Origin of the sequence: Streptomyces sp. ERV7, assembly GCF_001653515.1 — a bacterium.
Lineage (GTDB): Bacteria > Actinomycetota > Actinomycetes > Streptomycetales > Streptomycetaceae > Streptomyces.
The window spans coordinates 283,763-341,433 of sequence record NZ_LYOY01000040.1 but is presented as its reverse complement, the minus strand read 5'-3'; the positions used below and the strand labels follow the sequence as shown (position 1 = coordinate 341,433).

Annotated in this window: 45 protein-coding genes and 4 pseudogenes (1 of these 49 cut by a window edge); 24 read left to right on the top strand and 25 right to left on the bottom strand. The window is 70.2% G+C overall.

What is annotated here, in order from left to right; all coding sequences use genetic code 11:
* Both A8W25_RS16025 and A8W25_RS32435 read left to right on the top strand, forming a co-directional pair.
* Positions 1-364, top strand: partial view of a dihydrolipoamide acetyltransferase family protein gene (locus A8W25_RS16025; RefSeq protein ID WP_067164117.1) — the 3' end only. The gene continues 989 nt to the left of window position 1, outside the view; 364 of the gene's 1,353 nt are visible here — the last part of the coding sequence; its start codon lies beyond the left edge, outside the window; it ends in the stop codon at positions 362-364.
* Positions 365-544: 180 nt separating this feature from the next.
* A pseudogene (locus A8W25_RS32435) lies at positions 545-1,039 on the top strand (NTP transferase domain-containing protein); the annotation flags it as partial.
* 54 nt (positions 1,040-1,093) lie between these two features.
* On the opposite strand, the gene A8W25_RS16020 reads toward A8W25_RS32435, so the two are convergent.
* On the bottom strand, positions 1,094-1,621 hold the full coding sequence (locus A8W25_RS16020) for a bacterial proteasome activator family protein (protein ID WP_067164116.1): 528 nt from the start codon (positions 1,619-1,621) through the stop codon (positions 1,094-1,096).
* 607 nt (positions 1,622-2,228) lie between these two features.
* On the bottom strand, positions 2,229-3,836 hold the full coding sequence (locus A8W25_RS16010; protein WP_067162078.1) for a protein kinase domain-containing protein: 1,608 nt from the start codon (positions 3,834-3,836) through the stop codon (positions 2,229-2,231).
* A 298-nt stretch (positions 3,837-4,134) separates the two neighbouring features.
* On the opposite strand from A8W25_RS16010, the gene A8W25_RS16005 reads away from it, so the two are divergent.
* Positions 4,135-5,883, top strand: a complete 1,749-nt coding sequence (locus A8W25_RS16005; RefSeq protein ID WP_067162077.1) for a protein kinase domain-containing protein — start codon at positions 4,135-4,137, stop codon at positions 5,881-5,883.
* Positions 5,884-5,902: 19 nt separating this feature from the next.
* Here the strand turns inward: A8W25_RS16005 and A8W25_RS16000 are convergent.
* Together A8W25_RS16000 and A8W25_RS15995 are read right to left on the bottom strand one after the other, a co-directional pair.
* Positions 5,903-6,328, bottom strand: a pseudogene (locus A8W25_RS16000) (phosphotransferase); the annotation flags it as partial.
* Between the two features lie 54 nt (positions 6,329-6,382).
* Positions 6,383-7,042 (bottom strand): response regulator, encoded by a 660-nt coding sequence (locus A8W25_RS15995; RefSeq protein WP_067162075.1) that lies wholly within the window; start codon positions 7,040-7,042, stop codon positions 6,383-6,385.
* A gap of 344 nt (positions 7,043-7,386) precedes the next feature.
* Here A8W25_RS15995 and pdhA point away from each other — a divergent pair, with 344 nt between their 5' ends.
* The 5 genes from pdhA to A8W25_RS15970 all read left to right on the top strand — a co-directional run bounded on the left by pdhA (position 7,387) and on the right by A8W25_RS15970 (position 13,065).
* Entirely contained in the window at positions 7,387-8,562 is a 1,176-nt protein-coding gene (gene pdhA, locus A8W25_RS15990; RefSeq protein WP_067162073.1) for a pyruvate dehydrogenase (acetyl-transferring) E1 component subunit alpha, read from the top strand.
* A 2-nt stretch (positions 8,563-8,564) separates the two neighbouring features.
* Positions 8,565-9,545, top strand: coding sequence for an alpha-ketoacid dehydrogenase subunit beta (locus A8W25_RS15985; protein ID WP_067162071.1), 981 nt, complete (start codon positions 8,565-8,567; stop codon positions 9,543-9,545).
* 14 nt (positions 9,546-9,559) lie between these two features.
* A complete protein-coding gene (locus tag A8W25_RS15980) occupies positions 9,560-10,954 on the top strand; it encodes a dihydrolipoamide acetyltransferase family protein (protein WP_067162070.1) in 1,395 nt (464 codons plus the stop codon).
* A 126-nt stretch (positions 10,955-11,080) separates the two neighbouring features.
* On the top strand, positions 11,081-11,764 hold the full coding sequence (locus A8W25_RS15975) for a GntR family transcriptional regulator (protein ID WP_067162068.1): 684 nt from the start codon (positions 11,081-11,083) through the stop codon (positions 11,762-11,764).
* Positions 11,761-13,065, top strand: a complete 1,305-nt coding sequence (locus A8W25_RS15970) for an MFS transporter (RefSeq protein ID WP_067162066.1) — start codon at positions 11,761-11,763, stop codon at positions 13,063-13,065. Before A8W25_RS15975 ends, A8W25_RS15970 begins: the two co-directional genes overlap by 4 nt.
* Before the next feature lie 16 nt (positions 13,066-13,081).
* On the opposite strand, the gene A8W25_RS15965 is transcribed toward A8W25_RS15970, so the two are convergent.
* Positions 13,082-13,906: a maleylpyruvate isomerase family mycothiol-dependent enzyme gene (locus A8W25_RS15965; protein ID WP_067162064.1), complete on the bottom strand. Its 825-nt coding sequence runs from the start codon at positions 13,904-13,906 to the stop codon at positions 13,082-13,084.
* A 140-nt stretch (positions 13,907-14,046) separates the two neighbouring features.
* Here A8W25_RS15965 and A8W25_RS15960 point away from each other — a divergent pair, with 140 nt between their 5' ends.
* Complete coding sequence (locus tag A8W25_RS15960) at positions 14,047-14,844, top strand: carbon-nitrogen family hydrolase (protein WP_067162062.1); 798 nt, start codon at positions 14,047-14,049, stop codon at positions 14,842-14,844.
* A gap of 28 nt (positions 14,845-14,872) precedes the next feature.
* On the opposite strand, the gene A8W25_RS15955 is transcribed toward A8W25_RS15960, so the two are convergent.
* The gene (locus tag A8W25_RS15955; RefSeq protein ID WP_067162060.1) at positions 14,873-15,379 is read right to left on the bottom strand and encodes an LURP-one-related/scramblase family protein; all 507 of its coding nucleotides are present in this window, start codon (positions 15,377-15,379) and stop codon (positions 14,873-14,875) included.
* A 40-nt stretch (positions 15,380-15,419) separates the two neighbouring features.
* On the opposite strand from A8W25_RS15955, the gene A8W25_RS15950 reads away from it, so the two are divergent.
* On the top strand, positions 15,420-17,201 hold the full coding sequence (locus A8W25_RS15950) for an NHL domain-containing thioredoxin family protein (RefSeq protein WP_067162059.1): 1,782 nt from the start codon (positions 15,420-15,422) through the stop codon (positions 17,199-17,201).
* A gap of 189 nt (positions 17,202-17,390) precedes the next feature.
* Here A8W25_RS15950 and A8W25_RS15945 read toward each other — a convergent pair whose 3' ends face one another.
* Together A8W25_RS15945 and A8W25_RS15940 are read right to left on the bottom strand one after the other, a co-directional pair.
* Positions 17,391-18,680 carry a M18 family aminopeptidase gene (locus tag A8W25_RS15945; RefSeq protein ID WP_067162057.1) on the bottom strand — a complete coding sequence of 430 codons (1,290 nt, stop codon included), beginning with the start codon at positions 18,678-18,680 and terminating at the stop codon, positions 17,391-17,393.
* Positions 18,681-18,803: 123 nt separating this feature from the next.
* Entirely contained in the window at positions 18,804-20,633 is a 1,830-nt protein-coding gene (locus tag A8W25_RS15940) for an acyl-CoA dehydrogenase (RefSeq protein ID WP_067162055.1), read from the bottom strand.
* Positions 20,634-20,755: 122 nt separating this feature from the next.
* On the opposite strand from A8W25_RS15940, the gene A8W25_RS15935 reads away from it, so the two are divergent.
* The 5 genes from A8W25_RS15935 to A8W25_RS15915 all read left to right on the top strand — a co-directional run bounded on the left by A8W25_RS15935 (position 20,756) and on the right by A8W25_RS15915 (position 25,665).
* Positions 20,756-21,208: an SseB family protein gene (locus A8W25_RS15935; protein WP_067162054.1), complete on the top strand. Its 453-nt coding sequence runs from the start codon at positions 20,756-20,758 to the stop codon at positions 21,206-21,208.
* A 146-nt stretch (positions 21,209-21,354) separates the two neighbouring features.
* Positions 21,355-22,311 (top strand): pirin family protein, encoded by a 957-nt coding sequence (locus tag A8W25_RS15930; protein WP_067162052.1) that lies wholly within the window; start codon positions 21,355-21,357, stop codon positions 22,309-22,311.
* 410 nt (positions 22,312-22,721) lie between these two features.
* Positions 22,722-23,939, top strand: a complete 1,218-nt coding sequence (locus A8W25_RS15925; RefSeq protein ID WP_067162050.1) for an NAD(P)/FAD-dependent oxidoreductase — start codon at positions 22,722-22,724, stop codon at positions 23,937-23,939.
* Positions 23,940-23,968: 29 nt separating this feature from the next.
* Entirely contained in the window at positions 23,969-24,922 is a 954-nt protein-coding gene (locus tag A8W25_RS15920; protein WP_067162048.1) for a sigma-70 family RNA polymerase sigma factor, read from the top strand.
* Between the two features lie 281 nt (positions 24,923-25,203).
* Positions 25,204-25,665 carry a pyridoxamine 5'-phosphate oxidase family protein gene (locus A8W25_RS15915; protein WP_067162046.1) on the top strand — a complete coding sequence of 154 codons (462 nt, stop codon included), beginning with the start codon at positions 25,204-25,206 and terminating at the stop codon, positions 25,663-25,665.
* Between the two features lie 397 nt (positions 25,666-26,062).
* Here A8W25_RS15915 and A8W25_RS15910 read toward each other — a convergent pair whose 3' ends face one another.
* Together A8W25_RS15910 and A8W25_RS15905 are read right to left on the bottom strand one after the other, a co-directional pair.
* Positions 26,063-27,868, bottom strand: a complete 1,806-nt coding sequence (locus A8W25_RS15910) for a S8 family serine peptidase (RefSeq protein WP_079126120.1) — start codon at positions 27,866-27,868, stop codon at positions 26,063-26,065.
* A gap of 235 nt (positions 27,869-28,103) precedes the next feature.
* A complete protein-coding gene (locus tag A8W25_RS15905; protein ID WP_158942574.1) occupies positions 28,104-30,923 on the bottom strand; it encodes a helix-turn-helix transcriptional regulator in 2,820 nt (939 codons plus the stop codon).
* Between the two features lie 267 nt (positions 30,924-31,190).
* On the opposite strand from A8W25_RS15905, the gene A8W25_RS34920 reads away from it, so the two are divergent.
* Entirely contained in the window at positions 31,191-31,385 is a 195-nt protein-coding gene (locus tag A8W25_RS34920) for a hypothetical protein (protein WP_067162042.1), read from the top strand.
* Entirely contained in the window at positions 31,382-32,839 is a 1,458-nt protein-coding gene (locus A8W25_RS15895; RefSeq protein WP_067162040.1) for an RNB domain-containing ribonuclease, read from the top strand. The genes A8W25_RS34920 and A8W25_RS15895 overlap by 4 nt, the downstream gene beginning before the upstream one ends.
* A gap of 78 nt (positions 32,840-32,917) precedes the next feature.
* On the opposite strand, the gene A8W25_RS15890 is transcribed toward A8W25_RS15895, so the two are convergent.
* A complete protein-coding gene (locus A8W25_RS15890; protein WP_067162038.1) occupies positions 32,918-33,775 on the bottom strand; it encodes an NAD(P)H-binding protein in 858 nt (285 codons plus the stop codon).
* 204 nt (positions 33,776-33,979) lie between these two features.
* Here A8W25_RS15890 and A8W25_RS15885 point away from each other — a divergent pair, with 204 nt between their 5' ends.
* Entirely contained in the window at positions 33,980-34,666 is a 687-nt protein-coding gene (locus tag A8W25_RS15885; protein ID WP_067164113.1) for a TetR/AcrR family transcriptional regulator, read from the top strand.
* A 442-nt stretch (positions 34,667-35,108) separates the two neighbouring features.
* Positions 35,109-35,783, top strand: a complete 675-nt coding sequence (locus A8W25_RS15880) for a Pr6Pr family membrane protein (RefSeq protein WP_067162035.1) — start codon at positions 35,109-35,111, stop codon at positions 35,781-35,783.
* A gap of 228 nt (positions 35,784-36,011) precedes the next feature.
* Here the strand turns inward: A8W25_RS15880 and A8W25_RS15875 are convergent, their stop codons facing one another.
* From A8W25_RS15875 to A8W25_RS15830, 11 genes and pseudogenes are all read right to left on the bottom strand, one after another.
* Entirely contained in the window at positions 36,012-37,067 is a 1,056-nt protein-coding gene (locus A8W25_RS15875) for a hypothetical protein (protein ID WP_067162033.1), read from the bottom strand.
* A 219-nt stretch (positions 37,068-37,286) separates the two neighbouring features.
* Positions 37,287-37,697, bottom strand: coding sequence for a RidA family protein (locus tag A8W25_RS15870; RefSeq protein WP_067162030.1), 411 nt, complete (start codon positions 37,695-37,697; stop codon positions 37,287-37,289).
* Positions 37,698-38,061: 364 nt separating this feature from the next.
* A complete protein-coding gene (abc-f, locus tag A8W25_RS15865; RefSeq protein WP_420708472.1) occupies positions 38,062-39,690 on the bottom strand; it encodes a ribosomal protection-like ABC-F family protein in 1,629 nt (542 codons plus the stop codon).
* 476 nt (positions 39,691-40,166) lie between these two features.
* Complete coding sequence (locus A8W25_RS15860; protein ID WP_067162024.1) at positions 40,167-40,832, bottom strand: MSMEG_1061 family FMN-dependent PPOX-type flavoprotein; 666 nt, start codon at positions 40,830-40,832, stop codon at positions 40,167-40,169.
* Positions 40,833-41,227: 395 nt separating this feature from the next.
* Complete coding sequence (locus A8W25_RS15855) at positions 41,228-42,214, bottom strand: MsnO8 family LLM class oxidoreductase (RefSeq protein WP_067162022.1); 987 nt, start codon at positions 42,212-42,214, stop codon at positions 41,228-41,230.
* A gap of 60 nt (positions 42,215-42,274) precedes the next feature.
* A pseudogene (locus A8W25_RS33465) lies at positions 42,275-42,424 on the bottom strand (IS110 family transposase); the annotation flags it as partial.
* Positions 42,425-42,623: 199 nt separating this feature from the next.
* On the bottom strand, positions 42,624-42,977 hold the full coding sequence (locus A8W25_RS15850) for a VOC family protein (protein ID WP_199831762.1): 354 nt from the start codon (positions 42,975-42,977) through the stop codon (positions 42,624-42,626).
* 141 nt (positions 42,978-43,118) lie between these two features.
* The gene (locus tag A8W25_RS15845) at positions 43,119-43,925 is read right to left on the bottom strand and encodes a phosphotransferase (protein ID WP_067162016.1); all 807 of its coding nucleotides are present in this window, start codon (positions 43,923-43,925) and stop codon (positions 43,119-43,121) included.
* 221 nt (positions 43,926-44,146) lie between these two features.
* Positions 44,147-44,749 carry a gamma carbonic anhydrase family protein gene (locus A8W25_RS15840; RefSeq protein ID WP_067162013.1) on the bottom strand — a complete coding sequence of 201 codons (603 nt, stop codon included), beginning with the start codon at positions 44,747-44,749 and terminating at the stop codon, positions 44,147-44,149.
* Positions 44,750-44,843: 94 nt separating this feature from the next.
* Positions 44,844-45,326 (bottom strand): annotated as a pseudogene (locus A8W25_RS15835) (helix-turn-helix domain-containing protein); the annotation flags it as partial.
* 24 nt (positions 45,327-45,350) lie between these two features.
* A complete protein-coding gene (locus A8W25_RS15830) occupies positions 45,351-47,621 on the bottom strand; it encodes an MMPL family transporter (protein ID WP_067162007.1) in 2,271 nt (756 codons plus the stop codon).
* Positions 47,622-47,797: 176 nt separating this feature from the next.
* On the opposite strand from A8W25_RS15830, the gene A8W25_RS15825 reads away from it, so the two are divergent.
* Together A8W25_RS15825 and A8W25_RS15820 are read left to right on the top strand one after the other, a co-directional pair.
* The gene (locus tag A8W25_RS15825) at positions 47,798-48,970 is read left to right on the top strand and encodes a sensor histidine kinase (protein ID WP_067162004.1); all 1,173 of its coding nucleotides are present in this window, start codon (positions 47,798-47,800) and stop codon (positions 48,968-48,970) included.
* The gene (locus tag A8W25_RS15820; RefSeq protein WP_067162001.1) at positions 48,945-49,607 is read left to right on the top strand and encodes a response regulator; all 663 of its coding nucleotides are present in this window, start codon (positions 48,945-48,947) and stop codon (positions 49,605-49,607) included. Before A8W25_RS15825 ends, A8W25_RS15820 begins: the two co-directional genes overlap by 26 nt.
* Positions 49,608-49,966: 359 nt before the next feature.
* Here A8W25_RS15820 and A8W25_RS34005 read toward each other — a convergent pair whose 3' ends face one another.
* Both A8W25_RS34005 and A8W25_RS15810 read right to left on the bottom strand, forming a co-directional pair.
* Positions 49,967-50,449 carry a hypothetical protein gene (locus A8W25_RS34005; RefSeq protein ID WP_158942572.1) on the bottom strand — a complete coding sequence of 161 codons (483 nt, stop codon included), beginning with the start codon at positions 50,447-50,449 and terminating at the stop codon, positions 49,967-49,969.
* Between the two features lie 288 nt (positions 50,450-50,737).
* Positions 50,738-51,340 (bottom strand): NucA/NucB deoxyribonuclease domain-containing protein, encoded by a 603-nt coding sequence (locus A8W25_RS15810; RefSeq protein WP_067161995.1) that lies wholly within the window; start codon positions 51,338-51,340, stop codon positions 50,738-50,740.
* 424 nt (positions 51,341-51,764) lie between these two features.
* Between A8W25_RS15810 and A8W25_RS15805 the strand changes: the two genes are divergently transcribed.
* From A8W25_RS15805 to A8W25_RS15800, 3 genes are all read left to right on the top strand, one after another.
* Positions 51,765-54,701: an AfsR/SARP family transcriptional regulator gene (locus A8W25_RS15805; RefSeq protein ID WP_067161992.1), complete on the top strand. Its 2,937-nt coding sequence runs from the start codon at positions 51,765-51,767 to the stop codon at positions 54,699-54,701.
* Positions 54,702-54,812: 111 nt separating this feature from the next.
* A complete protein-coding gene (locus A8W25_RS35720; protein WP_420708471.1) occupies positions 54,813-55,256 on the top strand; it encodes a DUF6420 family protein in 444 nt (147 codons plus the stop codon).
* A gap of 351 nt (positions 55,257-55,607) precedes the next feature.
* On the top strand, positions 55,608-56,102 hold the full coding sequence (locus A8W25_RS15800) for a hypothetical protein (RefSeq protein ID WP_067161988.1): 495 nt from the start codon (positions 55,608-55,610) through the stop codon (positions 56,100-56,102).
* 123 nt (positions 56,103-56,225) lie between these two features.
* Here the strand turns inward: A8W25_RS15800 and A8W25_RS34400 are convergent, their stop codons facing one another.
* Entirely contained in the window at positions 56,226-57,305 is a 1,080-nt protein-coding gene (locus A8W25_RS34400) for a hypothetical protein (protein ID WP_199831761.1), read from the bottom strand.
* Positions 57,306-57,671: the final 366 nt, after the last annotated feature.

The window sequence follows — 57,671 nt, the reverse complement described above, 5'->3', positions numbered from 1 at the left end:
GGACGCGCAGGCGCGCGGCGCGGCGTCGCTGAGCGAGGAGTTCGCGCGGCTGACCGAGGCGGCCCGGGCGGGCACCCTGACGCCCGGCGACCTGACCGGCGGCACCTTCACCCTGAACAACTACGGGGTGTTCGGGGTGGACGGCTCCACGCCGATCATCAACCACCCCGAGGCCGCCATGCTGGGAGTCGGCCGGATCATGGCCAAGCCGTGGGTGCACCAGGGCGAGCTGGCGGTACGTCAGGTCGTCCAGCTGTCGCTGACGTTCGACCACCGGGTGTGCGACGGCGGCACGGCGGGCGGCTTCCTGCGGTACGTGGCGGACTGTGTGGAGCAGCCGGCGGTGCTGCTGCGCTCGCTCTAGCCGGGCAGGGACAGCCGGGCAGGAACGTCGGGCAGGGAGTGTCGGGAGGGTGGCGGCGGGCGCCGCCACCCTCGCGCCCCGTCGCTGCCCGCGCCCGGGGGCGCGCTGCCTCTCGCGCCCCGGGCAATACCCCTCGTACCCCTCGTACCCCTCATGTCGTGCGCGCCGCATACTGCTGGGATGACGACGCCCTATGACGCCATCGTGCTCGCCGGAGGGGCCGCGCGGCGGCTCGGCGGGGCCGACAAGCCCGGGGTGCGGGTGGGAGGCAGGGCGCTGCTCGACCGGGTGCTGGCCGCCTGTACCGGGGCCGGGGTCACCGTGGTCGTCGGGGGGCGCCGCACCACGGCGCGGCCCGTGCGGTGGACGCGGGAGGAGCCGGCCGGGGGCGGGCCCCTCGCCGCCCTGGACGCGGGACTGCGGCTGACCACCGCCCCCTCGGTGCTCGCGCTCTCCGCCGACCTTCCCTTCCTGGGGGAACCCACCGTCGAGGGCCTCCTCGACGCGCTCGGCAGCGGCGGGCGCGAAGGCGTCCTGTGCGTCGATGAGAGCGGGCGGGCGCAGCCGCTCGTCGCCGTCTACCGGGCCGAGCCGCTCCGCCGCGAGCTCGCCCTCCTCGCGGCCGAACACGGGGGCCTCGGGGGCCTCCCCCTGCGGCTGCTGACCCGGGAACTCCCGGGGACTCCGTCCCCGGGCCCTGGGCGGGGCCTTCGCCCCTCTCCCCAACTCCTACAAGTACGGCCCCGACCGCACCCCCGGCCCGTCCTCGTCGTCGTGTGGAGCGCCCGGCGGGAGGGCGCGGCGCATTTGTTCCAGTTGGGCTCGGGCTGCCATTTGCTGCGCGAACAGGGCCGTCTGGATGCCGTGGAAGAGGCCTTCCAGCCAGCCCACCAACTGGGCCTGGGCGATGCGCAGTTCCGCCTCGGAGGGGATCGCCTCGTCCGTGAAGGGGAGCGAGAGGCGTTCCAGCTCCTCGACCAGTTCGGGGGCCAGGCCGTCCTCCAGCTCCTTGACCGAGGAGGCGTGGATGTCCTTCAGGCGTACGCGGCTCGCCTCGTCCAGAGGAGCCGCGCGTACTTCTTCCAGAAGTTGCTTGATCATGCTGCCGATGCGCATGACCTTGGCAGGCTGTTCGACCATCTCCGTCACCGGGACCTCGCGCGACTCGTCGTCACCGCCGCCGATGGCCATGCCGTCCTGTCCGACGACCAGGATGTGGGGGCTGTCCGGCGACTGTTCGTTCCTCGGCATCTCCATGCCGTCCATTCTCTCGCACACGTGCCTCACATCACGTTGTGCCCCCGGGGAGCTGTGATCCACCCCTTGGGAGGGGAAGGGAATGCGTCAGGTGCGGCGCAGGCGCAGCGCGAGGAACGCCAGGCCCAGGCCCGTCAGGCTCAGGCCCGCACCCATCGACAGGACGTGGACGCGGAGCTCCGATGTCGTGGACATACGGGACGGCGGGCTCCTGCGCGCCACCGCCGGTTGCGCGCTCGGCGCCGGCGGCGGGGTCGGCGACTGGAACGCGTCGGCCATCGGCTGCGCCGACTCGTCCGGTACGTAGGGGAGGGTGCCGGGAGGGCGTCCGGGCCGGGCCCGGCCCTCTCCGGCCCGGTTGCCGGCGAACCGCTGGTCGAGAGGGGAGGCGGCGGGCGCCGCCGGGTCCTCGGCGTACGCGGGTCCTCGGCGTACGCGGGCGGGGTCACGAGCAGCAGGCCCGACGCCAGCGCGGCACCCGCGCCGAGCGTCCCGAGCCGTGCCCGGAGCCGTCCCCGGAGCCCTGAAGCCATACGGCCAGCGTCACATGGGCCGACCGGGCGGGCATCCCGGGTGCGTCACTCGGGTGCACCCGGGACGGGATCTCCTACTGCTGAGGCGGGTTGCCCGACGACACCGTCAGTGTGAACTGCGCCGACTTGGGGTCGACGTCGGTGCCCGACGCCGGGAACTGCGTCACCACCGTGTCCTGGCCCCACTGGCCGTTGTCCACGGTGTTGGTCTCGATCTTCCAGCCCGCCGCCTGGAGGCACGACTTCACCGAGAGGATGTCCTTGTAGGTGAAGTCCGGCGCCTGGACCTTCGACGGGTCGAGCGGCGACTTCGAGGGGCTGGTGCACTTGGTGGTCTCCAGCGTGCGGCTGCGCTCGGGACCCTTGTGGCCGGCGACGGCCTCGCCGGACGGCTTGTCGCTGCCGCCCTCCGAGCCGTCGTCCTTGTTCAGCGTCAGCGCCGTGATCAGGCCGCCGACCGCCAGGAGCGCCACCGCGATCGCGCCGATGATCACCGGGGTGTTCTTCTTCGAGGAGCCGCCGCCGCTCGCCGCGGGCGCCGGGGAGATCGTGTACGGCGGCGGGGTGTGCTGCGCGGGCATCGGGGCCTGCGGCTGCATCTGCTGCTGCGGGTAGCCGTACGACGGCTGCGGCGTGGGGGCCGGCGTCGGCGGGCCGTACGGGCTCGCCTGGTACGGCGTCTGGACGCTGCCCTGGTAGCCCTGCTGGGCCGAGGAGTCCAGCGGAGGGAAGACCGTCGAGCCGACGCCCTGGCCGCTGGAGACCGGGCCGCCGCCGGTGATCACCGGGGCCGCGCCGGTCTGGCCGCTGGCGGAGATACGGGCGATCTCGTCGCGCATCGCGGCCGCGCTGGGGAAGCGCTCGTTCGGGTTCTTCTTCAGCGCGCGGGCCACCAGCGCGTCCACGGCCGGCGGGATGGACCGGTTGACCGAGGAGGGCGCGACCGGCTCCTCCTGGACGTGTGCGTACGCGATCGCCAGCGGCGAGTCGGCGTCGAACGGGATCCGGCCGGTGATCAGCTGGAAGAGCATGATGCCGACCGAGTACAGGTCGGAGCGGGCGTCGACGCCCCGGCCCAGCGCCTGCTCGGGCGAGAGGTACTGCGGGGTGCCGACGACCATGCCGGTCTGGGTCATCGAGGTGACGCCGGACTGCATGGCGCGCGCGATGCCGAAGTCCATGACCTTGACCACGCCGCGCTTGGTCACCATCACGTTGCCGGGCTTGATGTCGCGGTGGACCAGGCCCATCTCATGGCTGACCTCAAGGGCCGCCAGTACGTCGGCGGTCATCTTCAGGGCCTTGTCGGCGGGCATCGCGCCGTACTGCTGGATGTCGGTGTGCAGCACCGAGCCGAGCGGCTGGCCCTCCACGTACTCCATGACGATGTACGGCATCGTCGTGCCGCCCAGCTCGTCCTCACCGGTGTCGAAGACCGACACGATGTTGGTGTGCTGGAGCTTGGCGACGGCCTGCGCCTCACGGCGGAAGCGCTCGCGGAACGACGCTTCCCGGCCGAGTTCGGTGTGCAGCGTCTTGATCGCCACCTGGCGGTCAAGGGCGGCGTCGTACGCCAGGTAGACCGAGGCCATACCGCCTTCGCCGAGGAGGTCGCGCAGCTGGTAGCGCCCGCCCGCGATGGAGCCGCCCGCATAGCGGCCCTGTGCGCCGTCCTGGCTCATGACTGTGCATCCCCCTTGGCGCGAAGGCCAGTGATGATCCTCGAAATTTTCAGGCCAAGTCTGCCCGAGGGGTACGACACGTCAAGCCGGGTGCCCGTTCCGTGACCGTACGCGCAAGAAGCGTCTCGTAAGCGTTACAGGAATCGCATGGAATTTGCATGGGTACACGCGGAACCGATTGGATGGCCGGTCCATCCCGAACCGGCGGCCTGTACGAACGCTGTAGCGTGCACTACTGCACAACCGTAAGACCGCAAGGAACCACCGCTGACGCGGCCAGACACGACGGCGAGGACTGATGGCACCCGAACCCGAGGGAAACGGCGCCGGGATGCCCGATGCGCAGGACCATGAGTCGTGGGTCGGCGGACTCGTCGGTGACGGCCGCTACCGGCTGACGCACCGGCTCGGCCGGGGCGGCATGGCGGAGGTCTTCGCGGCGGAGGACGTACGTCTGGGCCGTACGGTCGCGGTGAAGCTGCTCCGCGCCGACCTCGCCGAGGACCCGGTCTCCAAGGCCCGCTTCACGCGCGAGGCGCAGTCGGTGGCCGGTCTCAACCACCACGCGGTGGTGGCGGTGTACGACTCGGGCGAGGACGTGGTGGGCGGCCAGACCGTCCCCTACATCGTGATGGAGCTGGTCGAGGGCCGCACCATCCGCGACCTTCTGGTCCAGGCGGACGCGCCGCCGCCGGAGCAGGCGCTGATCATCGTCTCCGGTGTCCTGGAGGCGCTGGCGTACTCGCACCAGCACGGCATCGTGCACCGCGACATCAAGCCCGCCAACGTGATCATCACGCACACCGGCGCCGTGAAGGTGATGGACTTCGGCATCGCGCGCGCCCTGCACGGCGCGCAGTCGACGATGACGCAGACCGGCATGGTCATGGGCACGCCGCAGTACCTCTCGCCGGAGCAGGCGCTCGGCAAGGCCGTCGACCATCGCTCCGACCTGTACGCGACGGGCTGCCTGCTGTACGAACTGCTCGCGCTGCGCCCGCCCTTCACCGGCGAGACACCGTTGTCAGTGGTGTACCAGCACGTCCAGGACATCCCGGTTCCGCCGTCGCAGGTCGCCACTGTGGCGCCGCCGGAACTCGACGGCCTCGTCATGCGTTCTCTCGCCAAGGACCCGGACGACCGTTTCCAGTCCGCCGAGGAGATGCGCGGCCTGGTCCAGTACGGACTGCAGATGCTCCAGGCGCAGGGCGGCCACACCGGCACCTGGAACACCGGTCCGGTCGAGGTCATGCACGAGGGCGCCCACACCGCCGCCATGGGCATGACCACGCCGACCACCGCCATGGGCCACCCCGGGCACGGGGAGACCTCGCAGTTCCGCGGTCCGATCCTGCCGCCGATGAACCCGGACGACGGCGGGTACGACGGGGGTTACGGCTCGGGCGGCTACAACAACGGCGGCTACAACGGCAACGGCCGCCGCTCGGGCGGCGGCCGGGGCAAGGTCGTCCTGTTCGTGGTGCTCGCGATCATCGCGATCGCGGCGGGCGTGGCGTTCGCGATGAAGGCGGCGGAGAACAAGGACGGCGGTCAGACGCCGAAGAAGCCGGCGGTCTCCAACTCTCCGTCGCCGTCGGACGAGTCGAAGACCTCGCCGAGCCCCGACGACCAGGCCAGCCGCAGCCAGGACCAGACCTCGACGACGGGCGGCGGCTACCCGGATCCGTACACGCCGTCGCCCAAGCGCAGCAAGAAGCACTCGCCCTCGCCCGGCACCAACCAGGGCACCACGTCCGGGACGAGCCAGGGCACGACCTCGGGCACCGACCAGGGCAGCACGTCCGGTACGGACCAGGGGACGACGGCCGGCACGGACGAGGGCACCACCACGGGCACCACGTCCGGTACGGACCAGGGGACGACGGCCGGTACCGACCAGGGCACGACCACGGGCACCAGCACGGGGACGAGCCAGGGAACCAGCACCGGGACGACCACCGGCACCACCGCGGGGACGAACCAGGGCACGACCACCGGTACGACCGCGGGTCAGAGCGCCGGGGGCAGCACGCCCAAGACGCCCTGAGGCACCGGGTGTTCGCGTCTCACCCCGCGAACGCCTCGCACACCGCCTCGTATTCACGGGTCCACCAGACCGCAAGGGCCGACGCCGCAGGGAACTGCGGGTCGGCCCTTCGGTCGTGGAGCTGGTAGCGCCAGCGCAGGATCCAGAAGTCGTTGAGCCGCTCCCACCACACGCGGTGGACGGCGGCGGCGAGCTCCGCCGGGTCCGCGCCGGTGGCTCCCCGGTAGGCGCGCGAGTACGCGCGCACCTTGTCCAGCTCCAGCTCCCCGGCCGGGCGTACGAAGAAGATCACGGCGGCCCGTACCGCCTCCTCGGCGCGGGGCTGGACGCCGAGGCGGTCCCAGTCGACGATCGCGGCGGGCTCCTTGCCGCGGTAGAGCAGGTTCAGCGGGTGGAAGTCGCCGTGCACCCAGCCGCCGGCGTCCTGCGGGGGCGGGCGGCGGTGGGGGCCCCCGCCCACCCCCGGAACCGGAAGGTCGAGGGAACGGGCGGGGAGGGGCTAATGGCGTTCTGCCTGGATTCTTGCTACGTATGCCGCCGCCTGTGAGCGGCGTTCCATGCCCAGTTTCGACAGCAGGGACGAGACGTAGTTCTTGATCGTTTTTTCCGCGAGGTGAAGGCGCTCGCCGATCACGCGGTTGGTGAGGCCCTCGCCGATCAGGTCGAGGATCTTGCGTTCCTGGTCCGTGAGGTTCGCGAGGCGGTCGTCGCCCTTGGCGGTGCCGCCGTCGCGCAGTCGCTCCAGGACGCGGGCGGTCGCGACCGGGTCGAGGAGGGACTTGCCCGCCGCCACGTCCCGTACCGCCGACAGCAGCTCGCTGCCCCGGATCGCCTTCAGGACATATCCGGACGCACCCGCCATGATCGCATCGAAAAGTGCCTCGTCATCGGCGAACGAGGTCAACATCAGACATTTGATGTCCTCGTTCTGGGAGCGGATCTCGCGGCAGACCTCCACACCGCTGCCATCCGGCAGCCGGACGTCGAGCACCGCCACGTCCGGACGCGTCGCAGGGATCCTGACCAGGGCATCCGCCGCGGTGCCGGCCTCGCCGACCACCTCGATGTCCTCCTCGACGGAGAGCATTTCGTGGACGCCACGGCGGACCACTTCGTGGTCGTCGAGCAGGAATACGGTGATTTTGCCTGGTTCGCGCACGGAATCAGTCTCACACATTCGCTCTTCCCGTGCCGCAGGTGACCGGGATAACGTGCCGTTGTTCCGGCGGCCTGCAAGGCTGTCATCAGTGCTGTGACCAGTGGTTGTTCCCCGCTTTCTCGATTTACTTGGAAATCCAAGCAAAATCGCAGGTCAAATGGGGTTTCGCAGTAATGCGCAGCACTGGGTAACGTGCCTATGACAGGGCGCTCGCCGGGGCACCTGTCACGCCTGATTCCCGGTGAGGCGCACCCACCCCCGTGCACCGCGACCGGAAGCAGGCGAGGAGCCGCAACTGGCCACACCGGCGAACCCGGGGGCCGGACAGACGGAGGAGCACGCACGTGACCGTGGAGAGCACTGCCGCGCGCAAACCGCGACGCAGCAGCAAGCGCACCGGTAGCAGCGCCGGGAAGGCTGTCGCCGACCCCCAGCTCGTACAGCTGCTGACGCCCGAGGGCCAGCGGGTCGAGCACCCTGACTACGACGTTGACCTGACCCCCGAAGAGCTGCGCGGGCTCTACCGCGACATGGTGCTGACCCGGCGCTTCGACGCCGAGGCCACCGCACTGCAGCGCCAGGGCGAGCTGGGCCTGTGGGCCTCGCTGCTCGGCCAGGAGGCCGCCCAGATCGGCTCCGGCCGCGCCCTGCGCGACGACGACTATGTGTTCCCCACCTACCGTGAGCACGGTGTCGCCTGGTGCCGCGGGGTCGACCCCACGAACCTGCTGGGCATGTTCCGTGGCGTCAACCACGGCGGCTGGGATCCCAACAGCAACAATTTCCATCTGTACACGATCGTCATCGGCTCGCAGACGCTGCACGCCACCGGTTACGCCATGGGCGTGGCCAAGGACGGCGCGGACTCGGCCGTGATCGCGTACTTCGGAGACGGCGCGTCCAGCCAGGGCGACGTCGCGGAGTCGTTCACCTTCTCCGCCGTCTACAACGCCCCGGTCGTGTTCTTCTGCCAGAACAACCAGTGGGCGATCTCCGAGCCGACCGAGAAGCAGACCCGGGTGCCGCTCTACCAGCGCGCCCAGGGCTACGGCTTCCCCGGCGTCCGGGTCGACGGCAACGACGTGCTCGCCTGTCTGGCGGTGACCCGGTCCGCCCTGGAGCGGGCCCGGCGCGGCGAGGGCCCGACCCTGGTCGAGGCGTTCACGTACCGGATGGGCGCGCACACCACCTCCGACGACCCGACGAAGTACCGGGCCGACGAGGAGCGCGAGGCCTGGGAGGCCAAGGACCCGATCCTGCGTCTGAAGACGTACCTGGAGAACGAGGGTCACGCCGACGAGGCCTTCTTCACCTCCCTGGAGGAGGAGTCGGAGACGCTCGGCAAGCGGGTGCGCGAGGCGGTGCGGGCGATGCCCGACCCCGACCGGATGGCCATCTTCGAGAACATCTACGCCGACGGGCACGCGCTCGTCGACGAGGAGCGGGCCCAGTTCGCGGCCTACCAGGCGTCGTTCGCGACTGAGTCCGATGGCGGCTTCGCCGCGGGGGAGGGCAAGTAGCCATGACCGTACAGAAGCTTCCCATCGCCAAGGCGATCAACGAGTCGCTGCGCAAGGCGATGGAGACCGACCCCAAGGTCCTGATCATGGGTGAGGACGTCGGCAAGCTCGGCGGCGTCTTCCGGGTCACCGACGGGCTCCAGAAGGACTTCGGCGAGGGACGGGTCATCGACACCCCGCTCGCCGAGTCCGGCATCGTGGGCACCGCGATCGGTCTGGCCCTGCGCGGCTACCGCCCGGTCGTGGAGATCCAGTTCGACGGCTTCGTCTTCCCGGCGTACGACCAGATCGTCACCCAGCTCGCGAAGATGCACGCCCGCGCGCTCGGCAAGATCAAGCTGCCGGTCGTCGTCCGTATCCCCTACGGCGGCGGCATCGGCGCGGTCGAGCACCACAGCGAGTCCCCGGAGGCGCTCTTCGCGCACGTTCCGGGCCTCAAGGTGGTCTCGCCCTCGAACGCCTCCGACGCGTACTGGATGATGCAGCAGGCCATCCAGAGCGACGACCCGATCATCTACTTCGAGCCCAAGCGGCGCTACTGGGACAAGGGCGAGGTCGACCCCGAGGCCATTCCCGGCCCGCTGCACAAGGCCCGTACGGTCGTGACCGGTTCGGATCTGACGCTGGTGGCGTACGGTCCGATGGTGAAGGTCTGTGTGGAGGCCGCCGCGGCCGCCGCCGAGGAGGGCAAGTCGGTCGAGGTCCTGGACCTGCGCTCGATGTCCCCGATCGACTTCGACGCGGTCCAGGCGTCGGTGGAGAAGACCGGCCGTCTGGTCGTGGTCCACGAGGCGCCGGTGTTCTACGGCGCGGGCGCGGAGATCGCCGCGCGGATCACCGAGCGCAGCTTCTACCACCTGGAGGCACCGGTGCTCAGGGTCGGCGGCTACCACGCCCCGTACCCGCCGGCGCGCCTGGAGGAGGAGTACCTGCCGGGTCTGGACCGGGTGCTCGACGCCGTCGACCGCTCGCTGGCGTACTGAGGAGTCCCGTGACCATGACTGATACTTCTGTTCGCTTCCGCGAGTTCAAGATGCCGGACGTCGGCGAGGGACTCACCGAGGCGGAGATCCTCAAGTGGTACGTCCAGCCCGGTGACACGGTCACCGACGGCCAGGTCGTGTGCGAGGTGGAGACGGCGAAGGCGGCCGTCGAGCTGCCGATCCCGTTCGACGGTGTGGTGCACGAGCTGCGCTTCCCCGAGGGCACCACGGTGGACGTCGGCGAGGTGATCATCTCGGTGGACGTGGCCCCGGGCTCCGGTGAGCCGGCCGCCGAGGCCGCCGCCCCCGTCCAGGCCCCGGTCGCCGAGACGCCCGCCGAGGAGCCGGAGGCGCCCAAGGGCCGCCAGCCGGTCCTCGTCGGCTACGGCGTCGCCGAGTCCTCCACCAAGCGCCGCCCGCGCAAGGGGGCCCCGGTTCCCGTGCAGGCCGCGGCAGCCGCCGTGCAGGCCGAGCTGAACGGCCACGGCGCCGCCCCGGCCGCCCGGCCGCTGGCCAAGCCCCCGGTCCGCAAGCTGGCCAAGGACCTGGGCATCGACCTGGCGAGTGTGGTCCCGACCGGCCCGGACGGCGTCATCACCCGCGAGGACGTCCGCGCGGCGGCGGCCCCGGTCGCCGAGCCGGCCGCGCCGAGCGGTGTTTCACGTGAAACAACTCCCGCGCCCGTCGCGGCCGTTGTCTCCTCGGAGGCGCGCGAGACCCGTATCCCCATCAAGGGCGTACGCAAGGCGACCGCGCAGGCCATGATCGGCTCGGCGTTCACCGCGCCGCACGTCACCGAGTTCGTGACGGTGGACGTCACGCGCACGATGAAGCTGGTCGAGGAGCTGAAGGGCGACAAGGAGATGGCGGGCCTGCGGGTCAACCCGCTGCTGCTCATCGCCAAGGCGCTGCTCGTCGCCATCAAGCGCAACCCCGACGTCAACGCGGCGTGGGACGAGGCGGCGCAGGAGATCGTCCTCAAGCACTATGTGAACCTGGGCATCGCGGCGGCCACCCCGCGCGGTCTGATCGTCCCGAACATCAAGGACGCCCACGACAAGACGCTGCCGCAACTGGCGGCGGCCCTGGGTGACTTGGTGGCGACGGCCCGCGAGGGCAAGACGTCCCCGGCGGCGATGCAGAGCGGCACGGTCACCATCACCAATGTGGGGGTGTTCGGTGTCGACACGGGCACCCCGATCCTGAACCCGGGCGAGTCCGCGATCCTCGCGGTCGGTGCGATCAAGCTCCAGCCCTGGGTCCACAAGGGCAAGGTGAAACCCCGTCAGGTCACCACGCTGGCGCTGTCGTTCGACCACCGGCTGGTCGACGGCGAGCTCGGCTCCAAGGTGCTGGCCGATGTGGCGGCGATCCTGGAGCAGCCCAAGCGGCTGATCACCTGGGCGTAGTCAGGTACAGGTGCCCCCGGACGCACGCGCGTCCGGGGGCACGGCCATGCGGTCGTACGGACAAGGGGCGTTCCGGCATCCGGACGCCCCTTTCTGATGGACACCTGTTGTATCTATCCTGTGCGCATGCCGTCCGCTCCTGCCTCCGCCGTCACGCCCGCCCCACTCCCCGTCAAGCAGCCGCCCGCCGCCGACCGCGTCTATATGCACGTCAAGCAGGCCGTACTCGACCGGCGCTACGAGGGCGGGACGCTCCTCACCGAGGGCGAGCTGGCCGAGGCCGTGGGGGTGTCGCGCACACCGGTGCGCGAGGCGCTGCTCAAGCTCGAAGTGGAAGGGCTCATCCGGCTCTACCCCAAGAAGGGCGCCCTCGTCCTCGCCGTCTCCGCGCAGGAGACCGCCGACGTGGTCGAGACCCGGCTGCTCGTCGAGGAGTTCGCCGTACGCAGGGCCGTGCCCGCGCCCGAGCGGCTGATCGCCCGGCTCGAAGAGCTCCTGGAGGAGCAGAAGGCCAACGCGGCGGCCGGTGACCTCGCCGCCGTCGCCGTCACCGACCGCTGCTTCCACGCCGAGATCGTCCGCAACGCCGGGAACGAGATCCTCTCCCGGCTCTACGACCAGATGCGCGACCGGCAGCTGCGGATGGGCGTCGCCGTGATGCACGCCCAGCCCGACCGGATCGCCAAGAACATCGCGGAGCACGAGGAGATGCTGGAGGCCATCAGGGCCGGGGACGCCGAGCGTGCCGCGCACTGCGTGCGCCAGCACCTGAGCTGGGTCAAGATCCTGGTCCGGGGTGAGGAACGATGAGCTCCGCCGCGTCCGGCGGCCCCGTGGCCGAGCCCCTCGGCGGGCGCCGCGCCGCCCTGGTCTGGGGCATCGGCGTCAGCGTCTACTTCGTCGCCGTCATCTTCCGCACCAGCCTCGGCGTCGCCGGGCTCGACGCCGCCGACCGCTTCGGCGTCAACGCCTCCGCGCTCTCCACCTTCTCCATACTCCAGCTCCTCGTGTACGCGGGGATGCAGATACCCGTCGGCCTCATGGTCGACCGGCTCGGCACCAAGAAGGTGCTCACCCTGGGCGTCGTGCTCTTCACGGCCGGGCAGCTCGGCTTCGCCTTCTCGCCCTCGTACGGCACCGCCCTCGCCTCCCGCGCCCTGCTCGGCTGCGGTGACGCGATGACGTTCATCAGCGTCCTGCGGCTCGGCTCGCGCTGGTTCCCCGTCCGGCGCGGCCCGCTGATAGCCCAGGTCGCGGCGCTCTTCGGGATGGCGGGCAACCTCGTCTCCACCATCGTCATCTCCCGGGCGCTGCACGGGATCGGCTGGACCGCCACCTTCGCGGGCAGCGCGCTCGCGGGCGCGGTCGTGCTGGTCCTGCTGCTGCTCTTCCTGCGCGACCACCCCGAGGGCCACGAGCCCGCGCCCGCCACCCACGCCGGGGCCGCCTACGTACGCCGCCAGATCGCCGAGTCCTGGCGCGAGCCGGGTACGCGGCTCGGGATGTGGGTGCACTTCACCACGCAGTTCCCGGCGATGGTGTTCCTGCTGCTGTGGGGCATGCCGTATCTGGTCGAGGCGCAGGGGCACTCCCGGGGCACGGCCGGTGAGCTGCTGACCCTGGTCGTCCTGTCCAACATGGTGGTGGGCCTGGTGTTCGGGCAGCTCATCGCCCGCCACCACGCGGCCCGCGCGCCGCTCGCCCTGGGCACCGTCGGGGCGACCGCCGTGCTGTGGGCCGCCGCCGTCGCCTACCCCGCGCCGCACACGCCGATGTGGCTGCTCGTCGTGCTCTGCGTGGTGCTCGGCGCCTGCGGCCCCGCCTCGATGATCGGGTTCGACTTCGCCCGCCCGGCCAACCCGCCGGAGCGCCAGGGCACGGCCTCGGGGATCGTCAACATGGGCGGCTTCACCGCCTCGATGACGACGCTGCTGGCGATCGGCGTGCTGCTCGACGCGACCGGCGACAACTACCGGATCGCGTTCGCCTCGGTGTTCGTCCTCCAGGCGCTGGGCGTCACCCAGATCCTGCGGCTGCGCGGCCGGGCGGCCCACCGCGAGCGGGAGCACCTGGTGGCGAGCAGGGTGGAGGCGGTGCACGTACCGGCGTGAGAGCCGCCCCCAGGGGCTACGGCGTGACCGCGAAGTCCCGCAGGATCGCCGCCGCGAGCTCCTGGTCGCCCTCGGTCTTCACCCGGTCCGCCACCGCGTGCGGGCGCACCCGGCCGCAGGCCAGGCGGACGAACGTCTCCCAGTCCATCGCGAGGGTGGCGAGCGGGCCGAGCGAGGGCGCGCCGTCGACCGTGCCGTGCCCTTCGGCGTCGACCCGTACCGTACGCAGGAACTCGACCGGGCCGTGGATGTCGAAGACGACCGCCGAGTTCGGCGGGGCGCCCGCGTCCTTGGCCACGACTCTCGGCAGGGTGTGCAGCAGGATGTCGCGGGCCACATACGCGCCCGGCGAGTCGAGGTTGCCCGGCTTGCCCAGCGCCCACCGCAGGTCCTGCTCGTGCACCCACACGTCGAACGCCCGCATCCGCAGCGCCAGTTCCAGGGTCTGCTCGGCGCCGAGCGGGGCGCGGACCATGGTCTCGGGGTCCCGGCTCTCGTTGCGCAGCTGCCGCGCCCGGCGGATGACCGTGTACTCCAGCTCCGAGGTCATCTCCGGCGCGGTGTGGTGCCGGCGCACATCGACCTGCATCTCCATGTAGCGCGCGAACTCACTCTGCACGTGGTAGAGATCGCGCGGCAGGGTGTGGATCGGGCGCGGGTCGCCGAGCTGTTCGCATTCCATCCCGATGATGTGCGACACGATGTCGCGCACCGACCACGACGGGCACGGAGTGGCGCGGTTCCACTCCCCCTCGACGAGCGGCATCACCAGCTCGGTTATCGCCTCGATGGAGTGGGTCCAGGCGTCGGCGTAGGTCTGGAGGCTGGGATGGACGGTCACGGGACCCCTCGGCGGTTCTGTACGTACGCGGGCTGGGCGCTGTGGCAGTTAAGTTACGCTGCCGAAAGGCACCCCGGCAGTGCTTTCGTGTGACGATCGTAGGCCCGTGTTGACAACTCGAATGCCAGGACGGTGGTAGTGTGCGCGCCTCCCTCATCCAATTCGGTGTGGATCCACAGGAATCGGTGGATTCCCGCAGACATCGAGCGGCCGCGCTGGTACGGGACCAGGCGGACAGCGATCTGGTCGTGCTGCCCGAGCTGTGGACGGTGGGGGCCTTCGCGTACGAGAGCTTCGCGGCCGAGGCGGAGCGGGTCGCTGACGGGCCGACGCGTGAGGCGATGTCAAAGGCCGCGCGGGACGCGGGCGTCTGGCTGCACGCCGGGTCGGTCCCCGAGCGGGGCGCGGACGGCGGCCTCTACAACACCTCCCTGGTCTTCACGCCCGAGGGCGAACTGGCCGCCGCCTACCGCAAGATCCACCGCTTCGGCTTCGACCAGGGCGAGGCGGTGCTGATGGACGCGGGCGAGGAACTGGTCACGGTAGCGCTGCCACAGACCACGCTCGGCCTGGCGACCTGTTACGACCTGCGCTTCCCCGAGCTGTTCCGGGGCCTGGTGGACGCGGGCGCCCAGACCTTCGTCGTCCCGGCCGGCTGGCCCGCCAGACGCCTGGCGCACTGGACGCTGCTCGCCAGGGCGCGTGCGGTCGAGAACCAGGCGTACGTCCTGGCCTGCGGCACCGGCGGCACCCACGCGGGCGTCCCGCAGGCGGGCCACAGCATCGTGGTGGACCCCTGGGGCGAGGTCCTGGCGGAGGCGGGCGAGGACGAGGAGGTCCTCACGGTCGAGCTGGACACGGAGAAGGTGGCGGCGACGCGGGAGCAGTTCCCGGCGCTGAAGGACCGCCGGCTGGGAGTACGGGCGCCGGGGGCGTGAGCGGCGGCTTCCGGCCACCGGCGGGGTCCTAGTCGTCCTCCCCGTCCTGGTCCCGGTCCCGCTCGTCCATCCGGATCACGCACACCACGACGGCGATCAGCAGCGCCGCGTCGGTGTCCTCGCGGACGACGTTCACCGCGTACGTCTCGCGCACCCGGAACCAGCGGCGCGAGACGTGCGCGAGCAGCTCCCCGTCGTACTCGACCGTGAACTCGCGGTCGAGGATCTTGCCGGAGACATCGAGCTCGGTGCCCTCGACCAGGGCGACGCGGTAGTGGTTGCGCAGCAGCGAGAGCCGTTTGCGGCGGATCGTGGCCAGCGGGCGCTCGTCCCGCTCGATGGTCATCGCGTCCCGGATGCTGAACATCTTCTTGCGCAGGGTGATCAGTACGTGCCCGGTCGGGTCCTTCAGCTCCAGGGTGTCCCGCAGCCGCAGCGCCTTGCCGTCGACGAGGAAGGCGGGCCGGCCGTCCTCGGTCTCGATCCAGTAGTCGTCGCCGATCGCGAAGATCTTGTCGCGCACCAGATACTTCATGGCGGAATGCGTACCCCTGGTTTTGGGGTTGGATGGGGGTATGGCTACACGTGCACGCGTTCGGGCCCCCGAGCTGATCGGCAAGGGCGGCTGGCTGAACACCGGTGATCAGGAGTACACCCTCGCCGACCTGCGGGGGAGGATCGTCATCCTCGACTTCTGGACCTTCTGCTGCATCAACTGTCTGCACGTCCTGGACGAGCTGCGGGAGCTGGAGGAGAAGCACCGCGACACCGTGGTGATCATCGGGGTGCACTCGCCGAAGTTCGTGCACGAGGCCGAGCACCAGGCCGTCGTCGACGCCGTGGAGCGCTACCAGGTGCACCACCCGGTCCTGGACGACCCGGAGCTCGCGACCTGGAAGCAGTACGCGGTACGGGCCTGGCCCACGCTCGTCGTGATCGACCCCGAGGGGTACATCGTCGCCCAGCACGCGGGCGAGGGGCACGCCCACGCCATCGCGAAGCTGGTGGAGGACCTGGAGGCCGAGCACGGGGCCAAGGGGACGCTGCGGCGCGGGGACGGGCCGTATGTGCCGCCGGAGCCGGTGGCGAGCGATCTGCGCTTCCCCGGCAAGGTGCTGGTGCTGCCGGAGAGCGGCAACCTGCTCGTCTCCGACTCGACCCGGCACCAGCTGGTCGAGCTGGAGCCCGATGGCGAGACGGTGGTGCGGCGGATCGGCGACGGCGACTTCAAGGAGCCGCAGGGGCTGGCGCCGCTGCCGGACGGGCGCGTGATCGTCGCGGACACCGTCCACCACGCGCTGCGGGTCCTCGACCCGGCGAGCGGGGCGGTGGAGCGGGTCGCCGGTACCGGCAGGCAGTGGTGGCAGGGCTCGCCCACGTCCGGTCCCGCCCTGGACGTCGACCTCTCCTCGCCGTGGGACGTCGCCTGGTGGCAGGGCAAGGTGTGGATCGCCATGGCCGGGGTGCACCAGCTGTGGACGTACGACCCGTCGACCGGCACGGTCGAGGTCGCGGCCGGGACGACCCAGGAGGGCCTGGTCGACGGGCCGGCCGCCGAGGCGTGGTTCGCGCAGCCGTCCGGACTGGCGGCGACCGAGGACCGGCTGTGGGTCGCGGACTCGGAGAACTCGGCGCTGCGGTACGTGGAGCGTGAGGGCGACGGCTACGTCGTGGGGACGGCCGTCGGGACCGGGCTCTTCGACTTCGGCCACCGGGACGGGGAGGCGGGGCAGGCGCTGCTCCAGCATCCGCTGGGCGTGACGGCCCTGCCCGACGGATCGGTGGCCGTCTGCGACACGTACAACCACGCGCTGCGGCGCTACGACCCGGCGTCCGGCGAGGTCACCACGCTCGCCACGGACCTGCGCGAGCCCAGCGACGCGGTGCTCGTCGGGGACGACATCGTGGTGGTCGAGTCGGCTCGGCACCGGCTGACGCGGCTGCGGCTGCCGGAGTCGGCGGTACGGGTGGACGCGGTGGCGCACCGTACGCAGCGGGCGGCGACCGAGGTCGCCCCCGGCCTCCTCCAGCTGGACGTGGTCTTCCAGGCCCCCGCCGGCCAGAAGCTGGACACCCGCTACGGCCCCTCGACGCGGCTGATCGTCTCCTCGACTCCGGCGGAGCTGCTGGTGTCGGGGGAGGGTACGGGGACGGACCTCTCGCGTGAGCTGTCGCTGAACCCGGCGGTGGCGGAGGGGGTCCTGCACGTCTCCGCGATGGCGGCGTCGTGCGACGACGATCCGGCGAACGAGTACCCGGCGTGCCATGTGCATCAGCAGGACTGGGGGGTGCCGGTCCGTCTGACCCCGACGGGCGCAACCCGCCTGCCCCTGGTTCTGGCGGGCCTGGACGGGTAGCCCCTCCCCACCCCTTCCCGAAAGCCCTCTGGCGGGCGGCCGGGGTTTGTCCGCGGACCGTGCCGGGTTGCTCGCGCAGTTCCCCGCGCCCCTGAGTGCCCAGGGGCGCGGGGAACTGCGCGACCAGCCCCCACCGGCGTGCAGGTCAACGCGAAAGCGGGGTCCGGGGGCGTAGCCCCGGGGGTGGGGTCAGGATTCCAGGAAGGCGCGGAGCGCGTTGGCCAGCATGTGCGGGTCGTCCGCCCCGCACAGCTCGCGCGCGCTGTGCATCGACAGGATCGCCACCCCGATGTCCACCGTCTGGATGCCGTGGCGCGCCGCTGTGATGGGGCCGATCGTCGTGCCGCACGGCATCGCGTTGTTGGAGACGAAGTGCTGCCACGGCACGCCCGCCCGCTCGCACGCCGCCGCGAAGACCGCCCGGCCCGAACCGTCCGTCGCGTACCGCTGGTTGACGTTGACCTTCAGGATCGGGCCGCCGTTGGCGCGCGGGTGGTGCGTCGGGTCGTGGCGCTCCGCGTAGTTGGGGTGGATGGCGTGGCCCGTGTCGGAGGACAGGCAGACCGTACCCGCGAAGGCGCGCGCCTTGTCCTCGTACGAACCGCCGCGCGCGAACACCGAGCGCTCCAGGACCGTCCCGAGCAGCGGCCCGTCCGCGCCGGTGTCGGCCTGTGAGCCGTTCTCCTCGTGGTCGAAGGCCGCCAGGACCGGGATGAAGGGCAGACCGGCCGCCGTGGACGCCGCCGCCAGCGCCGCCGTGCCCGCGTGCACCGAGATCAGGTTGTCCATCCTCGGGCCCGCCACCAGCTCGTTGTCGCGGCCCAGGTACGACGGCCGCTCGATCGAGTGCACCATCAGGTCCCAGCCGGTCACCTCGCCCTCGGCCAGGCCCTCCTCCTGCTCCAGGAAGCGGATCAGATCGCCCTCCGCGACGTCACCGAGGCCCCAGATCGGCTGGAGGTGCTTCTGCCGGTCCAGCTTGAGCCCGTCGTTGGCCGAGCGGTCGAGGTGGATGGCGAGCTGTGGCACGCGCAGCAGCGCGCGGTCCACGTTCACCAGGCGGTGCGAGCCGTCGCGCAGGGTGAGGCGGCCCGCCAGGCCCAGGTCGCGGTCGAGCCAGGTGTTCAGGAGCGTCCCGCCGTAGACCTCCACGGCGACCTGGCGCCAGCCGAACGCCCCCGTGTCCGGCAGCGGCTTGACCCGCAGGTTCGGCGAGTCGGTGTGCGCGCCCACGATCCGGAACGGGGTGTGCGCCGAAGCGCCCTCCGGCACGAACCACGCGATGATCGCGCCCCCGCGCAGCACGTACTTCCCGCCGACCGACGCGTCCCACGCGTCCGTCTCCCGCACCTGCTGGAAGCCGGCCTTCTCCAGCCGCGCGGCCGCGTTCGCCACCGCGTGGTACGGCGACGGGCTCGCCGCGAGGAAGGACATCAGGTCGTCGGTGTGTCCGCGGTCGAAGCGGGAGGGTGTGCTCATGCGTTCACCTTAACCAGGGGCACCGACGGACAAGGGCCCGCTCCCCGGGCGGGAAGCGGGCCCTTGGTCCGGCGGCCTCGAAGGAGATCGCCGGAGGCTCTCGGACGAGCGGTGACGCGTCGCTCAGAACGCGGCCTCGTCAAGCTCCATAAGGGAGTTGTCGACGGTCTCGGCCAGCGCGCGGGCGGCACCGACGCCCGGCAGGACGTTCGTGGCGAAGAACTTCGCGGCGGCGATCTTGCCGGTGTAGAAGGGGACGTCCTTGGCCGAGGCCGACGGCAGCTTCTCGGCGGCGACGGCCGCGCTCTTGAGGAGCAGGTAGCCGACGACGACGTCACCGGACGCCATCAGCAGGCGGGTGGTGTTGAGGCCCACCTTGTAGATGTTCTTGACGTCCTCACCGGTGGCGGTCAGGTCGGTGATCATCGTGCCGACGATCGCCTCCAGGTCCACCGCGGCCTTGGCCAGCGAGTCCAGCGCGCCGCCCAGCTCCTCGTGGCCCGACTGCTCGGCGAGGAACTTCTTGATCTCCTCGGAGAGGAGGTTGAGCGAGGCACCCTGGTCGCGGACGATCTTCCGGAAGAAGAAGTCCTGGCCCTGGATCGCCGTGGTGCCCTCGTAGAGGGTGTCGATCTTGGCGTCGCGGATGTACTGCTCGATCGGGTACTCCTGGAGGTACCCGGAGCCGCCGAAGGTCTGCAGCGACTCGTGCGAGAGCTTCTCGTACGACTTCTCCGAGCCGTAGCCCTTCACGATGGGCAGGAGGAGGTCGTTGAGGCCGACGAGCGCCTTGGCGTCCTCGCCCGCCGCCTCCTTGACCTGGATCGCGTCCTGGACGGCGGCGGTGTAGAGCACCAGGGAGCGCATGCCCTCGGCGTACGCCTTCTGCGTCATCAGGGAGCGGCGCACGTCCGGGTGGTGCGTGATCGTCACCTTGGGCGCGGTCTTGTCCATGAACTGCGAGAGGTCCGAGCCCTGGACGCGCTCCTTGGCGTACTCAAGGGCGTTCAGGTAACCCGTCGACAGCGTCGCGATCGCCTTCGTGCCGACCATCATGCGGGCGAACTCGATGATCATGAACATCTGGCGGATGCCGTCGTGCTTGTCGCCGATCAGCCAGCCCTTGGCGGGGTGCTGGTCGCCGAAGGTCATCTCGCACGTGTTGGACGCCTTGAGGCCCATCTTGTGCTCGACGTTCGTCGCGTACACGCCGTTGCGCTCGCCCAGCTCGCCGGTCTCCCAGTCGAAGTGGAACTTCGGGACGAGGAAGAGGGACAGGCCCTTGGTGCCGGGGCCGTGGCCCTCGGGGCGGGCCAGGACGTAGTGGAGGATGTTCTCCTCCATGTCGTGCTCACCGGAGGTGATGAAGCGCTTCACGCCCTCGATGTGCCAGGAGCCGTCGGGCTGCTCGACGGCCTTGGTGCGGCCGGCGCCGACGTCCGAGCCGGCGTCCGGCTCGGTCAGGACCATCGTGGAGCCCCAGCGCTTCTCGACGGCGATCTCGGCGACCTTCTTCTGCGCCTCGTTGCCCTCCTCGAAGAGGATGCCCGCGAAGGCGGGACCCGACGAGTACATCCAGACGGCCGGGTTCGCGCCGAGCAGCAGCTCCGCGTACGCCCAGATGAGGGAGCGCGGGGAAACGGTTCCGCCGATCTCCTCCGGCAGGCCCAGACGCCAGTACTCGCTGTCCATGAAGGCCTTGTAGGACTTCTTGAAGGACGCCGGGACCGGCGCGGTGTTGGTCTCCGGGTCGAACACCGGCGGGTTGCGGTCGGCGTCCGCGAAGGAGTCGGCCAGCTCGTTCTCGGCGAGACGCGCGATCTCGTCGAGGATGGTCTTGGCGGTGTCGACGTCCATCTCGGCGAACGGGCCGGTGCCGTACAGCTTGTCGCGTCCGAGGACCTCGAAGAGGTTGAACTCGATGTCGCGGAGATTCGACTTGTAGTGCCCCATGGCGACGGCTCCGTAAGCAGGATCGGTTACATCTCTACCAGCAAGTAGCTACGATGATGCTACCCGTCGGTAATAAGACGCAACCCCTCTGGGCCCATATGTGGCGCACTACTCTTGCGCCCATGTACGGCTACGACCAGAACCAGGGTGCTCAAGCGCAGTACGCCCAGCCGCAGCAGCCTTCCTACGGGGAGCAGCCGCTGTACCCCGAGCCGTCGCCGCCCTCGCTCGCGGACGCGGTGCGGGCGTTCACCACGGGCTCGCTCTCGGCCGAGGACTTCCAGCAGATCTTCGCGGGCTCGAAGGTCTACTGCCCGCGCGGGGACAACCCCGGCTTCCTGGCCCTGCACAACACCCAGCAGCCGGTGATCCCCATGTTCACCTCGCTGAAGGAGCTGCGCAGGTACGCGGGCAAGGAGTCCAAGTACTTCGTGATCACCGGCGCCGAGGTGATCGATCTGCTGCCGACCGGGTACGGCTTCGTCCTCGACATGGAGGGCGACCACCGGATGGTGTTCGACGCGAAGGCGGTCGAGCAGATGGTGGACTTCGCGATGCGGCGGATGTACGGCTGAGTCCACCGGGCCGTTTTCGGCCTACTTTCCGGGGGTGGGGCGCCCTCGGACCCCCTCTTTCACCCCTTCGGGAATCGGCACGCCTTGCCGACTGTTCACCATTCAACTACTTTGGATGCTGAGCATCCCGCGAGGAGGGCCGTCCCATGCCTGCTGTGACCGTCGAAAACCCGCTCACCCTGCCGCGAGTGGCCGCGCCGGAGGGTGCGGTGCCGCGTCCCGTGCTCGCCGTGTCCACGGCGCCGGGCGGCTTCGAGGGGGAGGGGTTCCCGGTGCGGCGCGCGTTCGCCGGGATCAACTACCAGTACCTGGACCCGTTCATCATGATGGACCAGATGGGTGAGGTGGAGTACGCGCCGGGCGAGCCCAAGGGCACGCCGTGGCACCCGCACCGCGGCTTCGAGACGGTGACGTACCTGATCGACGGCACCTTCGTGCACCAGGACAGCAACGGTGGCGGCGGCACGATCATGAACGGCGACACGCAGTGGATGACGGCGGGCTCCGGTCTGCTGCACATCGAGGCGCCGCCGGAGTCCCTGGTCACCTCGGGCGGCCTCTTCCACGGCCTCCAGCTGTGGGTGAACCTGCCCGCGGCCGACAAGATGATGGACCCGCGCTACCAGGACATCCGGGGCGGCCAGGTCCAGCTGCTGACGTCGCCGGACGGGGGCGCGCTGCTGCGGGTGATCGCGGGCGAGCTGGACGGCCACGAGGGCCCGGGCATCACCCACACCCCCATCACCATGATCCACGCGACGGTCCGCCCGGGGGCGGAGATCACGCTCCCCTGGCGGTCGGACTTCAACGGCCTGGCGTACGTGCTGGCCGGGCGCGGTTCGGTGGGTACGGGGCGGCGGCCGGTGCGGACGGGGCAGACGGCGGTGTTCGGGGACGGCGGGTCGCTGACGGTCCGGGCGGACGAGAAGCAGGACGGGAACACGCCGGACCTGGAGGTCGTGCTTCTCGGTGGCCGGCCCATCCGTGAGCCGATGGCGCACTACGGGCCGTTCGTGATGAACACGCGGGAGGAGCTCCAGCAGGCGTTCGACGACTTCCAGAAGGGCCGGCTGGGCACGATCCCGGCCGTCCACGGCATGTGAGCCCCACCCCGCCCCTTCACCTGGACACGGCGTGTGCTGCGGCCGCCGGACAGCGGAGTCCCGCGGCTGCGGCCGGCGGCGCACCGCCACACGCCGCAAGCGGCCGATTCGACGAATCCTCAGCATGCCGTCACTGGCCCACACATGGATCCCCCGGCCACGACTGCCACAGCGCAACTACCTCCTTCGGAGTCGCGAGTTGCCTGGGGCTCGGGTTGCCCGGGCGACGGTGATCGGTATCAGATCACCTGGTTCAGCTCGGGTCTGCTTCTGTGCTGCCTGGGCGTCGCGAGCGGCGTCGGCCGGCGCTCCCACCCATCCGTGATCCACATCACATGCGGGTCCTGTCAGGAATCGGGGCGCTGTCTCGCTCAACTCCCCGAGAGCAAGCGAACCGACAGGAGCAGCTCATGAAGCACCGCATCGTCATTCTCGGCGCCGGTTATGCCGGGTCCTACGCAGCTGGGACCCTGGCCCGTCGGCTGTCCGCTGCGGACACCGAGATCACCGTGGTCAACGCCGAGCCCGACTTCGTCCAGCGGCTGCGGCTGCACCAGCTCGCGGCCGGTCAGACGATCGAGGCTCCACAGCTCACCGAGGTCTTCGCGGGCACGGGGATAAGGCTGCGCCTGGCCCGCATCACCGCGGTCGACCCCGAGCGCCAGGTCGTCGCTGTGGCCGACGCTGAGGGCGGCGGCGAGGTCGGCTACGACACGCTGTTGTACGCGCTCGGCAGCCATGGCGCCGACGGCGGCGTCCCCGGCGTGGCCGAGTACGCCTTCGATATCGCCGCCCGGCCTGCGGCGCTGCGCCTGCGCGAGCGCCTGGACAGCCTGAGCCGGCGGGAGGGAGGCGGGAGGGTGCTGGTCGTCGGCGACGGGTTGACCGGTATCGAGACCGCCACCGAGATCGCCGAATCCCGGCCCGGGCTGTCGGTGACGCTGGTCGCCCGCGGCGAGTTGGGCGCGCGGCTTTCCGCCGGTGCCCGCGGCCACCTGCGCCAGGTCTGCGACCGGCTGGGCGTCACTGTCCTGGAGCACACCGTCGTCGAAGCCGTCGAAGCGGTGCGGGTGCTGTGCGCCGACGGCACCGCCCTGGCGTCCGACGCGACGGTGTGGACGGCCGGGTTCGCGGTCAGCCCCATCGCCGCCGTCGGCGGTCTTGAGGTCACTGAGAACGGTCGGATCGTCGTCGATCGCACCATGCGGTCGGTCTCGTATCCGAATGTCTACGCCGTCGGCGACAGCGCCTACGCCATCGGCGACAACGGCCGCCCGCTGCCGATGTCCTGCGCTTCGGCCGGATACACCGGCATGCGGGCCACGGCCGCGATCGTGGGACACCTGACCGGCCGCAAGATCCCGAACACCAAGCTGGAGTACCCGGGCAACCACATCAGCCTCGGGCGGCGGGACGGGATCCTGCAGATGGTCGACGACGAAGGCCGGGCAAAGCCGAAGTACATGGGCGGCCGGAAGGCGGCGCGGATCAAGGCGGGCATCCTCAAGATGTCGCTGTGGGCCAACTCGAACCCGACCTTCGGCCTGCCCAAGCGCAAGCACCACCTGACCACCGTGGCCGCCATGCCCGCCGTGCCGGATGCGTCCGCCGACAAGGCCGTCGCGTAGTCGATCAAGGTCCGCCTAGGGTTGCCCATATGGACAGCATCGCCGTCGACCGCTTCGACACCAGTCGCTTCGAGGCCAGCCGTCACCGGCTGGCCTCGCTGGCCTACCGCCTGCTGGGCTCCGCCGCCGATGCCGAAGACGCGGTGCAGGACGCGTTCTTGCACTGGCAGGCCGCGGACCGGCAGCGGATCAAGGTGCCGGAAGCGTGGCTGACCAAGGTCGTCACCAACCTGTGCCTGGACCGGCTCCGCTCGGCACAGGCCCGCCGCGAACGCACCGCCGGAGCCTGGCTTCCCGAACCGCTCCTCGACGGCGACCCGATGCTCGGCCCGGCCGCCACCTTCGAACAGCGCGAATCGGTCTCCCTGGCCTTGCTGACTCTCATGGAACGCCTCTCCCCCCTCGAACGTGCCGTCTACGTCCTGCGCGAAGCGTTCTCCTACAGTCACGCCGAGACCGCCGAGATCCTCGACATCACCGAGTCCGCGAGCCAGCAGCACCTCCACCGGGCCCGGTGCCGCATCACCGCCGCGCGCCGCGGCGGCAGCGAAGTCGATCCGGCAGCCGCCCGCAGAATCGTCGAGGAATTCCTCGCCGCCGCGGTCTCGGGCCGCACCGAACGGCTGGTGGCACTGCTCACCGACGACGCGACCGCGATCTCCGACGGCGCCGGCCTGGCCGAGAAGCTGCTGCGGTTCGACACCGCGCAGCGCATCGCCGCCGTCGTGCGGGCCGGCTTCAAACCCACCCCCGCCAAACGACGACTGGCCGGCGGCACGCCCGCCATCCACTACGCGCTCGTCAACGGCGCCCCCGCCGTCCTCTTCGTGGTCGGCGACCAGGTCGTCGGCTCCGTGACGTTCGACATCACAGGCGGCAAAATCGCCACCGTGCGCGGCATCGCCGCCCCCACCCGCCTCGCCCGCCTCACCGAAACCTGGAGACAGCACGAACCGGACACGCCCCTAGTCACCCAGTGGTAGCCCGACGCCGACCTGGCCAGGCTCCGTCACCACCGTCACCGCCCCTGCAAGATCATCGGCCTCAACCAGCCCAGCTCCCAGATCCACGAGAAGCTCAGCGGCGAACTCACCTGCGGCCACCAGTACTTCATCCCGTTTGCGGGGCCACCCGGACGCAATAGGGCCTGAGTCAGACTTGCTCCCCCCTTCGTTCCCCTCCACGTCAAACGTGGATGTCGGTCAATGGACGTAGGGCCACGGCCCCATGTGCTTTCCGATCTTGCTGACTAGCGTCGACGACTATGCAGAACACGAGAATCGTTCGTCGCGCGGTGGCCGAACGCAGGCGCGAGACGTTGAACCGCCTGGCCACGGAGCGGGACGTCTGGGTAGCGACAGCTCATCCCGATCATGGACCTCACCAGGTCCCTTTGTGGTTCGCATGGGACGGGCAAGCGGTATGGGTGTGCACGAGCGCGACGTCCGCGACGGTGCGGAACGTGCGCAAGGACCCGCGGGTGCGCCTGTCACTACCGGACACCTTCGATGTCGTGATGCTTCAAGGGGCAGCGCAATGCTTCACGGACCAGGACGTGCCGACGGACGCAGCGGACGCATTCGCCGGCAAGTTCGGCTGGGACCCGCGCACGGAGGACGGTCCCTTTGTTTATCTACGCGTAGCGCCGAAGATGGTACGCGCTTGGCATGGAGAGCCGGAGCTGACCGGCAGGGTCATCATGCGTGATGGTGCTTGGCTGGAGTAGTCGCTGCCCCCAGACGCTATGCCAGACCTCCCTCTCGGCGCGTGTCCCAACCTGGTCAACTTGGGAATGAAGCTCGGTGGAGAGGCTGACTCTGAGTGGACAGTGAGGGGGCGGCATGGGGTACACAGCCTTCCACCCCACGTGGGGGCGGCTGGATGCTTCGGTGAACGACTTGGGCTGTGGGCGGTCCTGGGAGGGGATTCACCGGGTCCGGCACGTCGTGCTGACGTGTCCGGAGTGCGGGGGCCGGGTCTTCGCCCGCGTCTCCCGGCCACGCGTACTCCCCTCGCTCACGATCGCCGGTACCCCGTCGAGGTCCCGGCCGACCGGGTCATCCTGCAATATGCCGCATACCGGGGTGCGGCCGGTGAAGACCGGCCGCACCCCGGGCGGGTGATCAGACGAAGCAGAGCGGCTGCTCGATGTGCTTGGTGCAGCGCACGGCACGGGTGCTGGTGCCGGCCTGGTTCTTGGCGTCCGTCACGGTGAGGGTGACGGTGTACTGCTGGGTGACGTTCGGATAGGTGTGCGAGGCGGTCTTGCCGGTGGCGCCGGTGCCGTCACCGAATGCCCACGCGTACGAGCTGACGGGCCCCTCGGCGTCGGAGGAGGCGCTGGCGTCGAAGGTACAAGTGCCTCGCTGGCAGCGGCTGGTGAAGGAGGCGGTGGGCGGCAGGTCACCGGCCTTGGCCAGGCGGCGGGTGGTGTTGGTCTTGCCGTCGTCGTCGGTGACGGTGAGGCGGACGCTGTAGTAGCCGGGGCGGGCGTAGGTGTGGGAAGTGGCCTTGCCGGTGCCGGTGGCACCGTCGCCGAACTCCCAGGCGTACGAGGTGATGGTCCCGTCGGCGTCCCGGGAAGCACCGGCGTCGAAGGAGCAGGCTGTGTCACTGGTGGAGCAGGTAGCCGTGAACGACGCGGTGGGCCTGCCCGGGTCAGGGGCGCCGGCCGGGTAGTCCGCGGTGGAGCTGACATCGAGAAGCGGCTCGGTGACGTTGTCGCCCGAGTCGTCGCGCCAGTTGGTGTTCGCCGTGTCGATGAGACGCTGGCGGACACCGAGCGCCCCGTCGCGGTTGGTGGCCCGGTTGCCGTTGGCGGTCAGCAGGGCGGCGGCTCCGGCGATGTGCGGGGCGGCCATGGACGTTCCGCTGAGAGTGGCGTATCCGCCGTCCTTGGAGGTGGAGTAGATACAGGTGCCGGGCGCGGCGATCTCCACCGTGGGCCCGAAGTTGCTGAAGTCGGCGAGCGTGTCGTCCTGGTCGCTGCGGCAGGTGGAGGAGGCTCCGCCGCCGGGGGCGCCGTTGAAGTCGGCCAGTGCCGAGACGGTGATGACGTCGGGGTGGTTGGCGGGGAAGAACGTCTTCGCGTCCTTGTGGTTGTTGCCTGCCGCGACGCTGAAGACCACGCCCTTGCCCACCGCGCTGGAGATGGCCTGGCTCAGGGCGTCGTTGTTGCAGTTCTCGCAGCCCAGGCTCATGTTGGCCACCTCGATCTCGTCGGCGTGGGCAGCCACCCAGTCCACACCGGCGGTCACACCGGAGAGCTGTCCGCTGCCGCTGGAGTCGAGGACCTTCACCGACCAGATACGCGCGCCGGGCGCCATCCCGACGACGCCGGTGCCGTTGTCGCGGGCCGCGGCTATTCCGGCGACATGGCTGCCGTGGCCGTGGTCGTCGGTGCCGCTGTTGTCCGTGCAGGTCGTGCTGTTGAGGCAGTTGGTACGGGAGACGACGTTGAGGTCCGGGTGCTGGGCGTCGACTCCGGTGTCGATGACGGCGATGTCCGCGTCGACGCTGTAGTCGTCCTTGCCGTTGATCCTCAGGTTGGGGTTGGCGGCCGCGTAGCTGCGCTGGATTCCGGTGGGCACCGTCTGGTCCGTGATGCGGACCGTGTGGTCCGGCTCCACGGAGCGAACCTGCGGGTCATGGCGCAGCGCCGCGGCGCCGGAGGGGGTCAGCACGGCCGAGAAGCCGCGCAGCGCGTGGCGGTAGACGTGGCCGACCGTGCCGCCGTGATCGCGTACGAAGCGGGAGGCGAGGGCGGCGGGATCGGCGGCTGCGGCGTTGTCGCGCAGCACGACGACGTACGACGACCGGCTCGCGGTGACGGCCGGCGACGGCGCCGCGGCCGCGGCGCCCGTGATCGGGTTGCCGACCATGAGCGCCAGTAGGCCCAGTCCGGCCAGCACTGTTCGGGGGATGCGCACGGGGGTCCTCCTTGAACGGGGAAGAGCGCGGGGTTCGCAGCGGGCTGTTGCGTTCCGCTTGCGGCCCTCACCGTGCGGGCGGATCGGTGCGGGGAACAATGCCGGGAATGCTGGGTGCGGGTACCCAATCAATGCCGTCGCGCCGCGCAGGACCCCGGGTGGGCCTGCTCGTCGCAGGCAGGCGAACGGCGGGGCGGTCCACTGCGGGCAGCCGTACCGGTTCCTTTGCGGCAGGTCAGTCCACGGCGGGCAGGCGAACCTGGTCGCGTGCGGTGCAGCCGAGTTTGCGCATGACGCCCGCGACATGCCGTTCGACCGTACGCGGTGACAGGAACAGCAGGTCGGCGATCTGCCGATTGGTGCGCCCCAGGGCGATCAGTCGGCACACCTCGCGCTCCCGGGGCGAAAGCCGGTCTCCGTATCCCCGGCGGCCAGGGCGGCCGCTCGGCGTCCCGCCGTGATCGCGCAGCAGACGGGTGCACCGGGCGGCCTCCCACGTCGCGCCCAGCGTGGTGAACAGCTGCGCCGCGTCGGCGAGTTGCCGCGCCGCTGTCGTACGGGCGGGGTCGACCGGGGCGGCGAGGCGGCATCGTGCGGCCGCTTCCAGCGCACGCGCCTGCTCGTACGGTCGCGACAGCGCGGCCAGTCGTGTCGCGGCTTCGGCGTGCAATCCCGCGGCCTCGTCGTGCCGCCCCGCCGCGGTGGCCGTCGCGCCCCGGCAGTGGGCGAGCATCGCCTGGCCGAAGGGGCAGTCCCGCGTGGCGATATCACGGGCGAACTCGTCGAGCAGCTGCCCCGCGCGCCGGAGCCCCCCGCCTCTCAGCATGGCCTCGACGGCGGCGTCGACGAGTTCACCGGCCCACGCCCACACCCCTTTGCCGCGTATCAGCGCGGTGGCCCTGGTGGCCTCGGCCAGGGCGACCGGCAGTTGGCCACGGACCAGGGCGAGCCGGATCCGGGTGGCCGCGCCGACGGTGAATTCCGGCCCGGTCCAGCCGCTGCCCGGCTGAAGGCCCGGAGCGCGCAGGAATTCCTCCGCCTCGTCCCACTCGCCCTGGGTGAGCGCGAGCTGAGCCAGCACCAGGAAGGCGTCGGCGGCGCCGAAGGGCGAGCGGGCGCCCTCCCCCAGGTGCTGGTGGGCGTCAGCGGCCAGCCCCGCCCACCGGCCGGTCGCCCATGCCAGGCGCAGCCCGGTGGCCGCCGCCAGATGACGGGCGTAGGTGGGCCCCGCGCAGCCGGCGAGGTCATCGGCCCGGGCGAGGAAGTCGGTGGCCGCCGCGTGGTGTCCCAGGCAGATCGCCGCGTCGGCGAGATTCACATAACCCCGCACCAGTTGCTGGCGCTCACTGGGAGTGGCGCCGTCCCGGGGCAGAGCGGCGGCGGCTTCCCACGCGCGGGGATCGCCGATCTCCATCAGGACGCTGGCGCGGTTCACCACGACGGCCGTGAGCAACGCCGGGTCACCACGCCCCGGCACCGTACGTTCGGCCTGCTCCAGCCACCACAGATGCTCGCGCAGAGCGCAGCTGCCCCAGTACGGCAGGGCAAGCGCCGACATGGCCCGCGCCGCCGGGGCAGGGCGCCGACGCAGCTCGCGGGCCGCCCGGATCAGCTCCACACGGCCCGTGTCCCCGTCACCGGCCTGGTTGCTCAGCAACAGCCCGAGGTGGAGCCGCAGTTCACCGCGGACGCCTTCGGGCAGCCGCTCGTCGGTGAGGATGGCGCGCAACAGCGCCACCGTCTCGACGTACGCCAGGCTCGTCAGCGCCAGGCGGCCCAGCCGCCCGGCCAGCGCCGCCCGGCTGCGGCGGGGCAGGGCGGGGTCGGCGAGCAGCCCTTGCAGGAGTTCGATCGCCTCGGCCGTGTCCCCGGCGCGCACCGCGCGCTCGGCCGCCCGTTCGGCGAAGCGGGCGGAGGCTGTCACATCACCCGCCGCGCGGGTGTGGAAGACCAACTCGTGGAGCGCCGCATCGCTTTCCTGCGACTCCAGCGCGCGGGCGATCGCACCGTGCCACCGGCGCCGGTCCACAGCCGGCAGCCCCGCGCCCACGGCCAGCCCCAGCACAGGCGGAGCAAAGGTGAACAAACCCCCGCCCGCCGGTGACATGACTCCCGCGTCGACCGCCCGCGACAGCCCGGCCTCCGCCGCGCCCACAGGCAGCGCGCACACCTGCGCCAGCAGGGAAACGGCCACCGGCCCACGGATCAGGGCGGCGACGGCCGTCAGCCTGCGGGCCCGCACCGGTAAGCGCGCCAGTCGCTCCACGGCCGCCGCGGCGATCACCTCCGGCATCCCTTTCCTGGACAGCGCCTGCCGTACGTCACCGTCCTCGGGGGTGAGGCGCGCGAGCACTTCCCCGACGAACAGGGGGACACCTCCGGTGAGTTGGTGCACGGACTCGGCCCACCTCTGGGGCGGCGGCGCCCCCGCGACCTCGGCCGCCCACGCCGCCACCTGGGACTGGGGCAAAGGCGCCGGCCGGAACTCGTGCACACCCCCCGAGACCGCCGACCCCAGCCGTGCCCCCAGCGGCGACGGCCCACCGTCCGGCGTGTACGTCAGGATGAGCGCCACTCCGTCCGTCGGCCGCTCCACCACGTAGCGCATCACCCGCCGCGACGGCGCGTCAGCGCACTCCACGTCCTCCAGGACCACCAGCACGGCCGGCTCACATCCCTGCCGCGCAGCGGCCGACCGTATCCGGCGCACCGCACCGACCAGCAGTCCTCTCACAGCCCTGCACACGCGGTACTCGTTCTCACCCGACCAGGACCGCTCGGCGGACTCCAGCGCACGCAGCGCCCCACCGGCCCGCTCCCGGTCACAGCCCGCCTCGACCAGGGCGTCGACGAGCTCACGCACCACGACGTACTGGCCGTCAGGCAGGCCCCGGCACCCCGCCGACACCGTCATTCCGGCCCGCTGCGAGGCGGCCACCACCCGCCGTACCAGCCAGGACTTCCCCATCCCCGGACCCGCGCCGACCAGCACCACCGCCGGAGGACGGGAAACCAGGGCGGAGAGCTCGGAGACCAGCGCTTCATCAAGGTTCACACCCGGCACGGGCACCTCCCACGCGGCAAGGGCGACCCAGTCCTTGTCCGGCCACGGACAGAAACGCAGAGCCCGCCCTGTACGTCAAGGTCCTCCACGCGAAAACCTCACGGGAAGTAGATGCCCCCCACGCATACGGTTTGACGGGTCCGGGAGCAGAGGTGGTAGTTGCGTGCCGGACCGGTCCATGGTCCGGCACGCGTACCAGGGGTGGGAAAACATGCAGGTAGAGAATCCGCAACCCGCTGAACCCCCAGGTCGCCGCCTGTGGTCCCCGCGCACGCGAAAGCCTGGCGGGACTCCGGTCCGGCCGAGCATCGCGACGGTGTCGCCGTGCTCGCGGACGGCGCCTACATCAACACCGGGCTGATCGTCCCGCACCGCAAGCGGCCCATGAACCTCCCCCACCCGGACCCGCTCACCGCGCCCGTCCGTGACCGCCGCCCTACGCTCGGGGCATGAGACGCCGCCCGATGCACATGTCCGACGAGGCCCTGGACCCCCTGCGCGCCGCGCTGGTGGAACTTCGGACGGAGCTGAAGGTCCCCCTCGCCTTCCCCAAGCGCGTACTCAAAGCGGCCGACAATGCCGCGGCCCAGCCGAACCTGCCCGACAAGGACGCCAGGGACCTGCCGTTGTTCACGATCGACCAGCGGACCTCGAAGGACCTCGACCAGGCCATGCACCTGGAGCGGCGGCCCGGCGGCGGCTACCGCGTGTACTACGCGATCGCGGACGTTGCGGCGTTCGTCAAGCCCGGCAGTCCGCTGGACGCCGAGGCGCACGACCGGATCGAGACTCTGTACTTCCCCGACCTCAAGGTGCCCCTGCACCCACCCGTCCTCTCCGAGGACGCGGCCAGCCTGCTGCCGAACCAGGTCCGCCCCGCCCTGCTGTGGCAGCACGACCTCGATGCCTACGGCAACGTCACCGACTCGTCCGTGAGCCGGGCCATGGTCCGCAGCCTGGTCCAGTACGACTACGCGGGCGCCCAGCAGGCCATCGACAACGGCTCGGCTGGGGAGTCCCTCGCCCTGCTGCGCGAGATCGGCAAGCTGCGAGAGGCCGTCGAGATCGCGCGCGGCGGCATCTCGGTGAACCTGCCGGACCAGGAGGTCACCACCCTCGAAGACGGATCGTTCCGGCTGAGCTACGTGGCGACGCTTCCGGTGGAGGGCTGGAACGAGCAGCTCTCCCTCATGACCGGCATGTCTGCGGCCCAGATCATGCTCGACACCGGTGCCGGGATCCTGCGGACCCAGAAGGAGCAGGCCGATCAGAACGTGGTCAAGCGCCTGCACGACATCGCGAAGGCCTTGGGAATCGTCTGGCGGCCCGGTATCTCGTACGCAACGCTGGTCCGCAACCTCGATCCCCACCAGCAGACCCACATGGCCTTCCTCAGCGAGGCCACCAGCATGCTGCTCAAGTCGGAGTACACCGTCTTCCGCGACGACCAGAAGCCGGCGTACACGATGCACGCGGCGATCGCGGCCCCGTACACCCATTGCACGGCTCCGCTGCGTCGCCTGGTCGACCGGTACACCGGTGAGCTGTGCGTGGCGGCGTGCTCGGACACAGCCCCGCCGAACTGGGTGCTCGACGCCCTGTACTGCATCCCGTGCGACATGGCACGGGGAAAGAGCGGCCCGGCGGACCGCCAGACCGTGGACCTGGCCGAGGCCGCGGCCCTCATGCACCGCGTGGGCGAGGTGTTCGACGCCGCGGTCATCGACACCGACGCCGAGCGGGGCAAGCCGCGCGAGGGCAAGGTGTTCCTGGCCGACCCCGCCGTGCTGGCCAAGGTCGAGTCGACCAACGGCCTGGAGCTCCAGCTCGGATCCAGCGTCAGGGCCACGCTCAAACGGGCGAACCCCTCCGCGGACGGGGACAAGGTCCTCTTCACCGTGCCCTAACAGCCTGGTGAACGGTTGGCTGTGGCGCGTCGGGGTGCGCGTTGTTGTCGGTGTTCACGACCCCCGCCAGCGAGGGGATCAGCGTATGGCGGCCTCCAGGATCTCGTGGACGGTCTTCGCGGGGTGGCCGATCGTGGCTTCCAGTGCGGGGTCGGTGACATTGAACTCGCCGTTGCGCGATGCGGCGAACATCGTCAAGGCGAACTCCGCAGCCGGACGCGGCATCCCACCGGCAACTGCTGCGGATGTCCATTCGCTGTCGTCCATCACGACTCGAGTGATGGTCCGGCCGGTGATACGGCTGAGAGTCTCCGCGACGTCGGCGAAGTCCAGCGTGTGGGGAGCTGTCAGCTGCGGCGTGTTCCCTTCGAGTGCCGCGTCTTCGGTCAGAGCGATCGCTGCGGCTTCCGCGAGGTCCTCATGGGCCGTCCAGGAGACCAGGCCGTCCTGCGGGACGGCCAACGTGCCGGTCTCCAGCGCCGCGCCGATGTAGGGGCCCAAAGCGGAGGCGTAGAACCCGTTGCGAAGGGCGATGCAGGGGACTCCTTGCCGCTGAAGGTGCTCCTCGGTGGCCGCGTGGACCCTCTGGGGAGGGAAGAGCGACGTGGGAGAGGCGGCCTGGTGGCTGGTGTACAAGATGCGCTCGGCACCCGCTTCCCGTGCGGCATCGATCGCGGCGGTGTTGGCGGTCAACGCGCCGCCGCCCCGGATGGCCGCGGAGACGACCAGGACGCGCTCGGCACCTTCGAAGGAGTACTTCAAACTGTCGGGTTCGGTGAAGTCCCCCGCCCGGACTCGTACTCCGCGCTCGGCAAGCTCGGCGGCCTTGCTCACATCGCGCACACTGACCCCGATGCCGGCGGGCGGTACCCGCTCCAGCAGGCGGTCGACGATCAGCGCCCCGAGGCGACCAGTGGCTCCCGTGACGATCAGCACGTACGGCTCCCATCTACTGATGCTTCCAACGGAACGCTAGATACGATATCAGCGATACTTCCAGTGGATCCAGCCGCTGTCTTCACACAAGGCCGGGAAGGCCGAGACAGAGTGGTGATCAGGGGCTTTGGGCCGATCCGCCAGCGGGGAGCGTGATATCGCCGATAACATCGGTTGTCTCTCGTGAGCGATACCATCGACACCATGGCATCGACCACGCAGCGACGAGACATCGCCCGGGACCGCATCGTGAAAGCCGCGGCCGACCTGCTGTGTGAGCAAGGGCCCGCTGCGGTCACCACGCGACGCGTCGCCCACGAGGCCGGGCTGCAACCGCCTGCCCTCTACCGCGTCTTCCAGGACAAGGACGACCTGCTGGATGCCGCCGCAGAGCACGTCTTCGCCCAACATGTGGCGAGCAAGCAGACCACCGCGCCCTCCGACGACCCTGTGGAAGACCTCCGCGCCGGATGGCACACGCAGATCAGCTTCGGGCTGGCCAACCCGTACGTCTACGGACTGATGCTCGACCCAGCTCGCGCTCGCGACACCCCGGCCCAGGCCAAGGGTGTGCGGATCCTTGCCGAGCGTGTGCACAGAATCGCTGCCGCCGGACGGCTGCGGGTGAGTGAGGAACACGCCGTCAACCTCATCCGCTCGGCGGGGGTCGGAACCGTCCACACCCTGCTGACCCTGCCACCGGAGCAAAGCGATCCGCGCCTGGCCGACGCCGCCTTCGACGCGATCGCTCGCGCCATCCTGGCAGATGAGCCTGCTGTGCCCACCCACGACCGGGCGGCCGTCGTCGCGGCTTTCCGCACCCTCGTGCCCGAACTTCCCAGTCTCAGCAAGGCTGAAGCCGCGCTTCTCGACGAGTGGCTGCAACGCTGAACCATCACCGTGCTGCGGCCCCCGGCCAAGGGCCACGTTTCGACCACCACTTGAGGTGGCCGGACCGAGGCACGCACTGCGCCGTGCCAGATGTCCGAACGCCTGGTGAGCGCGGTGACCCCGAAGGCCCTCGCGCCGCAAGAGCGGGCCTTCCGCCCCGACGGGCTACTGACGATCCGCTCCAGCCCTCGCACCTCGAACCCGAACCGTACGGCGGCATCGGTGGCCAAGCCCGCCCAAGAGCACTACGGCCGTCCGGCGACCGCGTCACGACGGACAGGCGTGATGCTCATCGGCTCGCGAAGCTGATCCGCCTGGACGATGTGCCCGGTGCGGGTGCCGGACGTGGGACAGGAGGCGGGGACGAGACCCTGGAGGCCACCAGACGGGGCCGGAGCGACGCAGAGGTTCCGCCGATCTACACACAAGTAACATCCAGGTCATGTCTCTAAGCACCAAGCCGGAAGGTTCGGCCAAAATAGGGCTGGCGCTGCTGGGCGTCGCGGCCCTCGCCACCTCGCTCAACCGGGCCACGCACACCGACGAGGGCGCAGCGAACTGGATCTCGTACTTCACCAATCTCTCCAACCTGCTCGGCGCCGCCGTCCTGCTGACCGGTGGGCTCGCCCTGTTGCGCGGCACCCGCCCCGTCCCCGACCTGTTGCGCGGTGCCGCCACCCTCTATCTGGTGATCACAGGAGCGGTGTACTGGACTCTGCTGGCCGGAACCATCGATGCGAACACGATCATCTGGGCCAACAACGTCGTGCACGGCGTCATGCCGGCCGTGTTCCTCGCCGACTGGCTACTGCGTCCTCCGCCGCGCCGCATCCCCTGGACCCGGTCTCTGCCCTGGCTGGCCTTCCCACTGCTCTACCTCGCCTACTCACTGCTGCGCGGGCCGCACGCCGGTTGGTACCCGTACGACTTCCTCGACCCCCGCGAGCCGGGAGGCTACGGGCACGTCGCGACCTGGTCGGTGATCATCACGCTGGCCTTCACGGGGATGGCGTCGCTGCTTGTCCTGTACGTCAACGCGCGCCACAGGAGGGGCGGAAGTGGCGGACCCGGCGCCAGCGAGCGCGAAGGCCGTGATCGGGACCCGATGACGGCCTGAGCGCGACCGGGCAGGCACGGGCGGCCGGCGTCCCGGTCATCGCTCCGCGTCCATGGCAAAGCCTGGCCGACCGAGCCACCCAGGCAGCAGCGGACGCGGCCCCCTCCCCCACGGCATGACTGAAGCCCCCGCCCCTGCTCGGCCGGCACCGCATCCGCGCGGGCACTGCCGTCAGGCAGCCGACGACGCTGCCGACAGCCGCTCTCAAGCGATCAGCCAGTCAGTCAGTCAGTCCAAGGAGAAACGCCTCTGTGCGGGCTGTGCGGAAGGAGCGGCCGGTCGGCCCCGGGCGGATTCCTCGGAATCGCTGTCGGATTCGAGCAGCATCCGCCCGGGCGTGCGCTGCTCGGGCGAACGGGCGGGACCGTCCGTGCCGGAGCCCGGTGATTCGTCACCCCTGACCCACTCCCCGCCGGAGTCGGAGTTGGCTGCGTTGGCGGCCTCCTGCGCCATGCGTTCGGACCTGGTGGGGCTCGGGTCGCCCGCGTACGCGTCCGCGACCCGCTCGCCCGCCCTCGGCTTGCCCTGCTTCTCGTTGCTCCGCTTGATGAAGTCCTGCAGGAGGTTGGGGCTCTCCAGCAACGGGAGCTCAAGGCCGGGAGCGCTCTTGCCGGTCGCGGCCTTGAAGGCGCCGCGTGCGAAGGAGACGCAGTTGTAGCGGAAGAGGTTGTACTTCTCGTTCTGGTGCTGCTCCACGTACTCCTTGAACTTGAGGACCTGTTCCTGCGTCAGGTCCGCCTCGAACGCGGATGTGGCCCCCTCGGGCAGGTCCCAGTTCCTCTTCACCACGCCGGGCACGGTGGTGAATGCCTCGCGGCGCCCATCGAGGGACCTGGACGGGAAGAAACCGTAGGACTTGTAGGAGGTGGAGCCACCCGCCTTGGTATAGAGGACGACCCAGGCGTGGCCGATGTCGTTGCCGTCCCAGTATTCGGCTTCGGTCATCCGGCGCTGCTTCTTGACCTGGATCTGAAGCCGGTAGGTGATGGCGTCCGACGGACCGGCCTCCGCCGTGTCGGCCTCGGCCCGCTGGACGGTCGGCGCGGTGGGAGCGCCAGGTGTGGATGCGGAGCGGCGGGCGGCGATGGCCTTGGCCAGTGCGCCATTGCCGGCGGCGCGCTGGATTACGTGCATCTCCGGCGCAGGCGGATGGGTCACATGGTTGGACAGGTCCTGGGCGGTCATGGCCAGGGCCGTTCCCACCGGACGCGAGGCCGTGGCCTCTCGCAGCACGGTGTGATGCGCGCGGGGTGTGCTGTCGGGTTTGCGTTCACGCTCGGGCATACCTGCTCCTGCTCATGACGCCGTTGACGTCTGCCTGCAGCCAATCCACCTGGAAATCCACTCCCAGTCGAGGGGCGCAGGGACAGAAAAGGGGGCAAGTGTGACTGTGGCGGGCTCCCCTGTTTCTTTACGGAGCCACGATCATCTGTACGCCCACAACCCGCACATGACCATCCTGGCGAAGCAGTTCGAGACTCTGTTCCAGGCGTCAGGCGCCGCTCAGTCGGGCAGCGCGACGGTGAGGTCCACCTCGACCAGCTGCCCAGTGAAGCCCAACTGCGCAACCCCCAAGAGCGTGCTGGCGGACGTGAACGCCGGTCCGAGGGCGGAAGCGGTAAGCCGGCTCCAGGCGATGCCCAGGTCCTCCCTGTCGTCGCTCCGCACGTAGATCACTGAACGCACCACGTGCTGCGGCTGGGCATTCACCGCCGCGAGAGCGGCGAGTGCGTTCGCGACGACCTGGTCGACTTGCGTCTCAAGGGCACCCGGACCAACGAGGGAGCCGCGCTGATCGAGCGGGCACTGCCCCGCCAGGTAAGCCGTTCGGCCAGCCTCCACAACGGTGATGTGGTGATAGCCCGGCGTCTCATGCAACTGGTCGGGGTTGAAGCGGGTGATCTTCGCTGTCATGCCACGAGTCTGACGAGCCTGCCGCAGAAACGCATCGCAATTTTCCACGGCACGACCAGCCGTCATGGCATGAGGCTGAAGAACACGCTGAGCGGGTCGGCCACCGGCCGGGTTTCTCCTGGAAGATCTCCTCGGCCCGGCGGTAGGAGAGCCGGGCCCGGTCGGTCTTCGGGCATACATCCGCCGTCGGTGTCCCGGCCGGGGCCCTTCGGCCGGTGAGGAACAGCGGGCCGCGGGGCGCTGGCCTATCAGGCGGGGCGGCAGCTGTGCGGCTCCGAACTGACGACTGCCGTGCAGCAGGGGCATCGCCCAATTTGCCGCGTCAGCCCGGAGCCGGTCTTCGACTGGTCAACGGGGGCGAGGGTCAGCTCCTGCGGCCGGCATGCAGTTCCAGTAGCTCGCCTTCGCAGCCGGCGCGGAAGTCGCGGTCGTGCGAGACCACGACCACGGCTCCCGGATACGCGCAGAGCGCCGCCAGCAGGTCTTCGGCAAGGTCGAGGGCGATGTGGTTGGTGGGCTCGTCCAGGACGAGGAGGTCAGCGGGGCGGGTCACCAGGCGGGCGATCTGCAGCCGCCGCCGCTGGCCCGCAGACAGCGCGGTGACCGGGACGTGCAGGTCCTGCTCATGGAACAGGCCCAGGGCCAGCAGCTGTTCGGTGTACTCGTCAGCCGGTCCGGGCCGCCCGGCGGCGTACGCGGCAAGCAGCGGGAGCCCCGTGGTGTGCGTGGGCAGTTCCTGTGCGAGGTAGCCGATGCGGGCGGGGCGGCGCGCGGTACCTTCGTCGGGCTCCAGGTCGCCTGCGATGAGGCGCAGGAGTGTCGTCTTGCCCGCGCCGTTGTCACCGGTGACCAGCAGCCGCTGGCCGGTCGCGAGGGTGAGGCGCCCGGCCAGGTGCAGCCGCTCGCCGACACTGACGTCCTCGAACTCGGCGAGGGGGCCCGCGGCGGGGCCGTCCGCCGCCGAAAAGGCTGCCGTGAAGTGGAGCGGTGCCGGTGGTTCGGCTACCGGGTGGCGTCGCAGCTGGGCCAGGGCCTGGCGGGCGGAGCGCACCTGCCCGCCGAGCTTGGCCTCGCTGGAGCGGCGGTGCTTGCCAAAGCCCTGCTTGGGGTCGTGACCGGTGGCGGCCAGACGCCGTCCCGCGGCTTCCAGCAGGGCCTGCATGGAGGCCACCTCCTCGGCCCAGTCCGCGTAGCGCTGTGCCGCGCCGCGCCGGGCGGCGGCCTTCGCGGCCTGGTAGCCGGCCCAGCCGTCGCCGTACCGGTGCACGGTGCGTTCGTCGCGGTCGACCTCCAGGATGGTGGTGGCGATGCGTTCCAGGAAGCCGCGGTCATGGGTGACCGCGACGACGGTGCCGCGGTGTGCGCGCAGGTGGTCCTCCAGCCAGCGCACGGCCGTCGCATCCAGGTGGTTCGTCGGTTCGTCCAGAAGCAGGAGTTCGGGAGCGGCGGCCAGGACGCAGGCGAGGGCGAGCCGGGACTGCTCGCCGCCGGACAGGGAGCCGAGCAGGCGGTCACGGGTGATCGCGGCCAGCCCGAGTCCGTGCATCGCGGCATCCACCCGGGCGTCGGCCTCGTACCCGCCGCGCTCCTCGTACGCGGTCAGCAGGTCGCCGTAGGCGGCGAGTTCGCCGTCCGTCGCCTCGCCGAGACTCTCCTCGGCCTCCCGCAACCGGGCTTCTATGGACCGCAGATCGGCGAGAGCGTGGTCGATGGCGTCCTGCACGGTGCAGTGCGCGCCAAGAACGAGGGTTTGGGCGAGGTGGCCGGTTCCGCCGGGGAAGCTGACAGTGATCTGCCCGGTGTCCGGCGTCTCGGCTGCGGCGAGCAGACGCAGCAGGGTGGACTTGCCGGAGCCGTTCTCGCCGATAACGGCCGCCTTCTCACCCGGGCGGATGGTGAAGGACACCAGGTCGAGGATGGTGCGGGTGCCATAGGACTTGGTGACGTCCTTGACGGACAGCTGCGCCACGACGGCGGGGGCAGCGGTGGGCATGGCGGTATGGGCGCGGTCGCGCATGTGACTTTCCCTGGGCGTACGAAGGGTCTACGGGCAGCAGAAACGGCGGCATCGGCCGTGCCCGGACTCAGACGAAGAAGTAGAGAAAAGCCATGAACCCACCTTAGCAAGACGGACCGTCTCGCTTCAAGACGGGCCCGCCGCCACGATGCCGACAACAGTCCTCGGCACAGCAACTCCCTGCCGGCAAAGGCCCACCCGGCCCCTCGCACAAGCGGGCACTCACCCGCCGGAGGGACCAGATGGCACGTCGAGCCGGGCTGCGCGGGCGCGACCAGATGCGGCAAGATCCCGCGGCGCCCGTCCGCCACGCGACCGCGAACCGCTCCACCAGAGTCCGGGAGCAAGGGCCCCACAGCCACGCCTCAGGGAAGACGCCGGCCCCTCTTGGCCCACAGCCCGCTGTGTCCCTTCGCCCCAGCCACCAGAACTGTCTGCGAACCTGGTCCGCTTCACTCGAAGCGCAGGCGCAGCGACTCCTGTTCGGCTTCCTCGATCTGTTCGACGGTCAGGCCGGGCAGGTTCAACTGGGCCAGCGTCACCTCGGCACTGGCGGGCTGGGCGTCGGCGGGCACCCACTGCTCCGGCTGCCAGGCGTGGGCGCGCATCAGCGATTTGGGGCAGTGCGGATAGATCTGCTCGACGTGTACGACCAGCGCTGTTACGGGTGGCTTGCCCACGGGCGTGAGCTGCGCGAGCAGCTCCGGGCGGGCTGAGATGCAGGCACGGCCGTTGACGCGCAGCGTGGTCGGGCGGCCGGGGATGAGGAAGAGCAGGCCGACGCGACCGGTCTGCAGCACGTTGTGCATGGTGTCGAGTCGCTTGTTGCCGGTCGCGTCGGGGATCACCAGGGTCCGCTCGTCCAGCACGGAGACGAAACCGGCCGGGCCTCCGCGCGGTGTCACATCCGCCCTGCCGTCGGCGTCGGCGCTGGCGATGAACACCAGGGAGGAGCAGCCGATCAGCGCGCGGGTCTGTTCGGTCAGGTAGTCGATCTCCTTGCGGAGCGCGTGCGGGTTGGGCTGCGGATAGAGCTCGCGCAACTGGTCCTGGCTGGTCAGGGCGTCCGCCTGGAAAGCGTCGAAAAGCATGCCGGTCGTCCCCGTGTCGATCATCATGGGGACGACCCTAGAAGACGGCCGAGGCAGCGCGCGGGGCGGGTCAGCGTGGGATCTCGCCCGCGTTGAACGGTCACTGCGCCCCGGTGTGCGGCAGGGCGGAGATCGCCGTACCGGACCGGATCTCGGCGCCCAGGGTTGCGCCAGGGGCACCACGCCGCCCACCGCAACCGGCGGACGTGCGGCCCAAAGGGCCAGGTCAGCTCGCCGCTCAGCACGCGGGCCCGGGTGTCGGCAACGCCCGTCTTCAGCCGTTGCCGACACCCGGGCCCAAGTCAGCGCGGGCGGCCCCTGTCACGTTGTCCGACCTGACCCTTCCGCCACGACTCGATCCCGGTGCGCGAGGCAGTTGTGGCGGGCGGGTCAGGACAGTGCGGTGCGGTGCCGCGCGGTTGTCACGGTGCTTTCGTGGCCTCGCAGTGCTTCTTGATGAGGTCGTAGGAGCGCACCCGGGCGTCGATGTCGTAGACGGGTGTGGTCAGCATGAGTTCGTCCGCTCCGGTCTCGGCAGCCAGTTGTGCGAGCCGGCCAACGACGGCCTCGGGCGTCCCGCACGCCTGCTGTGCACGGAAACCGTCAAGCGCCTGCCGTTCCTCCGCCGTGAACCGATGGGCTGCGGCATCCGCGGGCGTGGGGAAGGGAATGTCACTCAACCCCTTGAGCAGCCCGGCCTTGACGACGTCCATGGGACCGGCCCGCCACGCCGCTTCCTGCTCCGTCTCCGCGCATATCGCCTCCACGCACACCACAACCCGGGGCTGCTCACACCACGGGGACGCGATGAAGTCGGCACGGTAGCGCTCCAGCACCGCGAAGGTGCTGTCGGGCCGGATGTGGTGGGCGACGGCGATCGGCAGGCCCAGTCGCGCGGCCAGGGCGGCGCCCGCGGTACTGGAGCACAACAGCCAAGGCTCCGGCAGGGCGCCCAGTGCCATCTCGTCGACCAGGAAGGACAGGACCGCAGCCACGTCATCGTGGTACTGCGCGTCCGTCGCCGGCCCGGCCCCGCGGCGCAACGCGCGCGCGGTGGCCTCGTCGAAGGTGCCCGGGCCGCGGCCGATACCCAGGTCGATGCGGTCCTCGTGCAACGCGGCCAGTGTCGCGAACTGCTCCGCCAACATGAGGGGCGCATGGTTGGGCGCCAGCACCCCGCCCGACCCGAGCCGGATCGACGAGGTCGAAGCCGCCGCGTGAGCGATCAGCACCACGGGCGGGAACGCGCCGATCGCCGGTGAATGGTGGTGCTCGGCGTACCAGATCCGGTGATACCCCAGCAGTTCGAGCCTGCGGGCAAAGGTGGCGGTGTCCCGCAGGGTCTCCACGCCACGGGTCCCAGACTCGACCACCGCGACTTCCAGCGCTGATATCGGCACATCGATCATGCCGCCAGCATAAGGAACGAACCGGTGTCCGCCTCAGGGAGATGCTTCCCCATCTGGAATTCAAGTGGCTGAGGCGGCTGGTGGCGTGACGGTGTAGCACCGCCGGTCACGGATCAGGGCCCACAGAACGTTGACGCTGCGACGGACGAGCGCGAGGACTGCCTGGATGTGGCGTCTGCCCTCGGCTCTCTTCCTGTCGTAGAAGCGGCGGAACGGCTGGGGCGGACCCAGGAAGGAACATAGAGCACGACGAATGGATCGCCTGCGGCCGCCGCTACCTCTCCGTCGACAGCATGGACAGGATCTACACCGCCCACGACTCCCGACACGAACTCCCCGCCGCTGCACCATCACCGGGGACATGATCAAGCCGTCCGGCACCTTCGCCCGAACGGCTGCCCGGCCTAGCTCAGCTCTTCCGCTCACCCAGGACACAGAATTCGTTGCCCTCCGGGTCGAGGAGGGTCACCCAGTGCTGATCGCCCTGCGCGGTGTCGGCGCGCCGGGCACCGAGGGAGAGCAGCCGGGTGACCTCGGCCTCCTGGTCGTCGGGGCGGAAGTCGGGGTGGAGCCGGTTCTTCGACGTCTTGCCCTCGGGGACAGGCACGAAGAGCAGCCCCGGCATCTGGTCCGGCTCAGGCCGGATCTCGATGATCTCCTCGGATTCGTCGACCACTACCCAGCCGAGAGCCTCGGCCCACCAGTGCCCGAGGGCGATGGGGTCGGAGGAGTCGACGATGATCTGTTCCCATTCGAGTGCCATGGGCGTGATCATAAACAGGGCCGGATGGTTGCCAGGGCTGGGGGTGGCTGCCGTCGACCGCGGGTCCGGTGTGCGGATCGCGTCCCGCAGAGCGGTGAGTAGCGCGATGTGGTGGCAGCAAGTCGCGAGAAGTGATCGCTGCTACACCACCCGGTGGGACACCGTCCGAGTCGGGGCCGGGCCGCCGAGGAGAGCGGTGCGGTTCGACCGGAGCCAGGAGCGCTCGGCCCTCATCTCGGCCACGTCACCCCGGGCGAGGAACGTCGCCCACGGCTCCTGGCCCAGGCCGCCTAGCCGTTGGATGCGCGCCGCCTCCCGGGACTGGAGGGCGTCCAGCGCGTCCAGGACGGCCCCCGGGCGTGCACGGTAGGCGGCGCACAGGGCGTCGAGGCGGCTTCGCAGCGTATGGTCCCCAGTGATCGTTTCCCTTCGCTGCTGCTCGACGGGGCGCAGAGGTACGGCGTACCAGGCGAGTTGCGCGAGGTCGTCGAGGGCGTGACCGGGCGCGGCGAAGTCCCAGTCGATGAAGCCGACCAGCTGGTTACCGTTCCAGATGGAGTTCCACGGGCCCAGGTCGCCGTGCCGGATGATCATGTCGGGCCGCCACGCCTCCTCCTGCCCGCGCCAGCGCGCGTCAGCGGGGGGACGGAAGCCGCGGACCGCTGCGTGGTACTCGCGCAGCCAGCGTCCTAGTTCCCGGATGCCGGCGGTCGACCGCAGGGCCGGGGGCCAGGGGCTGAAAGCCGGTTCGCCATGCAGCAGTGATACGACCTCATCGGCGCCGTCGGTGCCCAGGGCCCGCGGGGCCCGGCTAAAGCCCGCCGCCTCCAGGTGAGCCAACAGAGCGTGCACTGCCGGCGTCCACTCGCCGACCGGCCGTCGGATCGTCTCACCGACGCGCCGCACGGTCGTCACACTGCCCTGGTCCGTGGCACCGTCTTCGATCATCGTGCCAGCTTAGAGCTCGCAGGACGAACGCGGCTGGGCCGACTTCCAGGTCCGCTTCTACACCCCCATCCGACGCCAGCAGACCCTGGTCACCTGCGAGTCTCCATCGAAACGGTACGGGCTCATGCGCATCGTCACATCATGCCGCGCCTACGCCGAGGGGATCACTCGCCGACGAATACAGGTCACGAGCGTCATCGCGTACGGAAAACCGGCGGGGCTCAGATCTCTCGGTCGTTGCTGTGGCGGCCGAGGCCGCGGCCGAAGCGCTCGGAGATGGCCGGCATCAGGCTCTCGCCGTCGGCCGGGCGGTCCAGGCCGAAGACATAGCCGGGGAAGTCCAGATTCTTCTGCACCCCCCAGATCCCGTCGTGGTCCTCCGGCGGAAGGATCCGTACCGGGTCACCGACGGCGACCCAGCCGATGGGCACCATGGAGTCGGCCGGCAGCACAGTGCGTACGTGCACGATGCCGTTGATCCGCACCTCCGAGCGGGTCCCGATCCGTGCTCCGTTGAAGACGCGGCTGCCGGTTGCCAGGAAAACCTCGTCCTCGACCCGGCAGCCCGTCAGGTACGAGGTGGGGCCGACCAGGACCTGCTGTCCCAGAATCAGCGGATCCCGTCGGGTGCCACGCAGGACCGCGTTCTCCATGACGATGCTGGCCTCGCCCAGCTCCACTGGCCCGCCCTCGGCGGTGAGCACCGCACCAAACAGCACCCGGCACCCGGCACCCACGTGCACATCCCCGCACAGTGTGGCGGTGGGAGCAACATAGGCCGTGGGGTGGACCGTCGGCGAACAACCCTCATGAGTGATCAGCATGGCCGCAATCCTGGCGCGCCCTGTGGCGCTGGCGCGCACTATTCCACCAGGCAAGACGCGCGCCGGGCCTGGGCGGGCACCTCCGAGAGGCTTTCTACTCACAGGGGCAGGGGGCGGTCAACGCATTGACGAGCTGGGCGAATTCGGTACGTTGCCGGTCGCTCAGGCTGGCGTAGAGCGGCGCCTGCAGCTCATCGGTGAGCTGCTCGGCACGCTGCCACCGGGGGATCAGACCTGCGGTGGTGGGGTGTGGCTCGTGCCAGCCGTAGCGGGTTGCCTGCGGGGCGCCGAGGTTGATGGCCATGGCCGCTCGTGCGCTCAACCCGGACAGGCGCACGGCCGTCAGATGGCAGGCGCCACGGTGTTCCCGCAGTACGTGTATGCGCTGCATAGCCGCACCGACCGGGTCGTTGCCGGGGCAGGGTTGCGCGCGCCAGCCGGCGAACAGAGGTAGTGCGTCGGCGTCGGCGGCGTCGATCAGTTGCTGTGCCAGGCGGTTGAAGTGCTCCACGTCGACGTCGGCGGGGATGTGGGCGCGCCCCCATGTCCGGACGGCCTGTGCATAGCAGGCAGCGGCTTCCTCCGCCGGGCAGGAGTTGAGTCAACGGTCGGCCAGCCGTGGACGCGGGGCCTCACCCGTGGATTCCGCGTCGGGGTCGTCGGTGCCGACCGGGCCGCGGGGAAGCATCCGGTCCAGCCACTTCGGCAGCCACCAGTTGGTCCGGCCGAGGAGTGTCATGGTCGCCGGTACCAGCACCATGCGTACGACCGTGGCGTCGATGAAGATCGCGGTGGCCAGGCCGAGCCCGAACATCTTGGTGGAGGGGTCGTTGGCGACGGCGAAGGACAGGAAGACCGCCACCATGATGAGGGCGGCCGAGGTGATGATCCGGGCGGTGCCCGAGACGCCCTCGACGATCGCCGTGCCGTTGTCGCCGGTGCGCAGGTACTCCTCGCGTACACGGGAGAGGAGGAATACCTCGTAGTCCATCGACAGGCCGAACAGGATGGCGAAGAGGAACATCGGGATGAACGACACGATCGGAACCGTCGCTTCCAGACCGATGAGTGCGCCTCCCCAGCCCCACTGGAAGACCGCGACCATGATGCCGTAGGCCGCGCCGATGCTCAGCAGATTCAGCAGTACCGCCTTGAGCGGTACGAGTATCGAGCGGAAGACCAGCATCAGCAGCAGGAACGACATCGCCAGCACGGCGGCGACGAGCACCGGCAGGCGTTGGCTGGTGCGTCGGCCCACGTCGGACAGGCTCGCGGTGGCGCCGCCGACGTGGGCCCTGGCCGGGCCGTGCCCGATCGCCGTGGGCAGCACGTCGGTGCGCAGCCGGGCGAGGGTGTCGGCCGTGGCCTTGTCCTGAGGGCTGGTGGTCGGGAACACCACGAGGGTCGCGATGCCGGTGGCCCGGTCGATGTGCGTCGGCGCGACGGATGCGATGCCCGGATCCGCCGCGACCGCCCCGACGAGTCGGTCCAGCACTCCCGGATCACCGGCGGGGTCCGCGGCGATGACGAGGGGACCGTTGGTGCCCGGGCCGAATCCCTCGGCGACGAGGTCGTAGGCGCGGCGCTCGGTACGGCTGTGGGGCAGTGAGCCGTCGTCGGGCAGGCCGACGCGCAGGCCGAGCACGGGCAGCGTCGCGGTCAGCAGGAGCCCCGCCGCGCCGATCGCGTACAGCACCGGGTGCCGGCTGACGTGCCCGATCCAGCGCCGCCAACCGGCGGCGGGAGCGGCGCCCGCCGCCGTGTTCCGCCGCCGTGCGAGTCGGCCCAGCTTCCCGGTCTGCAGAGCCCTGCCGATCCGGCCGGCCCGGCCCAGGCGTGGGCCGGCGGCGCCGAGGAAGGCCGGCAGAAGCGTCACCGACGCGACCACCATGGTCAGAACGACGATCGAGACGGCGAGCCCGCCCACCGTCATGAACGGCACGTTCGCGACCGCCAGGCCGAGGATCGATACGACCACGACGCCGCCGGCGAAGACCACGGGCCTTCCCGCCGTGGCCACCGCTCGCCCCGCCGCCTCGTGGGGATCGAGCCCGCGCGCGAGGTACTCCCGGTGCCTGGCGAGCACGAACAGCGCGTAGTCGATGCCCACTCCGAGCCCGACCATGCTGCCCAGGACGGGGGCGAAGGTCGGGACGTCCGTCACCCCCGCCAGTACCGTCATCGTGGCAACTCCGATGGTCAGGCCGAAGACCGCCATGCCGATCGGCAGCGCGGCGGCGACGAGCGAACCGAACGCCAGGAACAGGATCGTGGCCGCGGCGAGGATGCCGATCAGCTCGCTCGCGCCGCCGTCGGGGTCGGAGAAGGCGTAGAAGAGGTTCCCGCCCATCTCGATGCGCAGGGGCAGCTCGGCGCGCAGCCGGTCGCCGAGATCGACGAGGGCGTCGAGGTCTTTGGCCGACAGTCGGCTCTGGTCGGGATACTGCACCCGGACGACTGCGATCCGCCCGTCGGCCGAGACAAGGCCGCCGCGCACGGCGGTGTCCCCACGTACGTCGAGTGCCCTCGCCGGGTCGCTCGTGCCGAGCACGTGCGGCAGCCGCTTCACCTCGGTCTGCAGCCGCGTGAGAGCGGTGCGCGCGCTGCCGTGGTCGAAGAACTTCGCACCGCCGTCGAGGGGGGTGACGACCACTTGGGCGGTCATCCCCTCCTGGCCGGTGCCGGCCCGCTCGATCAGTTCCGCGGCCTGCTGGGAGTCCAGCCCCGGAGCGGTCATCGAGTCCACATTCCGCCCGCCGAAGGCGATCGCGGCGAGGACGGCGAGCGTGGCGGTGATCAGCCATGCCGCGATCACCCGCCAGGGATGGCGGGCGGCGCTTGTGCCCAGGCGCAACAGGGCTTTCGAGAGCATCGGGGTCCTCCAACCACCTCGGCGGCCGTCCTTGTACGGCCGCCGATGCCGAGGCTCGTCGCCACGGCGCTCCGCGGCATCGGCCCGCGGGCCGCGGATCCGTCGGCCCCGGGGCGGAGTGACGACCCATCCTTTCGGCCGATGCGCGGCACGCCGCGGTCCCTAGGCTGAGAACCGTGCTCCGAGACGACCTGCGAACCCTGTGGACCGAACCCCGGCCGCCCGACGCGCCCGCCCGGGTGCGGCGGGACTGGGCGCTGCTCGCCGCGGGCCTTGCCGGTGTGGCGCTGGAGGCCACCTTGCGCGAGAACGTCGTGTGGCGGCCGGTGGCGGTGGTGTTCGCCGTATGGCTGTGCCTGCTGCCCCTGTGGCGCCGGACCCGCCCGTTGGCGATGGCCACGCTGGCGTTCGGCTCGGTGGTCCTGCTTCAGGTGGCCTCGCTCGTCGCCGCACCGCGCGAGCCCGTCGGCCTGTACACCGGCATGGTCGTGCTCGTGCTGGTGTACGCGCTGCCCCGGTGGGGATCGGGACGGGAGATCGTGCTGGGCGGCGCGGCGGTCCTCGCCGCCTGCGCCGTGTGTTCCGCCACGGACGAGACCCCGGTCGTCGAAAATGTCGTGGGCTTCGTCTTCCTGCTGCTGCCCGGCGTGGTCGGGGCTGCCGTGCGGTTCCGGGTGACCGCTCGCGAGCGGCAGTTGGATCAGGTGCGCTCCCGCGAGCGCGAGCAGCTCGCCCGGGAACTGCACGACACGGTGGCCCACCACGTGTCGGCCATGGTGATCATCGCCCAGGCGGGCCGGGTGCTCGCGGGCGCCGACCCGTCCGCCGCCGTCGAGGCGCTGGAGGGGGTAGAGGAGGAAGGGGCGCGCACGCTGGAGGAAATGCGCGCCATGGTCGCCACGCTGCGCGACCGCGGGGTCGGCGCCGAGCTGGCGCCCCCTGCCGGAGTCGCGGATCTGGAGCGCCTGGTGCGCACCCCGGGTGGTCGCCTCAGGGTCGACCTGGGGCTCGACGGCGAGCTGGACGCGCTGCCCCCGGCCGTGGACGCGGCCGTCTACCGGATCGTGCAGGAGTCGGTGACCAACGCGCTGCGCCATGCGGTCGACGCGACCGAGCTCGTCGTCCGGGTCGCCGCGGAACGGCACACGGTACGGGTGAGCGTGCGCGACAACGGCCGGCGCACCGGCCGGGGTCGCGACGGATACGGACTTACCGGACTGCGCGAGCGCGCGACCCTGCTCGGCGGCACACTGCAAGCCGGCCCGGGTACCGACCGGGGCTGGCATGTCGACGCCGAACTGCCGAGAGCGAGGAACGAGAGCGGTGTCCATTCGCGTCCTCGTCGCTGACGACCAGACGATCATCCGCACCGGGTTGCGGATCATACTGAACGCCCAGCCCGGCATCGAGGTGGTCGGCGAGGCCGCCGACGGGCGGGAGGCGGTACGTCTGGCCCGCGAACTGCGCCCCGACGTCTGCCTGTTCGACATCCGCATGCCCGTACTCGACGGGCTCGAGGCCACCCGGCTGGTCGCCGGCCCGGGCGTCGCCGACCCGCTGGCCGTGGTCGTCATCACCACGTTCGACCTCGACGAGTACGTCTACGGCGCGCTGCGTGCCGGCGCCCGCGGATTCCTCCTCAAGGACACGGGACCAGACCTTCTGGCCCAGGCCGTACGGTCGGCGTCCGACGGTGAGGCGCTCATCGCGCCCAGCGTCACCGTCCGTCTGCTCCAGGCATTCGCGGACCTGCCCGCCGGCCGGCCCGTGGCCCAGCCGGTCTCCCCCGTCACCGCCCGCGAGGAGCAGGTGCTTCTCGCCGTCGCCCGCGGGCTGACCAACACCGAGATCGCCGATGCACTGCACATCAGCCTCAGCACGGTGAAGACGCATCTGGCCAGCCTGATGGCCAAACTCGGCGCCCGCAACCGGGTCGAGATCGCGATGTGGGCCTACGAAACGCGCCGTATCCTCCCCGGAACCTGAGCCGGGTGCCGGGCCATGTCCCATGAGTCCCCGCCCGGACATCAGTGCACCGGTCGGCTCACGTCGCCTCCACGTGCCTCACCCGCCCCACAGCGTGACGTACCAGGAGGCGGGAACTGGGACGGTGAGACACCCGATACGACAAGACTCCCGACAGCTACCTCGCCAGTCTCCACCTGCACGCCTCGATGATCTGGATCAAAGACCTCACCAGGACCACCCGATGATCACGACTCGGTGCGCACCTTAGACGTTTCCGCACAGTTCGACGCCGTTCGATATGCATCCATACCGGTGCACGGCACTGAACCCCCGGGCCTTCTCCGACCGGGGGCTCAAGTGAACGCTTGGAGTGGAGCTCAGGTGTGGGGCCGGTCCTGTCCGGGAGCGTCGGCGACAGGGCGGAAGACCAGGCCGTTCTGGGGCGCGAAGCTGGAGCTGCCGTTGGGTGGGACGACCACGGTCGCCGAGCCGGAGCAGACCCCATCCGCGTAGAAGAATGCGTATGCGTCGGTCCTGTTGTCGGCCTTCACCGCACCCTGGATGCCGAAGCAGATGAAGTTGGCCCGGTTGGTGACGTCGATGGTGTGGCCCCTGGGATACGTAAGGGTCAAAGTGCCGTTTGCCGCTTCGGAATTGGCAGAGAGCCCGACGATGAGGGCTGTTGCCGCACTTGCTGTCACTCCGAGTTGCGCCAGGCGTTTGAGCAAGAACATGGATCTCCTTCCCCCCGCGGTGGCGCCGCGTTGTCGTTGGGAGAGCCGGCTCTCCGGAAACGGCGCCTTCACGGAGAAGAATCCACGCTTCCGGGTGCATTTCGGAATATGGTTGATGAAATTCACACGAAGGGATGATTTGATGTTTAGGGAGGAGCGCACGCACGAGTGAGCCGATCCGCGTCGATCCCATCCCGTAGCACTGGCATCCTCGGCCGTCACTCCTACTGCCACTCCCGGCCCCACCTGGCCTCGGCCGGCAAAGCGATCACCGCACCTCCTCACCACCGAGCCCCGGCCACCAAGCCCCGCCGCACCCGGCCGGCTCCCTGAGCAGCAGGCTGACCGCGATGGCCCACGTCTCGGCTGGACTTCCTGTACCCCGACTACTCACACCCGCAGAGCCTCGTCGGTTCAGGGAAACTGAAGCTCATTCAGCTCGAGAGGGTCGGCATGCTGCCCGCCGAGCGGTCCGTCGCAATCGCGGGAATCAACGAACTGATAGACGGCCCCGACACCTTCCACACGCCGGTGCGACTTGCCGCCGAACCGGCCAAGGTGCTGGACGAAGTGGCAGCGCTGTCCGGACTGGTCGTAGAAGTTCATCAGCATCGCGCCTGCCCTGCTGTTCTGGGTGGCAGTCACGGCTTCGACCGAGAAGTCGCACTTCGCACTGTTCGCCCCCTCCAGTGTGCTGGCGAACGGGTATTCATCGCACTCCTTGCCCTGCCATCCCCCGGCAGGGTCCGGCAAGCCGGTGAGACGGTAGCGTCCCCGCCGCTCGCATGCCCGGTCTTTCTCTGCCCGGTTGGCCCGCCACTCGGTCCCATAGTAGGGAATCCGGTGCAACGCACCTTCGCCGCCGAGATACTTGCCGGGAATCTGTTTGGCGTGGTTCCTCATAGTCGGGTAGGTGCTGTCGGGCACGTTCTGCGCCTTGCTGATGTGCGCGGCCACCTCGTCGACACCGTCACCGCTTTTGCGGTAGGTCAACACCGGCGTAGCGCTGCTGTGCACGCATGCCTGCGGAGCGCCGCTGAAGTACGTTGCCGAGTCACAGCTGCATCCCGTATGCGCCTCGGAACAGGCTGCTGAAAAAGCGTCAGCTGATGGTCGTTTTTGCGGGTGGTGCCGGTGGGGTGGTGCGGTGCGCGGAGGGTGAGTAGCTGTTCGGCAGGTACCTGATCGAGGGAGCGGGCGGTCCTGGAGCGGGTCCGGCTTCTCCGTGCTGACCTGCACCGCCGTCGGCGGTGTCCAGTGCTGTCTGCACGGCTGCGTTCCACTCACTGCGGCCTGGGAGAAGGGATCCTGGAGGAACGTCCCGCCGTTCGGTGAGCCCCGCCAGGAGACCCTATGGACGCGGGTCCGTCGATCGTCCTAGATTCGCCCTAAGGCAAGGTCAGACGGGAAACGGCGTCCATCTTCACGTGCCGGGGGATACATGAGATTCGGGGTGCTGGGGCCGTTATACGCCCAGATCAGCGGAGACGCGGTCCGGTTCAACGGCCCGCGGCAGGCCAAGATGCTGGCAGCACTTCTGATCGACGCCAACCACAGCGTTGCCACGGAACGGCTCGTCGCCGTGATGTGGGACAGCAACGCGCCCGCTACCGCGGTCCGTCAGGTCCAGGACGCCGTCTCCGGGCTGCGCCGCAACCTCGTAGCATCCGGAGCACCCAACTCCCTGATCAGCACCCGGCGCGGCGGCTACGAGATCCACCTGGCCCGGCACCAGCTCGACCTGCTCGAATTCGACCACGAGCGGCACCTCGGCGAACACGACCGGCAGGCAGACCCGCACGAGACAGCCGCCGCGCTGCGGCGGGCGCTGGCCTGCTGGCGGGGGATCGCCCTGGCCGACATCTCCAGCCGGGTCCTGGAGACCGACGCGGCACGGCTGAACGAGAAGCGCGCGGCCACGCACAAACAGTGCCTGGCCATAGAGCTCGGCCTGGGGCGTCATCAAGAGGTCATCGAGGAGCTGACCGTCCTGCTGCGCGAGCACCCCTACGACGAGCATGTTGCCGAACACTTGATCGTCGCTCTCTACCGGTGTCGGCGACAGGGCGAGGCGCTGCAGGTGTACGAGCGGCTGCGCCGGACACTGGCCGAAGAACTCGGCGTCGATCCCACCCCGCCGCTCCAGGCACTGCACCAGCGTATCCTCACCGCAGATCCCACCCTGGCGGCTCCGGTCCCCGCAAGCAGCCCCTCAGACCCACGACCCAAGGACCCTGACGCGGCGGGGACCCGGCCGGCCATGGCGATGCCGGTGCGTCAACTTCCCCTGGACGTAGCCGATTTCGTCGGCCGTGGCGACGTACTGAACGAGATCGCCGGACTGCTCGACGGGTCCGCGCGGAACCGCGCCCCGGTGGCCGTCATTGTGGGCGGCCCCGGTGTCGGCAAGTCCAGCCTGGTGACGCACGCCGCGCGGCTGGCGAGCCCCGCCTTTCCCGACGGCCAGCTCTACCTCGACCTCGCGGGGACATCGGACGAGCCGCGGGACCCGGGGCTGATGCTGGCCGAGGCACTGCGCGCGCTCTCGATCGCCGGAAGCGCGATCCCGAACGGCCTGTCCGAGCGGGCCGCGCTCTACCGGTCGTTGCTGGTCGACCGTCGCATGCTGGTGGTGCTGGACGATGCCGGTCACGCCGATCAGGTGCTGCCCCTGCTGCCCGCGGCCGACGGCTGTGCCGTGTTGATCACCAGCCGCACTCTGCTGACGCAACTCCCCGGCACCCGGCACATCGACCTGGACGTGCTGAGGCCGGCAGAGGCACGGGAGTTGTTCACCAAAATCGTCGGGCGGCGGCGGGTCGAGCGGGAACCGGAGGAGGCCGACGCGATCCTCGACTGCTGTGGCAACCTGCCGCTGGCGATCCGGATCGCGAGCGGCAAGCTCACAGGCCGTCCCGCCTGGTCGCTGCGGGTGCTGCGGGAACGCATCGAGGACGAGTCACGGCGGCTGGCCGAGCTGAGGATCGGCGACCTCAGCGTGCGGGCCAGCGTCGAGCTGAGCCTACGATTACTCCCGGCCGACGCGGTGCGCGCGCTGAGTCTGCTGGGCCTGCTCGGCGCCTATACCCTGCCCGGCTGGGTGGTCGGCCCGCTGCTGGATCGCTCGGACGGTGAGGAGATGCTGGACACCCTCGTCGACGCCAGTCTGGTCAGGCTGACCACCACCGACGCCCTCGGTGAGCCGCGCTACCGGCTGCACGACCTGATCAGGACCTGTGCTGTGGAGATCGCAGCCTCGCTGCCGACGGCGGACAAGCGGGAGGCGATCACCCGGGTGCTGTCGGTCTGGCTCGAGTTGACCGGACGCGGCACCAATCGGCTGCCGGGTGGGCTGCTGACCGCCGCTCCCGGCCTGGCACCGCGCCGGTCGCTGCCCGACGCGGTCGTAAACCGGCTGATGACCGACCCGGTCGGCTGGTTCGACGCGGAACGCGACAACCTGCTGGGCGTGGTGAAACTGGCCGTGGACTGGGGTTTGGACGAGTTGGCCTGGGAGCTGGCGGCCGGCGCGGCCCCGTACTACGACCACCGGTGCCTCTATCAGGACTGGCAGCACGGGCACCGGCTCGCACTGGACGCGGCCGAGGCCGCCGGCAACGTGCGCGGCGTATCAGTACTGCTGCGCGGTCTTGGCCAGCTGCACATCTACCAAGACGAGTTCGACCGGGCCACCCGCGCTCTGGAGTCCTCCCTCGGGCTGTGCCAGGACGGTGGCGACAAGCGCGGTGAGGCGCTGTCGATGGCCATGCTGAGTACGGTCAGCCGGGTGCAGGGCAGGGACGCGGAAGCCCTCGAACGCGTCGAGCGGGCGCTGGCCATCGCGGCCGGCGAGGGTGACCGGCACATCGAAGCCCAGCTGTCCTGCTCCATGGCCGTGATGAAGCTCATGCAGGACGAACTCGACGAGGCAGCAGTCTGGTTCGACGAGGCCTTGAGCCAGGCAAGGTCGCTGGGCGACGGGCATCGCGCGGCCGTTGTGCTTCGGAGGTTCAGTCGACTGCACGATCGCCGCGGCAATCCGCAGGAGGCGCTGCGCTGTCTGGGGAAGGCGTTGGCGACCTTCGAGGAACTGGCTGACGAGCGGTGCGCCGCGTACACGCTGCTGGAAGTCGGCCGCGTGTACGCCGGTCAACACGACCGGGACCGGGCGAGCCCAGCGCTGGGGCGCGCGGCGGGTCTCTTCCACCGGCACGGCGACCGCCAGGACGAGGCCACGTGCTGGCAACTGATCGGCGACCTGGACGCCGCCGCCGGCGCCCACCACCTCGCGCACGAACACCGGGGCCGGGCGCAGCGGCTGTGGCAGACGATTGGCGCCATGAACCAGACGACGCCGGCGCGACCGTCGTCGCCGTGAGGCAGGCACGGGTCTCAAACGCGTCAACGACCACATAGAGCGAGCTCAACTCCGAGCGGGCGGCACTGCCTGCACGCACGGTGCCACCACCGCGTCGCCGACGCCGGAGCGGTGCTGCGCTCCTTCCCACTGCGAACCGGCAGCATCGACCGCACCGCCTTCATACGGGCCGCCCACGCCATCGAACTCGGCGAGGAGCGCCCCGTCGACTTGCTCCTCAAGAACGCCGAGGCGCTGGCAGGCCCCGTGCGTCGAGCGGACCCGCAGGCCGAGGACGACCAAGCACAGGCGAGTCGGGGCGGGTTGGGACCGACAGATCTGATCAGGACGCGACAGGGGCCGTCAGCGGCTCGGGGAGGGCTACTCGCACGAACGAGTCGGGCCCGCGAATGCTCGGGCCGTGCTCGGCCAGGGCAGCCAGGCAGCGGTCCGGCTTGCCGTGCACGCCGGGGATCACCCCACCGTTCTGCGGGTGGTGCCGGCCCGGTTCTCGTATGGCTACGGCCCCCGGCACTTCACCATCAGCGCCTCGACCTGGCACTAGGACGAATCTAGGACGGTCGACGGACCCGTGCCCCTAACGTCACCGCAGTCGGACTCACCGAAGTCCAGGGGGGTGGGCGATGCGCGCGGATTCCCTATGCAACAAGGGATCGGCTCTCTCGCAGCCACGAAAGCAATGTCCTGAGACTGTCGTCATCAGGGCAGCCGTAATCGAGGCCGAAACCGGGCTCCCTGGCGCGAGCTCGTCGCGATGATCTTGCAGTTTTGCGCGCGGCCAACCAAAACCGGCGGCTCGTGGCCCCCTTCGGGACCCCAAAAGCCAGACACGATCATTCGTCCACGGTCGAACTGATGCCTGGCCCCGCCCGGGGGCCAGGCTACTCAAGGCAGGAGACAGCACCCATGCTCAAGCTCCCCAAGCCCCGACGCGCTATCGCCCTCACCGCCGCCACCCTCGCTCTCGCCGGCGGCACCGCCATCGGCGCCGGCGGCACCGCGCAGGCCGCCCCCACCAGTTGCACCACCATCGACATCGGCAGCCCCGGCAACATCAATGTCGGCGGTGTGTACGCGGGCCAGGTGGAGCAGCAGTACGACGGCTGCGGCTATGCCCGGGCCCACTTCCAGTACTCCCACAACTACTGGCTCGGCCACAGCGGCACTTCTTGGTCGGCGCACCCGTGCGTGCAGTCGCTGAACTACGTGTGGCAGGCGTGCGCCAGCGGCGACACCGTCGACGGCCCGCAGGACGTGTATTCCGGGTGGGTGCCCATCCACTCAGCGGACCCCGACACCTGGCAGGCGATCGTCACCATCCCCTACGGCTGCTCCCAGGCCGGCGGTTCCTGGCACGCCTACGCCAATGGCGCAAACTGGGGCGCGTACTCGTCGTGCTGACCCGTACGGCCAGTGGGGCCGTAGGGCTGACCGTGAGGGTGTCTCCAACCTCGCCGCCGTGCGTCACCATCTGACTGACCGTTCACCGTGACGGCCTGCCCCGGACCGCTCCGGAGCGGGCCGTTACGCATGGGAGAGCGACGCTACCTGGGTTGCTTCGCGGTGCGCTCGGCGTACGCGGCCATGACGCAGCGCATCGCGGTCGCCTCGGTGATGCCGCAGGGCAGATACCTGCCAGCGTTCGGCAGATCCTCGCGCGAGCGGCCGAAGCAGTGCCGCATCGCGGTCTGGGAGGGCGGGATCCGAAGGTCGCGAAGTCGCCGTGGTGCCGGGGCCGGTTGAGCCTGTCGAACGGCGACTCAACGGCATGCCCGAAACGGCGCCTGGGGTTGAAGTCCCGCAGCACCAGGCCCTCGGCGTACACCAGCTCCACCAAGCCGACCCGCCCCAGAGCCATCCGCTCGGCGGCCTTCGGCGGCACGCCCCACGTGTCGGTATCAGGATCGTCCAGCCGGATGTTCTCCCGCACCCAGTCCCGCAGTGAGGATCCCAGATCGCCTCCTCGACGAGGAAGACGTCGCCCTGCTGCTCGAACATGCCGTGCGGACGAGGTGTGAGCCCCGAAGTCGAGAAACGCTCCAGCAACGCCGCCTCGTGCCGCCGTACGTCACATATGTCCGTGCCGAGAAGGGTGGCGGCGGCATGCGGCCGCGCCTGCTTGACGATCACGGCGGATCCGGTGGCCTCGTCCATCGCCCGGTACACGCCGCCCGCGAACGAGTGCCGGATCACCTCGCGTACGAGATACCGCCCATACAGAAGTACGAATTTGGGCCCTGCGACTGTCGGGCGGGCCCGGGTGGAGCCGCAGGTGAACGGATCGCGTGGCGCCCACGGGGGCGGGCTGAACCAGGGGTTGCCCTGGTCGGGAACGAGCGTGCCGTCGGGGGCCACGACCATCGCGGATCGGGTGCCGTCGTTGTCCAGTACGCGTACTCCGCTGAAGGCCCCGAACCGGTAGTGCACCAGGCTCCCGGGGAAGCGCGGACGGTCGGAGAGGATGCCCGGACCGGGAAGACCGCACGTCACACGGTGCAACTCCTCTGCCAGGTCGCACAATTGCCTCTCGTCGCCCTCCGGGTAGACGGTGATGAACCTGCCGCCACCGCCGTGGTCGAAGCGCTGCGAGCCCAGCTCGGCCATCCGGGCCACGGTTCCGTTGAGCGAACCACGGTGTCACTCAGCGGAACGCGTGAGGATGTCTCAGTTGACGGATCAGGGAAAGGGTCCTGATCTATGGAGGCAGACGGGCTTGAACAGACCCTGAGCAGGGCCCGCCTCTCCTTCCCCCCTCATGCCCGCCCCCCGCTTATAAATCAGGAAGAAATCACCCTTTCACGAATTAGGGGTTCACACCTTCGACAGTACCTCCGGAGCCCCTTTAGGGGGACCGGCGCAGCCATGCCAGCAGGGGTAATTGCCGCTGACCGGACTGCTTCCGATCGGCCCCTCTCAAATTTTGAGCGACACCGAATCCACGGCAAAAGGAATGTGGCGACATAAGCCCGA

Coding starts and splice junctions, on each gene's coding strand:
- A8W25_RS15800 (WP_067161988.1), top strand. CDS start 55,608: ATGCTCAAGCTCCCCAAGCCCCGACGCGCTATCGCCCTCACCGCCGCC.
- A8W25_RS16005 (WP_067162077.1), top strand. CDS start 4,135: ATGGCACCCGAACCCGAGGGAAACGGCGCCGGGATGCCCGATGCGCAG.
- A8W25_RS15940 (WP_067162055.1), bottom strand. CDS start 20,633: ATGGGGCACTACAAGTCGAATCTCCGCGACATCGAGTTCAACCTCTTC.
- A8W25_RS15885 (WP_067164113.1), top strand. CDS start 33,980: ATGGCATCGACCACGCAGCGACGAGACATCGCCCGGGACCGCATCGTG.
- A8W25_RS15870 (WP_067162030.1), bottom strand. CDS start 37,697: ATGACAGCGAAGATCACCCGCTTCAACCCCGACCAGTTGCATGAGACG.
- A8W25_RS15985 (WP_067162071.1), top strand. CDS start 8,565: ATGACCGTACAGAAGCTTCCCATCGCCAAGGCGATCAACGAGTCGCTG.
- A8W25_RS15925 (WP_067162050.1), top strand. CDS start 22,722: ATGAAGCACCGCATCGTCATTCTCGGCGCCGGTTATGCCGGGTCCTAC.
- A8W25_RS16010 (WP_067162078.1), bottom strand. CDS start 3,836: ATGAGCCAGGACGGCGCACAGGGCCGCTATGCGGGCGGCTCCATCGCG.
- A8W25_RS15955 (WP_067162060.1), bottom strand. CDS start 15,379: ATGAAGTATCTGGTGCGCGACAAGATCTTCGCGATCGGCGACGACTAC.
- abc-f (WP_420708472.1), bottom strand. CDS start 39,690: ATGCCCACCGCTGCCCCCGCCGTCGTGGCGCAGCTGTCCGTCAAGGAC.
- A8W25_RS15920 (WP_067162048.1), top strand. CDS start 23,969: ATGGACAGCATCGCCGTCGACCGCTTCGACACCAGTCGCTTCGAGGCC.
- A8W25_RS15895 (WP_067162040.1), top strand. CDS start 31,382: ATGAGACGCCGCCCGATGCACATGTCCGACGAGGCCCTGGACCCCCTG.
- A8W25_RS15875 (WP_067162033.1), bottom strand. CDS start 37,067: ATGCCCGAGCGTGAACGCAAACCCGACAGCACACCCCGCGCGCATCAC.
- A8W25_RS15840 (WP_067162013.1), bottom strand. CDS start 44,749: ATGCTGATCACTCATGAGGGTTGTTCGCCGACGGTCCACCCCACGGCC.
- A8W25_RS15850 (WP_199831762.1), bottom strand. CDS start 42,977: ATGGCACTCGAATGGGAACAGATCATCGTCGACTCCTCCGACCCCATC.
- A8W25_RS15805 (WP_067161992.1), top strand. CDS start 51,765: ATGAGATTCGGGGTGCTGGGGCCGTTATACGCCCAGATCAGCGGAGAC.
- A8W25_RS16020 (WP_067164116.1), bottom strand. CDS start 1,621: ATGGAGATGCCGAGGAACGAACAGTCGCCGGACAGCCCCCACATCCTG.
- A8W25_RS15880 (WP_067162035.1), top strand. CDS start 35,109: ATGTCTCTAAGCACCAAGCCGGAAGGTTCGGCCAAAATAGGGCTGGCG.
- A8W25_RS15830 (WP_067162007.1), bottom strand. CDS start 47,621: ATGCTCTCGAAAGCCCTGTTGCGCCTGGGCACAAGCGCCGCCCGCCAT.
- A8W25_RS15845 (WP_067162016.1), bottom strand. CDS start 43,925: ATGATCGAAGACGGTGCCACGGACCAGGGCAGTGTGACGACCGTGCGG.
- A8W25_RS15950 (WP_067162059.1), top strand. CDS start 15,420: ATGGCTACACGTGCACGCGTTCGGGCCCCCGAGCTGATCGGCAAGGGC.
- A8W25_RS15945 (WP_067162057.1), bottom strand. CDS start 18,680: ATGAGCACACCCTCCCGCTTCGACCGCGGACACACCGACGACCTGATG.
- A8W25_RS15935 (WP_067162054.1), top strand. CDS start 20,756: ATGTACGGCTACGACCAGAACCAGGGTGCTCAAGCGCAGTACGCCCAG.
- A8W25_RS15975 (WP_067162068.1), top strand. CDS start 11,081: ATGCCGTCCGCTCCTGCCTCCGCCGTCACGCCCGCCCCACTCCCCGTC.
- A8W25_RS15970 (WP_067162066.1), top strand. CDS start 11,761: ATGAGCTCCGCCGCGTCCGGCGGCCCCGTGGCCGAGCCCCTCGGCGGG.
- A8W25_RS15930 (WP_067162052.1), top strand. CDS start 21,355: ATGCCTGCTGTGACCGTCGAAAACCCGCTCACCCTGCCGCGAGTGGCC.
- A8W25_RS15915 (WP_067162046.1), top strand. CDS start 25,204: ATGCAGAACACGAGAATCGTTCGTCGCGCGGTGGCCGAACGCAGGCGC.
- A8W25_RS15855 (WP_067162022.1), bottom strand. CDS start 42,214: ATGATCGATGTGCCGATATCAGCGCTGGAAGTCGCGGTGGTCGAGTCT.
- A8W25_RS34400 (WP_199831761.1), bottom strand. CDS start 57,305: ATGGCCGAGCTGGGCTCGCAGCGCTTCGACCACGGCGGTGGCGGCAGG.
- A8W25_RS15980 (WP_067162070.1), top strand. CDS start 9,560: ATGACTGATACTTCTGTTCGCTTCCGCGAGTTCAAGATGCCGGACGTC.
- A8W25_RS15860 (WP_067162024.1), bottom strand. CDS start 40,832: ATGATGATCGACACGGGGACGACCGGCATGCTTTTCGACGCTTTCCAG.